The following is a 57671-nucleotide window of genomic DNA, read 5'->3' on the forward strand; positions in this document are numbered from 1 at the left end:
TAAACACTTCATTCGACAAGAAAAAACTGGCTGAAATTGCTAAAAAAATCAGTACTCTTCCAAAAGATAAAAAATTCATCAGCAAAATTGTACGTCTGTTTGAAGACAGAATTAAAATGGTTGATGAAACCAATCAATTGGATTGGGCAATGGGAGAGCTTTTAGCCTATTCTTCATTGTTAGAAGAAGGTCACATGGTTCGTTTATCAGGACAAGATGTTGAGCGTGGAACGTTCTCGCACCGACATGCTGTGGTTAAAGTAGAAGATTCTGAAGAGGAATATATCCCACTTAATAACATTTCAAAAACACAACAAAAATTTCATGTTTACAATTCGTTGTTATCGGAATACGGTGTTTTAGGTTTTGAATATGGATATGCGATGGCAACTCCACATGGTTTAACCATTTGGGAAGCTCAGTTTGGTGATTTTAATAATGGTGCTCAAATTATTATTGACCAATTGTTGAGTGCTGCTGAAGAAAAATGGAAAACACAAAACGGTTTGGTAATGTTATTACCTCATGGTTATGAAGGGCAAGGTGCAGAACATTCGAGCGGAAGAATGGAACGCTTTTTACAATTGTGCGCAGAAGACAACATGATAGTAGCTGATTGTAGTACTCCAGCTAACTATTTCCACCTATTACGTCGTCAGCTAAAATTCAATTTCAGAAAGCCTTTAGTAGTGTTTACTCCAAAAAGTTTATTACGTCACCCTAAATGCGTTTCAAGCATTGAAGAAATGGCAAATGGAGCTTTCCAAGAAATAATTGACGACTCAAAAGCAAATGCTAAAAATGTTGATACAGTGGTTTTCTGTACAGGTAAATTCTATTACGATTTATTAGCTAAACAAGAAGAAATTGGCGGGGCAGATAACATGGCAATAGTTCGAGTTGAACAATTGTATCCTTTACCTCAAAAACAATTGGACAACATTGTTGCAAAATACGGTAAAGCAAAAAAATACATTTGGGCACAAGAAGAACCTGAAAATATGGGTGCATGGTGTCACATGTTAAGACATTACACTTCTGTTAAATTAGACGTGATTTCTTTACAAGAAAGTGGTGCTCCTGCAACAGGGTCATCAAAGGTTCATGCTCGAAGACATAATGCAATCATTAACAAAGTATTTGAAAATTCATTGGTTAGCTAAAGCCCTCCCCGACCCTCCCGAAGGGAGGGAGATGGACAGCTTATTTATTTGATAGATAATAGAAATTAAAAAATTATAAATAATAACATTAATCCATAAACCTCATTCCCCCTTCGGGGGTTAGGGGGCTAAATTTTAAACATTATGGCTTTAGAAATGAAAGTTCCCTCTCCGGGAGAATCAATTACAGAAGTAGAAATTGCAACTTGGTTAGTTGAAGATGGCGATTATGTTGAAAAAGACCAAGCTATTGCAGAAGTAGATTCTGATAAAGCAACATTAGAATTGCCTGCCGAAGAATCAGGCATTATCACTTTAAAGGCAGCAGAAGGCGATTTAGTAAAAGTTGGTTCGGTAGTTTGTTTAATCGACACCAAAGCTAAACGCCCAGCAGGTTCCGAGAAAAAAGAAGTTGCTCCTGTTAAAGAAGTGGTAGCTGAAAAAAAGGCAGAAGTAGTTCCTAACCCAATGCCAGCTTCAAAAACTGATGTAAAAGCTACTCCTGTTGCTAAAGAAATGATTGCAAAAAATAATGTAAATGCAGTTAAAGTAAGTGGTTCGGGTTCAAATGGTAAAATTACCAAAGCCGATATTGAAGCGTATTTAACAAGCGGATTAACGCCAAATTCAATTGTTGGATGGGGTGGTACTAGAGACCAAAGCACCGAAAAAATGAGCATGCTTCGAAGAAAAATTGCTTCGAGATTGGTTTCAGTTAAAAACGAAACAGCTATGTTAACCACCTTTAATGAAGTTGACATGAAACCTTTAATGGATTTACGTGCTAAATACAAAGAATCATTTAAAGAAAAGCATGGTGTAGGTCTTGGTTTTATGTCGTTTTTTACAAAAGCAGTAACTGAAGCTTTACGTCAATATCCTACCGTAAATTCGATGATTGATGGTGACCAAATGGTTAGCTTTAATTATGCAGATATTGGTATTGCTGTAAGTTCTCCAAAAGGCTTAATGGTTCCTGTGGTTAGAAACGCTGAACAAATGAGCTTAGCTGAAATAGAATCAGAAATTAAGCGTTTAGCTGTAAAAGCTCGTGATGGTAAAATTGATATTACCGATATGGAAGGTGGAACATTTACCATTACCAATGGTGGTGTTTTTGGTTCTATGTTGAGTACTCCAATTATCAACCCTCCTCAAAGTGCCATTTTAGGCATGCACAACATCGTTGACCGACCAGTTGCCATTGACGGAAAAGTAGAAATTAGACCAATTATGTTTGTAGCATTAAGCTACGACCACCGTATAATTGACGGTAAAGAATCGGTAGGATTCTTGAAAACGGTTAAAGAAATGCTTGAAAACCCAACCAAAATAATTTTTGGAGGTAAAAATCCTGAAGAAGTTTTATTAAATCTTTAAATTAAAACCCTGCCAACGGCGGGGTTTATAATTAATAACAAATTAAAAATGATATAATAATGACCATTAAAATTATCATTTTCTTATTCATCAATTTTGCCGCATTAGGTTTAGGTGGTTTGTTTACAAGTGGTGCAGTAAGTGGAGATTGGTATCAAAATCTAAACAAAGCACCTTGGACTCCTCCAGGATGGGTCTTCGGTACAGCATGGACATCAATAATGATTTGTTTTGCCATTTACATGGCTTATGCTTGGCAAAACATTCACAACAAAAATACCTTAATGCTTTTATTTGCTTTACAATGGATATTAAATGTTAGCTGGAATCCCTTGTTTTTTAAATATCATCAAGTTGTTATTGGGTTATTAGTCATTGTTTCACTTACCTTGTTGGTTGGATATTTGTTTTTCGCTTATTTTCATCAACTTAAAATCAAATCTTTATTATTACTCCCCTATGTGGTTTGGATGTTGATTGCTACTTCGTTAAATACATATATTTTCTTTAAAAATTAAAGGAATGAAACACCCTTCAAATATGAAATTTGGCACTAAAGTAATTCATGCTGGACAAGAACCAGACCCAACTACTGGTGCTATAATGACTCCCATTTACCAAACCTCAACTTTTTGGCAAGAAAGTCCAGGCTACCACAAAGGATATGCTTATGCAAGGGGTAAAAACCCAACACGTTCAGCTTTAGAAAAATGTTTAGCCGAATTAGAAGGGGCAAAACATGCCTTATGTTTTAGTAGCGGAATGGGGGCTATTGATGCCGTAATAAAATTGTTACGCCCTGGTGATGAAGTTATTACAGGAAATGATTTGTATGGTGGTAGTTATCGAATGTTTACCCAAGTGTTTGCACCAATGGGTATCAAATTTCACTTCATTGATATAAAAGATGAAAATGCCATTAAAAATACCATTAACAAAAACACCAAGCTGATTTGGCTGGAAACACCAACCAATCCCACTATGCAAATTATCGATATTGCTGTTTGCACAAAAATTGCAAAAGACAACAACTTAATTTGTGCTGTTGACAACACTTTTGCTTCGCCATACTTGCAAAACCCACTAGCATTAGGTGCTGATATCGTTATGCATTCTGCAACAAAGTATTTAGGCGGTCATAGCGACGTAATAATGGGTGCTTTATGCCTGAGTAACGATGATTTATATACTCAGCTAGCATTTATTCAAAACAGCTGTGGAGCTACGCCTGGTCCGATGGATAGTTTTTTAGTGCTTCGAGGCATTAAAACCTTACACATTCGTATGGAAAGACATTGTTTTAATGGACGAAAAGTTGCTGAATTTTTAAAAAATCATCCTAAAATAGATAAGATTTACTGGCCTGGTTTTACCGATCATCCAAACCATGAAATTGCTAAAAAGCAAATGCGTGATTTTGGTGGTATGATTTCGTTCTCCTTAAAAGGAAACAAACAAGCAGATGCTTTTAAAATTGCATCGAGCATGAAAATATTTTCTTTGGCTGAGTCGTTAGGTGGAGTTGAGTCGTTGGTTAACCATCCTGCAACCATGACTCATGCTTCTATTCCAAAAGAAGAACGAGATAAAGCTGGTGTGGTAGAATCTTTACTTCGTTTAAGTGTGGGAATTGAGGATATTGACGATTTAATTGCTGATTTAACACAAGCTTTAAACTAAATTATAGATTTTATGAATTACTTTTTTGTAACAGGTTCTAGCAAGGGTTTAGGTAAAGCCATTGCTGACCAACTTTTACAAAACCCCATTAATTTTGTATTCGGATATGCCAGAAGCAATACCATTAATCATGAACAATACTACCACAAACTGATTGATTTTTCAAATTTAGAAGTCGTTCAAAAACTTCGCTTTCCTGAATTGAAAGATGCCAATAGATTAGTTTTGATAAACAATGCTGGAAGCGTTGGTGAAATCAAACACGTAGGTCATTTATCACCTCAAAAAATAATTGAATGTTACAACATTAACCTAGTTGTGCCTACCATTATTACTAACGAGTTTTTAAAAACCTATCAAAAAAACAATATAGAAATTTTGATTGTTAACATCAGTTCTGGTGCAGGGCAATCAGCAATAGATGGTTGGAGCGTGTATTGTGCCACCAAAGCAGGAGTTGATATGTTTAGCAGAGTAACACAGGAAGAAGCTACCATTAACAAAACAAAAGTAAAGGTGTTGAGCATTGCTCCGGGAATTATCGATACCGATATGCAAAAAGATATTCGTAATGCTGATGAAGGAAATTTTTCTAATGTTGCACGCTTTGTTGAATATAAAAAGAATGGTGATTTATCTACAGCCGAAGCAGCAGCAGGAAAAATACTTCAATTCATCAACAACCCCAATTTATCACAACAAGTGGTTTGTTCTGTTAGAGATTTAACAAACTAGTTCCATTTAAAACCACTCAGCACAAAAAAATTACCGTTAGTCAAATGGCGTGGTTTTTTACCTTTTTTTTAATTATATTTGAACAAGTTGATAGTTAACTCTATATCAACATCTTAAACTAACTAAACTAAACACGATGAAAAAAACATTACTTTCTTTTTTTGTTCTTTCTTTAATTGCCTCTACTACCACACTAAAATCGCAAAGCAAATCAGCGAATTGGTGTAGAACTGATGAGCAAACACAATTGCTTGAACAAATGAACCCTGCAATTATTCAACAACGTCAGGAAGCAGAAGATTTTATTAGCAATTTTAAAAGCACTTATGACCCAACTGCAAAAAAAGCTACCATTATAATTCCTATTGTATTTCACGTTATAACATACAATGGTAATGGTAATGCCACTAAAGCAGACATTCAGCAAGTAGTTAATGTTTTAAATCAAGATTTTAAACGCTTAAACCCTGATGCTGGAAGTACACGTGCTATTTTTCAGCCTTACGCTGCCTCTTTAGATATTGAATTTAGATTAGCTACAAAAGATCCAAACGGAAATTGTACCGAAGGTATTGTTAGAGTTGAAAATGCTCAAACCATGAATGCTTCGGATGCCATTAAATCGGTAAGTTATTGGGATAGCAAAAAGTATTTTAATGTTTGGGTGGTTGATTTAATCAATGGTTCTAATCCTCCAAGTTATGTAGCTGGTTATGCTCAATTTCCATCAAGTGGAATTAACAGTACTTATGGTGTGGTAATTGACAATTCTTTTCTAGTTGGAAGAACTCTAACCCACGAAATTGGTCACTGTTTTAACCTGTTTCACACTTTTCAAAGTGGTTGCGGTTTTAGTTGTGGTTCTTCTGGCGATATGTGTTGCGATACTCCTCCTGTTTCAACCTCTAGTGGAACTTGTGATTATACCGAAAACACTTGTTCTAATGACAATACCGGAGGTTCTCCATATGGAGGAAATGTATTAGATCAAATAGAAAACTACATGAGCTACAATGCTTGCCAAAACATGTTTAGTTTAGATCAAAAAACAAGAATGATGGCAACATTAAACTCTACAAATACCACTACTGGTTTAGCTCAATTGTGGACTCCATCTAACTTAACATTTACAGGTACTGCCGACCCTTATAATCCAAACCCAATATGTATTCCTTGGGGGGCTGACTTTACATACAACAAACAATATTTGTGCGAAGGTGATGCTGTTACATTTTCTGATTTAAATACTTACAACGCTACTCCTACTTTATGGGACTGGACTTTTACAGGTGGAACGCCAAACGTATCGAACGTAGCATCTCCAGTAATTACCTACAACACGGCTGGTAGTTATGGTGCAACTTATTCGCCAGGTACATCTGCTGGATATTACACTCCAGCGGTTTCTAAAAGCAACATTATTACGGTAAGCACAATTGCTGCTCAGTTTACCCTACCGTTTGTTGAAGGTATGGAAAATACCACTTCGTTTAACAACGATTGGACCATAAATACTCAAAGTGGTAATGCTTGGCAAAATTCAACCATAGCTGCTTATTCCGGAAGCAGATCGTTAAGAGTTAACAATTTGAGCAATGTTGCTAACGATGTTACTGAAGCCATTTCTCCATCGTTTAACTTGGCATCGGTACAAAATCCAACACTTGATTTTAAAGCTGCTTATGCTAAAAAAGCTACTGGTAGTAGTAACGACCAATTGATTATTTATTCTTCTATTGATTGTGGTGCTTCGTGGCAAATTGTAACCATTAAAACAGCTTCTACGTTGTCGAGTGCTCCTGCAACAAACAGTGCGTTTACCCCTTCAGGACAATCGCAATGGAAAACACATACAGCAACAATAAATGCTACATTGGCTAGTAAATCTAATGTTCGATTTAAATTTTACTTTAAAAGCAATGGCGGTAACAACATTTACATTGATGATATTAATCTTGATGGTACTGTTGGTATTGAAGAAACCAAATTGGTAAACAACTTAACCGTTTACCCTAACCCAACAACAGAAAGTGCTTTTGTAAGCTTTAACTTAATTGGTAACGTTAAAAACTTAAACATTACCTTAAGAGATGTATTGGGTAAAGAAGTAACCAAAATAATTAACGGACAAGCTTTTGCTGCTGGTAAATATACCTTAAGTATTGACCAACAAAAGAAATTACAATCGGGGCTTTATTTTATTGAGTTTAATGCCGATAATAAAGTAACCGTAGAAAAATTAGTGGTTAAATAAGTCTTTAGTTTTTTAATTTTAATTTGATAAAAAAGTCCGGTAGAATTCTGCCGGACTTTTTTTGTTTTATATTTTAATTACTTTTGAAAAAGATTGATATAATATTTAATAGATATATTATTTAATAGACTAATTATCTCTAAAACTAACGACAATGGCAAAATCAATTCTAAAAATCACATTACTATTAGGGCTAACAGTGGTACTTTTATCTTTTGCTACACCTATTGGTTGGTTTAGTGCTGGAAGTAAGCCGAAAAGCTATGAAATGGGAATTGACAAAGGTTCTGGACAAGATGGTAAAAATGCCGCAACTATTAAATCAATTGACAAAAAAATTGATGGTTTCGGGACACTAATGCAACAAAGTAAACCTGGCAAATTTCTTGGTAAACGAGTTAGAATGACCGGTTTTGTAAAATCTGAAAACGTTTTAAATTGGGCTGGAATTTGGTTACGTGTTGACGAAACTGGCTCAAAACAACCGCTTTCATTTGACAATATGAGTGACAGACCCATTAAAAGTACTACAGACTGGACAAAATATGAAATTGTTCTTGATGTTCCAAGTAATGCATCACTTATCGCATATGGGGCATTACTAGGTGGAACAGGTCAAATTTGGTTTGATAATATATCATTTGAAGTAGTAGGTGATGATATTCCAACAACAGGCTCTGTAAAAGGGAAAAAATCTGCTACACAAGATGAGCCTATAAATCTTGACTTTGAAAAATAATATCTTTATGTATAAACATTTGTGCTGAAAAGTCGTCTCATGGGAAATGGGTAAACCGTTAAAATAATTAACAAAAAAAGCCCCCAAAGCAATACTTTGGGGCTTTTTTTATTTTTCATCTACTCTTAATTAAGAATCAATTTTTGCATACTTCGCGTTAGCTTCAATAAACTCTCTACGTGGTGGAACTTCATCGCCCATTAACATAGAAAAAGTATGGTCGGCTGCAGCAGCATTTTCAATGGTAATTTGTCGTAAGGTTCTAAATTCAGGGTTCATGGTGGTAGACCACAGTTGTTCTGCGTTCATCTCTCCCAAACCTTTGTATCGTTGTATGCCCACACTTCCTTCTTTACCTGCGCCTTTCATGTCTTGTATGGCTGCGTCTCTTTCTTTTTCGTTCCAGCAATAACGTTGCTCTTTCCCTTTTTTAACCAAATAAAGTGGTGGTGTAGCAATGTAAATGCGTCCGTCTTCAATCAATTCTTTCATGTAACGGAAAAAGAACGTTAAAATCAAGGTTTCGATGTGAGAACCATCCACGTCGGCATCACACATGATAATTACCTTGTGGTAACGCAATTTTTCGGTGTTTAATGCTCTTGCATCATCTTCGGTACCTACTCTTACTCCAAGTGCTGTATAAATGTTTTTAATCTCCTCGTTTTCAAAAATTTTGTGCTGCATGGCTTTCTCCACATTCAAAATTTTACCACGCAATGGCATAATGGCTTGAAAATGTCTGTCTCTACCTTGTTTTGCAGTTCCACCAGCCGAGTCTCCCTCTACCAAGTATATCTCGCATTCTGCTGGGTCTTTAGAAGCACAATCGGCTAATTTACCGGGTAAACCGCTACCTGTAAGTACATTTTTACGTTGTACCATTTCACGAGCTTTACGAGCTGCATGACGAGCAGTTGCTGCTAAAATAACTTTTTGTACAATTAATCGAGCATCGTTTGGATGTTCTTCCAAATAATTTTCCAACATTTCGCTTACTGCTTGGCTAACCGCTGCAGTAACTTCTCTGTTTCCTAATTTTGTTTTAGTTTGTCCTTCAAATTGTGGTTCTTGTACTTTAACCGAAACAATTGCCGTTAAACCTTCTCTAAAGTCATCACCAGAAATCTCAAATTTTAACTTATCCAACATCCCCGAAGCATCGGCATATTTTTTAAGGGTATTGGTTAACCCTCTTCTAAACCCAGAAAGGTGAGTACCACCCTCATGAGTATTGATGTTATTTACATACGAGTGAATGTTTTCTGAATAAGAACTGTTGTAAATCATGGCAACCTCAACTGGTATACCTTGTTTTTCACCTTCCATGCTAATTACTTCAGCAATTAAAGGCTCCCTTGTTTCTTCGATGTATCGTACAAACTCTATTAATCCATCTTCCGAATGGAAAACTTGTCCTTTAAACGAACCATCTTCTTTGGTTTCTCTTTTATCCTGAAATGTAATGGTGATTCCTTTGTTCAAGAACGATAACTCTCGCAATCTAGTCGCAAGTGTTTCGTACATGTAAATGGTTGAGTCAAAAATGGTTTTATCAGGAGTAAAGGTAACTTGTGTTCCACGTTCTGTTGTTGTACCAATTTCTTTAACAGGATAAAGTGCTTTACCTTTCGAGTATTCTTGTTCGTAAATGGTTCCGTTTAAATAAACGGTTGCTCTTAAATGTTCTGATAATGCATTAACACAACTTACCCCAACACCATGCAAACCACCAGAAACTTTGTACGAATCCTTATCAAACTTACCCCCTGCACCAATTTTGGTCATTACTACTTCAAGTGCAGAAACACCTTCTTTTTTGTGCATGTCAACTGGTATCCCTCTACCGTTATCTCTAACTGTAATAGACTCATCCTCATTGATAGAAACATAAATGGTATCGCAGTGCCCAGCTAATGCCTCATCAATAGAGTTATCAACTACCTCATAAACCAAGTGGTGCAACCCTCTTAATCCAACATCACCAATATACATGGACGGACGCATTCTAACATGCTCCATTCCTTCTAACGCCTGAATACTATCGGCCGAATAACCTTTGTTTTGTTCGCTCATAATTTATATAAATTTTCACTTTTTTTGAAGAGTAACAAATATAACCATTACAAGGCATTTATTGAGAATAAATACCAATTAGATGCAGGTATTTATTAACACAAAAATTAACAGTTTTTAATGGGATTTTTTATAAGAAAACCGAGTCTATTTATTGGCAGAAAGTTCCGCAATCAAATCGGCAATTAACTGATTATAACAGGGTGTTAGCGAACTTGCTTTTAAACATTTTTCTTCAACCATAGTTGCCGAAGGAAAATCGCCACAATAAAGTTTAACATTCCCTTTACCAATTATCTTTTCTTTTTTGGAGTTATACACATCAAAATCGAGTTTATGTAAAGAAAAAGGGTTTCGTTTATTGTTATCGCCAGTATAAGTGGTGTGAACATTTTTTTGAATGGCGTACCAATTTACAAACATGATAAACTGAGCATTGTTTTGAGCAAGAATTTCGGTTAATTTTTCTTTTTCAAGTATCGATAAGTTAGATGAATTGTATTTGCGTCCGTTAAATTTTTCAATGTCGTATTTCACCTGTTTTTTTATGGTTAAATAATCCAACTCACTAATCATTTCGAACTCAAACTGCTCACTTTTATAGTTAGTTAATGCTGTCTTTAAGCCAATGGTGTATTCGGTATAAACTTCTTGCGAACTAACATTGTTTACCGAAGCTAACTCGGCAAGTTGGTACTCCGAAACAAACTGAAAACGGGTATAAGGCACCACCAAAATTTTTTGTTTTTGAGCAACAGAAGCTAACGAAGAACTAATGCTCAACAACAATAGTATAATTCGTACTGATTTTAAAAATAACATCAATTGGCTTTAATTAAATAGTAGTTCTTCTTCCCTTTTTGTATCAAAATGTATTTGCCTTGAATTAAATCTTCTGGAGTCAGTACTTTATCTTCACTCACTTTCATTTTGTTTACACTAATAGCATTTTCTTTTAACGCTCTTCTAGCCTCTCCATTCGACGCTAAAAAGTTGGTTTTTCCAGCCAATGCATCAATAATACTTAAGCCTACTTTTATCTCATTTGTAGCCACTTCTGCTTGAGGAACGCCATCAAAAACATCATTAAACACCTCTTCAGATAGTGCTTTTAGTGCTATCAATGCTTCTTCGTCTTTTTTAAACAGGATTTCTGATGCATTTACAGCAGCAAGGTAATCTTCCTCAGAGTGAACTCTCGTGGTAATATCTTTTGCCAATTCTTTTTGTAACAAACGTAAATGCGGAGCTTCGGCGTGTTCTTTTTCTAAATTTTCTATTTCTTGTTTAGTTTTCAAGGTAAAAATTCGAATGTATTTTGAAGCATCTTCATCTGTAGCATTAATCCAATATTGGTAAAATTTATATGGCGATGTTTTGGTTTTATCCAACCAAACATTTCCGCCTTCACTTTTACCAAACTTGGTGCCGTCTGCTTTTTTTATCAAAGGTGTGGTAACCGCAAAAGCTTCTCCTCCATCTTTTCTTCTAATCAATTCTGTTCCAGTTACAATGTTTCCCCATTGGTCGGAACCACCTAATTGAACGGTACAGTTTTTGTTTTTCCACAACCAGTAAAAATCATATCCCTGAATTAACTGGTAACTAAATTCGGTAAACGACATACCAGTTTCCATTCTGCTTTTTACAGAATCCTTAGCCATCATATAGTTGACTGTAATGTGCTTTCCCGCATCACGAATAAACTCCAAAAAACTCATGTTCTTAAACCAATCGTAATTGTTAACTACCTCTGCCGAATTGGCTCCACAATTAAAATCTAAAAACTGTTCTAATTGTTTTTGAACTCCTTTTATATTGTGTTGAAGCGTATCATCATCTAATAAATTACGTTCTGCTGATTTTCCAGAAGGGTCTCCAACCATACCAGTTGCTCCACCAACCAACGCATAAGGTTTGTGTCCTGCTCGTTGTAAATGAACCAAAATCATGATTTGAACCAAGCTGCCAATGTGCAACGAGTCGGCAGTTGGGTCAAACCCTATATATGCCGAAGTAATTCCTTTTGCAAATTGTTCTTCTGTTCCTGGCATAATATCTTGTATCATGCCTCTCCATTTCAGTTCTTCAATAAAATTCATGCTGATTCTCGTTTATTTTGATTGGCAAAAATAAGGATTTACCTTAAACTTGTTACATTATCCTGACGGGATATTAATTGAGCTGATTCATTTTAAATGTTAGTTCGTAACCAAAACCCAAAGTAATGTGAACCACATAGAAACATAGTTAACTTAACCGTCGATTTAACAAAAAATCTTTAAGAAAACAGTAGGTTTCTCCCGATAAATCGGGAGAGCTATGCGTGGCTATTTGTTTCTTAATAAACATAAAAAGCTATGTATCTATGTGGTTTTATGTTTATGAACCTCTACTACTTTAACTTTTCGTTATTGTGATGTCTTTCGCCATCTCTTTTAGTCTTTTTTTCGAGGTTTTGTTCCAATGCTTTAGTTAAGTCTACGCCTGTTTGGTTGGCTAAACAAATCAATACAAACAACACATCTGCCATTTCTTCGCCCAAATCTTTGTTTTTATCACTCTCTTTTTCAGATTGTTCACCATATCGTCGAGCTATGATACGAGCTACTTCACCAACTTCTTCGGTTAGCATCGCCATATTGGTTAGCTCATTAAAATAACGAACACCATGTTGTTTTATCCAATTATCAACGAGTTGTTGTGCTTGTTCTATAGTCATATAAATAATTTATGTCAGTTCGAGTTTTTCTGAAAGAAAAGTATAGAGAACAGTTTTTCTAATTCTCGATACAAATTTCACTCATTTCAATCGTAAAATTCACTCGAATTGACAAATTTTAAATTTTTGCACTAAAACTTTAACAAATGTGCTTTCGATTGATTTCTCCATCCAGCCTGACTTTCATAATCTACAAAGAAAATTTTTAGGTCGGCTTGACTCTCGTAATCAACAAAAAATACTTTTTTATCCGCTTGCGATTCGTAATCAACCGAATACCACAAACCATCTTTATTGGCTTGATTTTCGTACTTAACCATAAAAACCTTTAAATCGCATTGCGATTCATATTTTACGATGTACACTTTTAAGTCAGCTTGACTTTCGTATTTTACTTTGAATATTTTTTGTGCTGAAACACTTGTGTTGGCAACAAGTAAAAACAAGATTATAGGAATAATGTATTTCATTTGGATTGATTTTTCAATCAAATATACCCAATTATTTACAAAAAATATTAATTCAAAATTGCCGCAATTCCTGGCAATTCTTTTCCCTCTAAATACTCTAACATGGCTCCACCACCAGTACTTACATGACTAACTTGGTCGGCTAAATTAAATTTGTTAACTGCAGCAACTGAATCACCTCCACCTACTAGAGTAAAAGCTCCTTTTTTAGTTGCTTCTGCAATAGCTAACGCAATTTCTTTTGTCCCTTTTTGGAATTGTTCCATTTCAAAAACACCCATTGGTCCGTTCCATAAAATGGTTTTTGATTCCAACAAACACTTTTTATATGAAGCTATTGCTTTATCGCTAATGTCTAACCCCATCCATCCTTCAGGAATATTATTGGTATCACAAACTTGAGTGTTTGCATCATTACCAAATTTGTCGGCGGCCAAGGTATCTTCAGGCAAATAAATGGTCACCTTTTTTTGTTTTGCTTTTTTGATAATTTCCAAAGCTGTTTCTAAAAAATCATCTTCAATAAGCGAACTACCCACATTTCCTCCTAAGGCTTTAGCAAAGGTATATGCCATTCCTCCTCCAATAATGATATTATCCACACTGTCCAGCAATTTTTCCATGATAATAATTTTGCTCGAAACCTTTGCGCCACCAACAACTGCTGTAATTGGAAATTCTCCATTATTCATTACTTTCGAAACACTTTCAATTTCTTTAGCAATTAAATAGCCAAACATTTTATCGTTTGGAAAAAACTGAGCAATAATGGTTGTTGAAGCATGTGCACGATGAGCAGTACCAAACGCATCGTTGATGTAAACATCGCCTAGTTTGGCTAATTTTTCAGTAAACTCTAAATCTCCTTTCGTTTCAGAAACATAAAATCTCAAGTTCTCTAACAACAAAATTTCACCTGCTTTTAACTCAGTAGCTAATTCTTCTGCCTCTTTTCCAATACAATCGGGTGCAAATTTTACTGGAGTGCCAGCCAATTTTTCAACCTCAACTAAAATATGTTTTAAGGAAAATTTTTCTTCGTAACCACTTTTTGGTCTACCCAAGTGCGACATTAAAATTACCGCACCACCACCTTTTAATACTTTTTTTATGGTAGGAATTGATGCTGAAATTCGAGTATTATCCGTTACTTCAAATTGCTCGTTAAGTGGCACGTTAAAATCAACACGAATTAATACTTTTTTTCCTGAAAAATCATAATTATCAATATTTTGCATGGTATTTTATTTTGTTATTTCTTTTTTTAACCACATAGCTACATAGTTTTAAATCTTAGGCAATTGACTAAAATATTCATTGACATAGGTTTTTTGCCCCTCTTTGAATATGTTGTTGCAATTAAAATTAACCAAGATGCCTTTTGGAGCTTTTAAAAGTTTCATATAGTTTAGAAGCTGCGCTTCAAAATTACTGCTTATATCGTTAACCGACTTTAATTCTAACACTAAACAATTTTCGATAAACATATCACACCTAAATCCAATTGATAATGTTGTTCCTTTATAAATTACGGGAATTTGAAACTCTGATAAAAAATTTATTTTTCTATGTAACAACTCTTGCTTTAAGCATTCTTGATAAACGCTTTCAAGCAAACCTCTACCCATCAGCTTATGAACTTCTATAATCGAACCAATCACTTCATAAGTTAAATCATCTAAATATTTTTGAGTCAAATTCAACAACTATGTTTCTATGTGGTTAATCCTTTTGTGATATTGTACAAAAGTAAAATTTCCATTTTAATATGAAACAATACCGATAATAATTACTTTTGAAGAGTATGCAATTTAGCCATGTTATAGGACAGTCTGACTTGAAAAAGAGATTGATAGCCTCGGTAAAAGAAGGAAGAATTAGTCATGCCCAATTGTTTTTAGGTGAAGAGGGAACTGGAAACTTACCTTTGGCTTTGGCTTATGCTCACTACATTATGTGTGAGGATAAAAAAGACGAAGACTCTTGTGGCGTTTGCAGTGCTTGTATTAAAAACCAAAAACTGGTTCATCCCGATTTACATTTTGTTTTTCCTACCGCCAACACCGATAAAGTAAAAGGCAAGCCCGTTAGTGATGTTTTTATTGATGATTGGAGAGAAATTGTTCTTGACAACAATGGGTATTTCTCTATAAATCAGTGGCAAGAAAAAATTGAAACAGAAAATAAAACCTTACTTATTCCTTCGGAAGAAAGTCAAGAGATTTTAAAAAAATTAAGCCTAAAGACTTACGAATCGGAATACAAAGTGATGATTATTTGGTATCCCGAAAAATTCAACAATTCTTCTGCCAACAAGTTGTTAAAAATATTAGAAGAGCCTGAACCAAAAACCTTATTTATTTTGGTTGCACACGAATCGGAGCAATTAATTCCAACCATTTTATCACGAACTCAAACCTTTAAAGTAAGCAAAATAAAACCAGTAGATTTAGCTGAAAATGTAGTGAAGGAGTTTCAAGTTTCCGCTGAACAAGCAACAACCATTAGTTTACTTGCCGATGGCAATTATTTAGAGGCAAAAAAATTAATTCAATCGTCGGATGCTGAAGAGCTTTTTTATACCCTCTTTACCAACTGGATGCGTGCAGCTTTTAAAGCTGATGTGCTTTCGTTAATCTCATTTTCTGACGACATTCAAAAAATTGGTAGAGAAAAACAAAAACAGTTTACTCAATATTGTTTGCACATTTTTAGAGAAAGTTTAATCAACAATTTTGGCTCGTCAGCGCTGAATAAAAGAACCTCAAACGAATCTCAATTTCTTCTAAAATTTGCTCCGTTTATTCATGGAGCAAACTGCATCGAAATCATTGAATTGTTTAATGATGCGCATTATCACATCGAACGAAATGCCAATCCTAAAATTTTGTTTTTAGATGTTTCGTTAAAACTTACCAAGTTACTTCGGGTAAAAGCCCCTGTTTTCGAGCAATAAAAAAATTTCTCAATCTTAATTTCTCGCTAAAAAATCTGATTAAGAATAGTATATTTGTTGATTAGGAAAATTACGTTTAACAAGCTCGGTTTAATACCGATTTAAGATATAGAAAAAATTATGGGATGTAGTAGTTGTGGTTCTGAAGGGGGTTGTGGTTCTGGTGGCTGCGGCTCTTCAAGCGGAGGTGGTTGTAGTAAAAGTGGTTCATGCAGCAGTTACAAATTAAATGTTTTTGATTGGTTACTTGATATTGAATTACCTCACGGACAAGAAATTTTTGATTGCGTAGAAGTTCGTTTTAAAAATAGCCGAAAAGAATTTTTTAGAAATGTAGATAAATTATCGCTAAATGCTGGCGATGTTGTAGCTGTTGAATCTACTTCTGGACACGATATTGGTACCATTTCATTAACTGGTGAATTGGTAAAAAAACAGATGAGAAAACACAAAGTACCGTTCGATTCTCCTGAAGTAAAAAAAATATACCGATTAGCTAAAAAGACTGATATTGACAAGTGGATTGAAGCCCAAAAAATGGAAGTGGATACCATGTACAAAGCTCGTACTATTGCCATTGAACTTGGCTTAGACATGAAAATTAGCGACGTAGAATATCAAGGCGATAAATCAAAAGCTATTTTCTATTATACTGCCGAAGCTCGTGTCGATTTTCGTGAATTAATTAAGCGTTTGGCTGATGAGTTTAAAGTGCGTATTGAAATGAAACAAATTGGTGTTCGTCAAGAAGCTAGTCGATTAGGTGGAATTGGTTCGTGTGGAAGAGAATTGTGTTGCTCTACTTGGTTAACCGATTTTCGTTCGGTTTCTACCTCTGCTGCTCGTTATCAACAACTTTCGTTAAACCCACAAAAGCTTGCTGGGCAATGTGGAAAGTTAAAATGTTGTTTAAATTACGAGTTAGATGCATATACTGATGCGTTGAAAATCTTTCCGGATACCAACATTAACTTGGAAACCGAAAAAGGTGTGGCATTTTACCGAAAAATGGACATTTTCAAAAACTTGATGTGGTATTCTTACAAACACGAAGCCATTCAGTTTGTTGAAATAAAAGTGGAGCGTGTAAACGAAATTATAGCACTTAATAAAAAGGGTCAAAAACCTCACGATTTAGTTGCTTTTGTTGAGCCAGTTAAAAAAGAATTTGTTGAGCCTGATTATGCAAATGTTGTTGGTCAAGATAGTTTAACTCGTTTCGACAACACTCATAAAAAGAAGAAAAACAACAATAACAGAAATAGAAACAAGAAAAAGTTTTTCAAAAAGAATGATAACAACAAAAAATAGTGTTGGAAGGCGGAAGACGGAAGTTGGAAGTTGGAAGCAAAGCGTTTTCGGTATTCCTACTTTGATTTTTCTACTCGCTTTGCTCCTGTTTTCTTGTGATTCTAATAAAGTTTTTGACCAATATATTGAAGTAGAAAATGGCGATTGGAAACGTGAAAATGTTGCAAAGTTTACGGTCAATATTTCTGACACAACGAGTGCGCATAACCTTTATATCAATGTACGAAACAAAGGAAATTATCCGTTTAGTAACTTGTATATGTTTGTTAAAATTGAAGGTCCTGATGGTAATTTTTCTATCGATACTGTAAATTGTACCTTAGCAGATAAAAGTGGCAAATGGCTTGGCAAAGGCATTGGCGATTTGTGGGATGTAAAAGTGCCTTATATTGGCGGGTTTAAGTTTGCTCACTCAGGCGAATATCAATTTTCGTTTGAACAAGCCATGAGGGTTGAAAATGGTTTACAAGGAATTTCTGATATCGGATTAAGAATAGAACGTAAAGACGATTAATACACTGCATTAAAAAATGGCTAAAAATTCAAATACTCCACTTACTCCTAAAAAAATCATCTTGTATTTTTGGGGCCTGTTTGTTGTGCTACCAATGCTGTTGTTTTTCATTACCATGTGGTGTGCAAAAACGGGATCAATGGGATTCGACCCACTTCCTTCGTTACAAGAATTAGAAAACCCTAAAAGCAACTTAGCTTCAGAAATTATTACTACCGATGGAAAACTATTGGGCAAGTATTTTAAAGAAAACCGAACCAATGTAAAGTTTGAGGATTTATCTCCTCATTTGGTTTCTGCTTTAATAGCTACAGAAGATGAACGTTTTTTAAGTCATTCGGGAATTGATTTTAGAGGTTTAATGCGAGCAGTTATTAACCTAGGACGAGCTGGTGGAGCGAGTACCATTACTCAGCAACTGGCTAAAATGATGTTTCACGACAGAAAAGGTGGTATTTTCAATAAAATAAAACAAAAATTACAAGAACAAATTATTGCTGTTGAACTAGAGAAAAGATACACCAAGCAAGAAATTATTACCATGTATTTGAATAAGTTCGATTTTATCAATAATGCGGTAGGTATCAAATCGGCAAGTAACGTTTATTTTAATAAAGAACCCATAGAATTAGACCTACAAGAAGCTGCCATGTTGGTTGGTATGGCTAAAAACCCAGCGCTTTATAACCCACTTCGAAGAGCAGAAATGACTCAAACCAGAAGAGAAGTAGTTTTAAAACAAATGTTGAAAAACGACTTTATCACCGATTTTCAGTACGATTCGTTAAGGGTTTTACCGCTTGGTTTAGATTACAAAATTGTTGACCACAAAGAAGGTTTAGCTCCTTATTATCGCGAGATTTTGAGAGGAGAATTACAGAAAATGTTTGACCAAAAGAATGAAGATGGAACGTATGTTTATGCTAAAAAAGATGGCTCTCCATACAACATTTACATGGATGGGTTGAAAATTTATACCACCATCGATTCTAGAATGCAAACTTATGCAGAGTGGGCCGTTCAAGAGTACATCGGTAAAACTTTACAACGTCAGTTTTTTACACATTTGGTAAAATACCGAAAAAACAAGTACCCTTTTGATAACAGAATTTCTGACGATCAATACGAACAGATTATGCAAACGGCACGTTTACGAACGGCACGTTATCAAATTTTAACTGGTCAAGAATGTGAAAACTGTGGAAGAAGAGGAAAGTTTGTAGAAAAAAGTGGTCATTATTTTCAATGTACGGCAGAAGATTGCAACTTTAAACGTTGGGCTCCAGCAAAAGATTCGATTAAAATTATTTTCAACCAACCTACTCCTATGACGGTTTTTACTTATCAAGGAGACAAAGACACCATTCTTTCGCCAAACGATTCAATCCGTTACTACAAAAGCTTTTTACAAGCTGGGTTAATGGCAATGGACCCTCATACTGGCTATATTAAAGCTTGGGTGGGCGGAACCAATTTTACTCATTTCTCTTTCGACCACGTAAAATCTTCTCGTCGTCAGGTGGGCTCTACATTTAAACCCTTTGTTTATGCTACAGCTATTCAAAATGGTTATTCTCCTTGTTATGAGGTAACCAATACTCGTTATACCTTTAGAAAAGGAGAATTTGGTATTTTGCAAGATTGGACTCCAAAAAATTCTGACGGACTTTATGGTTGTAATGTGTCGTTAAAATATGCATTAGCAAACTCTATGAACACCATTACAGCTTGGATTATGAAGCAATTTGGTCCTCAAGCCGTTGTTAAGCAGGCAAAAGCTATGGGCATAACTAGTCCATTAGAGGCGGTTCCGTCGCTTTGTTTAGGTGTAGCCGATTTAAGTGTTTACGAAATGGTTGGAGCCAACTCAACCATGGCAAATAAAGGTGTGTGGATTGAACCCACCATGTACACTCGTATTGAGGATAAACATGGAAACGTAATTATCGACTTTAAACCCAAAACCAACGAAGCCATGAGCGAAGAAACAGCTTATGTAATGTTGGATTTAATGAAAGGTGTGGTTGATGGCGAGCGTAACAACTGTGTAGGCAGTTTAATGAAAAACCCAAGAAATGTAAGTGGTACAGGAATGAGATTACGAGGTTCAATTACTGAATCTAGACCTTACACAGGACACCGTTATCCTATTGCTGGTAAAACAGGTACTACTCAAAACAACTCCGATGGATGGTTTATGGGTTTAACCCCTGATTTAGTTACAGGCGTTTGGGTAGGTGCAGAAGAACGTAGTATTCGTTTTGCGACAACCGATATGGGGCAAGGTGCAAATACTGCATTGCCAATTTGGGGTTATTTTATGCAGAAAGTTCATGCCGACCCAACACTAAAAATTTCTTCGGGCGATTTTGAAAAACCTGAAAAACCTCTAACCATTGAATTAGATTGCGTAAAATATAATTTAGGGAAAAATTTGAATACGGATTACAACGATAGTCCTCAATATTAAAACAAAATAACTATGGCTATTAATAAAGTTGTTGCCAATGTTGAAGATGCAACAAAAGGAATTAAAGACGATATGACCTTAATGTTAGGTGGTTTCGGCTTGTGTGGAATACCTGAAAACTGTATCGCTCAGTTGGTAAAAATGAATGTAAAAGGGTTAACTTGTATCTCTAACAATGCTGGTGTAGACGATTTTGGGTTGGGTTTACTCTTACAAAACAAACAAATTAAAAAAATGATTTCCTCATACGTTGGCGAAAACGACGAGTTTGAACGACAAATGTTGAGTGGAGAATTGGAAGTTGACTTAATTCCTCAAGGTTCATTAGCAGAACGTTGTAGAGCTGGTGGAGCAGGAATACCCGCATTTTTTACCCCCGCAGGATACGGTACCGAAGTTGCCGAAGGCAAAGAAGTTCGAATATTTGATGGTAAACCTCACATTTTAGAAGCAGCTTTAACTGCCAATTTTGCCATAGTAAAAGCTTGGAAAGGCGATACTGCAGGTAATTTAATTTATAAAGCTACTGCCCGAAATTTTAATCCTATGATGGCTATGGCAGGTAAAATTACTATTGCCGAAGTAGAACATTTAGTCCCTGAAGGCGAATTAGACCCCAATTTTATTCATACTCCTGGCATTTTTGTACAACGCATTTTTCAAGGAGCAAATTACGAGAAGAGAATTGAACAGAGAACCGTTAGGAGTAAATAATTTGAAAATGCCTTGATTTGAGAATTTGAACATGAGAAACGATAAAGAAAATCTAATTGTAAATTTAACCTTTGCTTTTGCGATAAAAATTATCGATTTTTCTGAAGAAATTAGATCTAAAAATCGTTTTGAGATGGCTTCTCAAATTTTTAGAAGTGGAACATCAATAGGTGCAAACATTAGAGAAGCTCAAAATGCGGAAAGTAAAGCTGACTTTATTCATAAATTTAAAATAGCCGCTAAAGAAACAGACGAGTTGATTTATTGGCTTCAACTATGTAAAGAATCAACACATTATCCAAGTCCTAATGAGGAGTTAATAAAAGAACTAAACACAATACATTTGATTATATCAAAAATTATTTCATCAAGTAAAAAGAAATAATTTTTCAAATTTTCAAATTTTCAAATTGATTAATTATGTTAGACAAGATTGGAATAGCAAAAAGAATTGCACAAGAATTAAAAGATGGTTGGTATGTTAACTTAGGAATAGGTATTCCTACCTTGGTTGCTAACTTTGTAAACAAAGACATTACGGTTGAGTTTCAATCGGAAAATGGAATTTTGGGCATGGGCCCTTTTCCATTTGATGGAGAAGAAGATGCCGATTTAATTAATGCAGGTAAACAAACCGTAACCTTACAACCTGGCGCTTCTATTTTTGACTCTGCAACAAGCTTTGCCATGATTAGAGGACAACATGTTCAGCTAACGGTATTGGGTGCTATGGAAGTTTCTCAGAACGGCGATATTGCCAACTGGAAAATACCAGGTAAAATGGTAAAAGGTATGGGTGGTGCTATGGATTTAGTAGCTTCTGCAAAAAATATTATTGTTGCCATGATGCACACCAACAAAGCTGGCGAAAGTAAATTATTACCAGCATGTTCATTGCCATTAACTGGTGTTGGATGTGTTACCAAAGTGGTTACCGAATTAGCGGTAATGGAAATTAAAAACGGTGCATTTTATTTGCTTGAACGTGCTCCAGGTGTTACGGTAGAACAAATTAAAACCGCTACCGCAGGTAAATTAGTTATTGAAGGAGAAATACCTGAAATGCAATTAGATTAAAATTATTTACGATGTCTCAACATTCCATTAAAACAAAAGGGAACCACCAAGAATTCATAAAAAAAGTATGTGAAACTGGTGTTGTTTGGTGCCTTAAAAACAGTGAGGGATTAGCTACGTCTAATTCAACCATTTATGAAGGTAGAAAAGGTGAGCCAATTGGTTTGTTTTGTTTTTGGTCGGACAAAAAATTAGCACAAGATTGTGTGTTGGATAACTGGGACGATTATACCCCAAACCAAATAACCTTGAGTGAGTTTATTGAAGATTGGTGTTTAGGAATCTCTAACGATGGTTATATGGTGGGCTCAAATTTTGACCAAAACATGATTGGAAGCGAAGTTGACGCATTAGACTTAATTATTGCTTTTAGCAAAGAACTCAAAACTCAAAAAAAAGAAATCAAGTTGAAAAAATTTGACCACATCAATACATTGGTTGATGAGATAGAGAAGTTGGGTTAAAACAAATATTGATATTTCTTTTATGCTCGAAATATTTTCTGAAACTATCACATTTAACATTCTAAAATCTCCATCACTATTTGAGAGAATTATTGTTGTCCTGCTTTTTGTACTTCTATTTTTTGGGTTCATTTATATAGGTCCTCTTGTTTTTTTATGGTTAGGTATACCTTATGATAAATTAACAGCAAAAATGATGATGATTATCTTACTGCCTCTTTTATATTTTTTAGAAAGACGCTACGATAAAAAAGTCAGAGGAAGAATAATTGGTGATATTTCATTGGATAAAAAAGGACTAATAATAAATCAAAAAAATTGTTCAACAATTGAATTTAAAAATATTAAAATGTTATGGATAAATTTTGGAATGAATACTGTAACAGAAAAAAGAACAGAATATAAATTCTCTGATTTCGAAACAATTAAAATAAAAATTATTGACTTAAATGACGAATCAATATTTTTTCATGTTAATAATCATGCTAACAATAATAAAACCTTGGTATCTGATTATTTAGACTATTTAAAGAAACACCATCATTTTTTCAAAATACATTTCCACGATCAAAAGAGATTTTCTAAAAAAGAATATTTTAAAACATTGAGAAGATATTCTGTTATGCAGTCAAGCCTTATTAAGCGAAATGGAAGACCACCTCGTTAGATAAAAAAGAGCCAATTCAAATGAATTGGCTCTTTTTTATCTAAGTGTTTTTACTTCTTAATTTTCGCTTGGTAAAAACGAGTAAGTTTTAGCATACTCTAACATTTGTTCAGTAAAATCTGTTGGGTATTCTACTTTAATGTCGGTAATTTCGCCTTTAGCATCCAATACTGGAACTAATTTAGGGTTAATAAAGCCGTTGTAAGGAGCAATTTTTAATTTCTCTACTCTCGCCAATACTTCTTTGTGTAAAGCTTGGTCAACTTGTACTCCATAGTTTTCTACCAAGGCAGCACCGGCTTTGTAATCGCCTTCCGATTTAATTTTTTGAATAATCATTAACAACTCTCCAAAAAGGCTTCTCAATTTATCGTAATCGTTTACCACAAAATACGTTTTACCGTCTTTTACAATTTTTTCAATTACTTTGTCTTTGGTACCTTTTTCAAAAGCCCAAGAAGCCACCAATTGTCTGTTTCTCATGTGGGCCTCTTCAATTACAGCTCCTGGCTCTAATCTCATCAATTGAGTCATCATACCATTTCTGATGTAATCATCATAAGCAGCTTTACCAACTTCTAACGATGACATTAATCCCATCTCAACCAATTTGTTGTCCATTAAATAATACAAACCAACCAAGTCAGCTCTAGCCTCTTCTAAAGTAGATGCGTAGCTTTTTAATGTCTCGTTTGGCGTACCAACGCCTTTGTTTAATTTACCCGAAGCATGTCCAATAACCTCATGCAAAGCCGTGTGCATTTTATCACCTACATCGCCATGAGCAATTTGCATTTCCATTTCTTTATCGGTATAGCAAAACTCTTTTAACAAATCGCTGCCACCAGCTTTTCCGTAAGCGTGAATAATACTTCCCAAACTCACCGATTTAGAACCGTGTGCAGCTCTAATCCAATCAGCATTTGGTAAGTTCACTCCAATTGGTGTTGATGGAGAAGCATCGCCAGATTCTCCAGCAACTTCTACCACTTTATAAGAAACACCCACTACTTTTTCTTTTTTGTGTTCTGGTAAAATGGTAGAATTATCTTCAAACCATTGAGCGTTGTTAGCTACAATAGCCATTCTTTCTGATGCTTCAAAATCTTTCATTTGAACGATGGTTTCAAACGAACCTCTGTAACCCAATGGGTCGTTATACACTTCAATAAATGAATTGATGTAATCGATGTCGCCTTCAGTAGCTTCAGTCCAAGCAATGTTGTACGCATCCCAAGTTTTTAAATCGCCTGTTTTATAATAATCGATTAACAATTTTAACGCATTGCCTTGTTTTTCGTTTTCAGCAACACCAACAGCTAAATCCAACCATTTAATTACTTCATCAATAGCTGCACCATACATCCCTCCCGATTTCCAAACCTTTTCTTCTAAACCGCTTGCTCCTCTTACCAATTTCGAATTTAAACCGAAAGAAACTGGTTTTAAATCGTTTTTGTCAACTTTAGCAGCATAAAATGCTTGAGCTTCCTTCTCAGTAATATCAGCATCGTAAAAATTGGTAGCAGAAGCCAACAATAAATCTTTGCTTGCATCTAAACTCACTTTTTTAGCATCAATTTCGGGATTAAAAATCACCTCAACCACTTCAGGAGCCAATTCGGTTTTTGTTGCTGTCATTAACGAAGTAAAATATTCTTTCGAAAAATCAGGTTTAAACTTATCGTTTGAATAATGATGGTGAATACCATTGGCAAACCACACTCGTTTGGTATAAATCATAAAATTTTTCCAATCAGCAGCTTCTTTATCACCCGCATAGTTTTGTACAATGTTTTCTAAAGCACGTCTAATTTTTAAGTTGTGACGGTAATTTTGATCCCAAATAATATCTCTACCAGCATAACCAGCTTGAGTTAAATAATAAACCAACTTTTTTTGTTGTAAGCTTAACTTGTTCCAACCGTTTATTCTGTAACGTAATACATTGATGTCGGCAAATTGATCAGCTTTCCAAACAAAATTTGAATCGTTTTCTTCAACAACTTCTGTTGTTTCGGTTTTCACTTCTTTATCGCCACAAGAAACCATTAAAATGGTTGCCAGCAATAATAACATAAAATAGTTGATGTGTTTCATTCTTTTCCTTTTTTAAATTTAAAGAGGCACAAAGAAAATTATTTTAAGTGGCTTATCCAATTTTTTAGGAAACAATACGACATACGTTGTTATTATATTGATGAACAAGTATTTATAACCTACAACAACACTATAAATAAAGAAAAATAATATAAGAGTATTCAAGAAGCTTAAAGCTTAATGTTCCATTTAATTTCGTTGTCCCAATTTTCTCTAATCGTAATGTTATCTTGATAAAAGATTACTCGTTCGGGTTGTAAGTTTTGCTCATAATTACCAGCATCCCATTTTTTGTTGTTGTTGGTATCAATAATTAGTTTTATTTGGTATTCACCAGGAGTTAAATAAGGAATTAAATTATGTACATGAATTTGAGGGTTATAAGAATCAAAGATTTCTTTTACTATTTCGTTTTTATGCAGAATTTGTAAAATATAATTTTCAGTGAAATTTGTAACTATAGACAGATTAAGAGTCCCATAATTTTCTTCCTTTTTAGTTTTAAATACATTAATTAAAGTATCGTTTTTTAATCCATAAACCGAATTAAGAGCCTCTGGTTCTATGACTAACTTATAGTTGGTATTTTCTTTTAATGTAATGATTTCTATAAATACTTTTAAATCAGAATTTTTATCTTTTTCTAGTATAAAGGGTACACTTATACTATCTTCAAACAACTTTATTTTTTCTTTTTCAAACACAGCTAAAGGTTGGTGAGTAGTTATTTCAAGTGTTTTATTTAAATCGAACAAGGCAGTAGCATTGCTAGAAATACTCAACAAAGTATCTTTAAAATCTTGCTTAATTATCATTTCAACATTAGCAGTATCAATGGTTTTGCCTTTGTCTTTTATGATAAATGTTTGTTGGTCAGTAGATACCTCATTTTGTAGCCAAAAGGTGTGTTGAAGTTGATTTTTACTAGTCTCTTTTGCAGAACAAACAATTGGCTTATCATCTTCATTAAAAACCTCAACATGAGTGGATGGATTGTTTAATTCAACAGTAAGTTTTCCGTATTGCTTGTTTTCTATTTTCTTTACAAATTGAATTTCACTTTCTTTAGCAAACAAATACAATGCTGCATCGCTGGTGTTAGAATCTAGTTGAATAGCTTCATTTAAAAATGCCACTTGCTCATTGGGTAAATCGTACAAATAATTACCGTTTATATCGTCTAAAGCAAATACTTTGTATGTGCCAGCGGCAATGTTTGTAATGCTAAAAAGTCCATCGGCATTAGTTTTTGCCAAGTAATTTGGTTTTTGTTTTAAAGGAACTGAATCTTCTAATTGGTTATAAAGCATAACAAAAACAGCCGCTTTTGGGGTTAAATCTTCGGCATTCAACACTTTTCCCGAATAACTCAACGAATCAATATAATCGCCTGTAGAAAACACGTATTTGTAATTGGGATAAGGATTGTTTTCGGTAATATCAATAATGGCATCACCAAAATTTAAACTGTAGGTGGTGTTGGGCTCCAAGCCATCAGGTAATTTTACCACCATCTTTTTACCTTTAATCATCACCTCTGGCGTTTCTTTCATTAATGGCGAAACGATGAGTTGATTTTGTAAATTGCTTAAGCGAACAAATTCATTGAATTCTACTACAATTTCTTTTGAGGTAAAATTTAACGTTTGGTTTTCTGGTAAAGTAGCTTCTATTTCTGGAGGCAACACATCTTTTTCTCCACCAGTTAGTGCAGCACGTTGGGCACACGACCATAACGCACCAAGTAACATAAATGCAGTAAGGTTTTTAGCGGTATTATGTTTTAGATTTAAAATCAAGAAAACGTGCTGATTAGTTGAGTAAGTTGTAACAAGTATTTTTCATCAATAATATCAAAAGTATTTAATTCTTCACTATCAATGTCTAGAACCATAATAACCTCATTTTTATTGTTAAATATGGGCAATACAATTTCCGATTTTGAAGCTGAACTGCAAGCAATATGTCCTGGAAATTCATCAACATTAGGAACAATAATAGTTTCGGCATTTTGCCAAGAAGTACCACAAACGCCTTTGCCTTTTCTAATTCTTGTACAAGCAATGGGTCCTTGAAATGGTCCTAAAACCAATTCATCATTCTTTACCATATAAAACCCCACCCACAAAAAATGAAACGTGCTTTTAAGTGCAGCACTGATGTTAGCTAAATTAGCAACAACATCAGTTTCACCTGTTACCAACGCGTTTATTTGTGGTAACAAAGCCTTATATTTTTCTTCTTTCGAAAGACTTGAACTTATTAATAATTCTTCTGCCATAATGCAAATATACGTTGAGCTAAATGTGTTTACAAATGTAAAGTTTTGAGGGCTGAACTATTTATTTTCACAAAAAATAAAAAGCAATGTTATTTTGATATAATTTTGACGTATGAAAGGTTTAATGAGGGTTATTGCAATAGTTGTTTTAGCGCTGGTTTACTGCTTAGAAATAGGTAGTGTTTACAACCATTCTAACAAACAATACAGCAATGTTAGTAATAACGAAAATGTTGTTTATGCAACTTCTGTAAACTTATTGGGAAGTTCATCCAACGCTGAAAATCTAGTTGTTTCATTCAACAATACTTGTTCAATAGCTGTTAAAGACCTTTTTAAAAGCTACATCACAACAGTTAAAATAACTCAACAGATTTTTGATAAAGAGTATACTCAATACACCTTTACATCAACAAATTTTCAAATCCTTTTTCGGAAAACCGACCTGATTTTCCCCTTTAATTATTTCTGGTAAGCGATTTCTTGGATGCAATTTCTTGCATCAATTTATTCTTGAGGGTTTAAAAATCCTCTATCATGCTTATTTACTTAATTAAAATTTTTAAACAATGGATTTACAATCAATTATTATAGGCGTAATTACTATCGCACTATGTTTTTTACCTTACGTGTATTTCACTAAAAAAAATAAAAAAAGGGATCAACAATTTTTTCAATTGCTTTTAGATAAAGCAAATCAATTGAATTGCAATTTAACTACTCATGAGGTTACAGGCAACATTATTATTGGATTAGATGATGAGAAAAAAGAACTTTTTTTCTTAAAAAGAACTCGAAATTATGAACGTTTACAACACTTGAATTTAAATGAAATGAAAAGTGTTAAACTAAATAATGTAAGTAGAATGGTTGGACCAAAAGAGAGCAAACAAAAAGTGATTGATAAACTTCAATTGATTTTTACACCGATAGACACAACAAAACGTGACATCATTTTTGAATTTTATAACTCTGATGAAACGTTGGTGATGAACGGGGAATTGCAACTGATAGAAAAATGGTCAAAAATATTGACCGATAAAATTACGCCTCAACCCATAAAACCTTTCACTAAAAAAGCAGCATAACATGGAAACAATTATTATTTCAATTTTTGCATTAGGCTATCTAGGTATAGCTTTCGAGCATCCGTTAAAAATAAATAAAGCACCAATGGCATTACTAACCGGTATTTTGTGCTGGGTAGTGTTGTTTTTATATGGAGGCCAGCCTGCCGAAGAAACCACAGAATTATCTCATCATTTTGCAAAAATTGCAGAGATTTTGTTCTTCTTACTTGGTGCAATGACCATTGTAGAATTGGTTGATTCTCATCAAGGGTTTAAAGTTATTACCAACAGAATTACTACCAAAGACACCCGTAAATTGCTTTGGATTATTTCATTAGTAACTTTTTTCTTATCGGCTGTATTAGATAATTTAACCACATCTATTGTAATGATTTCGTTATTACGACGGTTAATACACGACGATACACAACGTAAGTTTTTTGCAGGGATGGTTATTATTGCTGCCAATGCTGGTGGTGCTTGGTCGCCAATTGGTGATGTAACCACTACCATGCTTTGGATTGGTGGACAAGTTACAGCAGTTAATATTGTAAAAGAACTTTTTATACCAAGTTTAGTTTGTTTGGTTGTTCCTTTACTTTATCTTTCGTTTAAACTAAAAGGTCAAATTCAACAAAATGCATACAACCGCGATGCTGCATTTGTAGAAGAAGATGTAAAAGGAAGTAAACTCATGTTTTTTGTTGGTGTAGGAGCTTTATTGTTTGTGCCAATTTTTAAAACCATTACTCACATGCCTCCTTACATGGGTATGTTGTTAGGCTTGGGTGTGCTTTGGATAATTTCAGAATTTATTCATGCTGATAAAGATGAAGAAGCTAAAAAACCTTACACAGCAATTCACGCTTTGTCAAAAATCGACACTTCAAGTATTTTGTTTTTTATGGGGATTTTAGTAGCTATTTCTGCCATGGAAACTTCTGGCATTTTAACAAATTTTGCCACATCCATGAACAATTGGATAGGTAACCAAGATATTATTGTTACTGCAATAGGACTTATTTCTGCAGTAATAGATAACGTACCGTTAGTTGCAGCTTCAATGGGAATGTACGATTTAGCCACCTATTTGCCAGATGCTAAAATTTGGGAAATGATGGCTTACTGCGCAGGAACAGGAGGCTCTGTTTTAATTATTGGTTCTGCTGCTGGCGTTGCCGTTATGGGTATGGAAAAAATAGATTTTATCTGGTACTTAAAAAAGTTTAGTTTATTAGCCATGTTGGGTTACTTTTCTGGGCTTGCAGCTTATTTGGTAATATTTCATTTTATTTAACGATTAGTTTTTGATTAGTTTAGATGGTGATGCTAAGTCGAGTGGTTTAAAAAAACTGTTCGACTTAGTTTTCATTTTGTGGCATTTTCGTTTAGAATGATAAATTAGCTACCTTTACTTTTGAAAAATAAAAAATTCAATTGAAAATTTTAGGCATCATACCCGCTCGTTTCGGTTCTACTCGTTTCCCAGGCAAACCCTTGATAGATATTAATGGTAAAACCATGATACAACGCGTTTATGAACAAGCCAAACAAACTACACTTTTATCGGATGTAGTGGTTGCAACCGACGACGATCGAATTTTTAATGAAGTTAATCGGTTTGGAGGCAAGGCAGTAATGACCTCTCCAAATCACCAAAGTGGTACCGACCGTTGTGCTGAAGTAGTCAATAAACTTACTGAACAATACGATGTTGTCATCAACATTCAAGGAGACGAACCATTTATTAACCCAAAACAAATAACTCAATTGTGTAATTGCTTTTTAGATGAAAAAACACAAATAGCTACCTTAATAAAAAAGATTACCGACCAACACGATTTGTTTAACGAAAACAAGGTAAAAGTTACTTTTTCCTCTAGCCAATTTGCTATCTATTTTAGCAGAAATGCAATTCCATTTTTTAGAGGTGAAGCACCTGAAAATTGGTTAAAAAAACACGCTTATTTCAAGCACATTGGTATTTATGGCTACAAAACCGAAGTGCTTAAAAAAGTAACTGTTTTAGCCCCATCAACACTTGAAATAGCTGAAGGATTAGAACAGTTAAGATGGTTAGAAAATGGCTACAACATAAAAGTTGCTGAAACAGATCTAGAAGCCATTGCTATTGATACTCCTGATGATTTGAAGAAAATCTAAATCAAATTCAATTAAACACCTCTTGTTTAAAACATTAACTTCGAGTTAAGCCTACCCCTATTTTTATTGGTAACTTTAAGAAATTATTATTTACTAGATGTCAAAACATAAAAAAAACTCGAATTCTGGAGGTTTCAAAGCCAATTTAATTCAACAAATTATCAGCATTTTTGATAAAAACCCTACCCAAACTTTTAACTACAAACAATTAAGCCAAGCTTTTGGTTTTAAAGATGTTGCTAACAAAAAATTAGTGAACATTATTTTAGAAGAACTCACTCATCAGGGAAAATTGAGAGAACTAAAAAGAGGTTCTTTCAAATTAAACTCCTCAAAATCATTACTAGAAGGTACGCTTGATATGACAAGTAGAGGTGCAGCATATTTAATTGTGCCCGATACTGAAGTAGATGTTTACATTGCTCCAAAAAACACTGGAAATGCCTTACATGGAGACAAAGTTAAAGTAAACGTATTTTACAGTAAAGCCAATAAAAAACCAGAGGGAGAAGTAATTGAAGTAGTTGAACGAGCCAAAACCGAGTTTGTTGGTATTGTAGAAAAATCGAAAAATTTTGCCTTTGTGGTAACTAGCGACCAACGCATGCCTGTTGATATTTTTATTGCCAACGATAAATTAAAAGGAGCCAAAAATGGCGAAAAAGTGGTGGCAAAAATTACCGAATGGCCAGCCGACAAAAAAAATCCGTTTGGTATAGTTACTCAAGTATTGGGTATGCCCGGCGAACACGATACGGAGATGCACGCCATTTTAGCCGAATATGGTTTGCCATACGAGTTTCCAGAAAAAGTGGAGCACGACGCAGCTAAATTGAACATTGAAATAGATGTTAAAGAAATAAAAAAACGTAGAGATTTTAGAGCAATTACAACCTTTACCATCGATCCCGCTGACGCTAAAGATTTTGACGATGCATTATCCATAAAAAAATTAGAAAACGGCAACTGGGAAATTGGCGTTCACATTGCCGATGTTTCTCATTATGTTCGACCTGGAACATTATTGGATGATGAAGCATTGAAAAGAGCAACATCGGTTTATTTGGTAGATAGGGTTGTACCCATGTTGCCAGAAGTACTATCGAACAATGCTTGTTCGTTACGGCCACAAGAAACCAAGTTGTGTTTTTCGGCAGTGTTTGAGTTGACCGAAAATGCAGAATTAAAAAACGAGTGGTTTGGTCGAACCGTGATTTTTTCTGACCGAAGATTTAGTTACGAAGAAGCCCAAGAACGAATTGAAACCAAAGAAGGCGATTTTGCAGAAGAAATTTTGCAAATGGATAAGTTGGCTAAAATATTACGAAAAGAACGCTTTAAAAAAGGAGCCATCGCTTTTGATAGAATTGAGGTAAAATTCAATTTAGATGAGCACGGAAACCCTGTTGGGATATTTTTTAAAGAAAGCAAAGACTCCAACAAACTGATTGAAGAGTTTATGTTGCTTGCCAACAAAAGAGTGGCAGAATTTATTGGTAAACCAACTGGTAAAAAAGAGTCAAAAACCTTTGTTTACCGTATTCACGACGAGCCTAACCAAGAGAAATTACTCACCTTATCTAATTTTGTAAAAACCTTTGGGTATAAATTAGACATTAACCAAGCTGATGTTACCAAATCGCTTAACAGTTTATTGGCTGATGTACACGGAAAAGCAGAAGAAAACTTAATTGAACAATTGGCTATTCGTACCATGGCAAAAGCTACGTACTCTACCAATAATATTGGACATTATGGTTTATCGTTTCCATATTACTCACATTTTACATCGCCTATTCGTCGTTACCCCGATGTTATTGCTCACCGTTTGTTACAACACTATTTAGATGGTGGTGCTTCGGTTAACCAAGAAGAAGTAGAAGAGCAATGTAAGCACTCATCGAAAATGGAAATTTTAGCTTCTGAAGCTGAAAGGGCATCTATCAAATACAAACAAGTAGAATACTTGCAAGATAAAATTGGAGAAGAATACGACGGATTTATTTCGGGTGTTAGCGAGTGGGGTATTTATGTAGAAATAATGAGTGGGATGTGCGAGGGCATGGTAAAACTTCGCGACATGGACGACGATTATTACAGTTTCGACCCAGAAAATTACTGCGCAGTAGGACGCAAAAAAGGTAAGACTTACCGTATGGGCGACGAAGTTCGTATTATGGTAAAACGTGCCGATTTAGTGCGTAAACAACTCGATTTTGTATTGGTTGATGTAGAAAGTTTTTGGGGTGGGATAAACAAATAACTTAGACATGAATAAGGTTTATATTTTCATTATCATTTTTGTATTGGTACTTACTGGAATCTTCACCAACGATAGATTAACATGGAGTTTGGAAATATTTCCTATTGTAATTGGAGGAGTAATACTAGTATCAACATACAAGAAATTTCAACTGACCCAGTTAGCATATACCTTAATTTTCATTCACTGTTTAATTCTTATATATGGTGGTATGTATACTTACGCTAATACTCCTCTAGGTAATTTTGTTAGAGATGTCTTAAGCTTAGATAGAAATCCATATGACAGACTCGGTCATTTTGCTCAAGGCTTTGTTCCTGCAATATTAATTAGAGAGTTATTTCTTAGAATTGGTAAATTTAACGTTGGAAAGTTATTTAATACTGCAATAATTTTATCATGTATGGGAATAAGTGCTGCATACGAACTTATTGAGTGGTTTGCTGCATTAATTTTAAACGAAGGTGCTGAAGAATTTTTAGGAATGCAGGGTGACCAATGGGACACACAATGGGATATGTTTGTAGCTACAGTTGGAGCAGTTGTTTCAATAACATTACTTTCAAAATATCACAACAGACAACTATTGTCTTATCAAACCCAATAAGGTTGGGTAAAAATCTTGATTGGTTGCTTTTGATTTTATCCAAGCATAAAAAGCCATTGCCTGAATATTTTCGTGTTCATACGAAACAAACGTTAATTGGTTGGAAATTTCATTTTCTAAAACATTGTTATTTCTTCCTTTAAGCACATACAGTTTAATTAATGCTAAATAGTTGAAAGCATTTTTATACACAGGGTTTTGTTTGAGAACTTCAAAATTTCGTTCAATAGATTTAATTCTTGCTTCAACTAAATCATCAAACTCTAGCTCAACAAATAAAATCAATTCCATTAAATTCTTTTTCAACACCCACTCTATACCCATCGTTTTTTTATACCAATTATCACTATGAGATAATTCGTTTAACATTTTCAGCGAAATTTTATATTCCTTATTTAAAAACCTGTAAATACCGATGTTTACTGTAGTATTAAGCTGTTCTTGTATAGTTAATTTTTGCTTGGTTTTACTTAATTCAGTTAACTTCTCAAGGGCATTATCAAGCTGATTTAAAAAAATAAAATTTGCTGCAGTTAAATGCACTGTTTTTCCATAAAATTGCTGCTGAAAAGAGCTTGAACATCTCTCTAAAGTAATGGATAACTGATTTAAGTAATTCAACGATTGTTCAAACTTCTTGTTTCTGTAACTTGTATGAGCAATCATATACAAAAACTCAGCTTTTATCAAGTTGTTCTCATTTAGCTCTTTGGTTGAGAATACCCTATTGTAATTTTCAATTAAGTAAGGTTCAAAATCAAAAAAATCTTGTTTTGCAATAATACCTGCCCTAATTATTTTTAATAAGTTTAACACTACTCTTGGGCTTTTCAATACTGATTTATCAATACTTAACGAGTTTAAAGTGTTGTCGATTATCTGCTGAAAATTAATTTTTAACCCTTCTTTTTTTAACGTATTTAAGTCATTTCTTACAAAACTATTTGCAATTTGTAATTGTTCATCTTGTCTTAAAACTACTTGATTTTTTTGATATTTCAGCACAACATCGTTTAATGATACGTTAATATTTAAATGGGATTTTTCAATTTGTAAAAGATAAATCGAATTCAGTAAATCCGAATAATTATATTGACTAGCAAGTGTCTCAGCTATTAATAAATACTTCCAAGCTTGATTATTTAAACCCCTATCAAATAAATAATTTACCACCCCCAACATTCCATTTATATACGACGAAGGATTTGCTTCTGAGCTAGTAGATTTTAATATAAAAAAATCTGCTAGGTGGTTAAATAACCTTTTTCGAATGGTATGATACGAATTCAAATTATTGGTTTGTAAAAGTTTAACCAATTCTCTTGGTTTTCTTTCCTTTTCTTCTTTAAGTATTGAAAACAACAACAAATCCTTACGCCCCTTTCTGTACTTATTTCTTTGAATGAAATAAACAAACTCTTTTTGTTGATTTTGATCCATTGATAATATTACTTCTTGAATAGAGTCCATTTTTATAAATACGTTTTTATATATTATATATACTATAAATAAAGATAATTATTATACTAATATACATTTTTAAAAGTACGTATTTTAATTATTAAAGATTTGATGTTTTTAAGTGTGCTTATAAATTTGACCAAAAAATTATACGCCATGAAAAAACTATTTAACAACATCAAAAAATTTAAAGGAGTAACTTCTTCAATAATTGGATTAGGAGGTTTTTGGTTAATTACTTCACTAATTTCAATAAACGTATTGGTACACACACAAGAAACACTTCATCTATCAATTAATGCAACAGTATTGATTGCCGAATTATTATTTGTCGGTATCCTTTTGGGTAGTTGGTGTTCTAAATTAATTACAAAGAAAAGGTTGGAGATGGGTATTGTTAATTTTGCTGGAATTGGTTTAACCATTACGACCTTTTTATTAGGCTGTACTGACTTAACTACAATTGAGTTTGTATTAATAGCATTGTTTACAGCTTTTCTGGGTGGTTTTTTTAGGTCGCCGTTAAGTGGATGGATAAAACAACGAACAACTATTAGTTACTTAAGAGAAACTTTGGGCTATACAAAAATTACTGCAATTGTTTTTATGCTGTGTGGAACAGTGTGTTTTTATTTTCTTCAAACCACTCACAATTCGTACTTTATTTTTAGAACCGCATCATTGTTATTTGGAATAGCAACCCTTATTTCAATTATTAAAATGCCTATTGGTTGTCTTCGTTTTATACTTTGGGCATTGTCAAAAATAATTTATAGAACACGAATAACTGGAATAAAAAATATCCCATTAAAATCTGGTGCAATTATCGTTTCAAACCACGTTTCGATACTAGATGTTTTGTTATTAACTGCTGCTGCTCCAAGAAATTTAAGGTTTGTTATGCACGACAAAGTATTTAATGCTCCAGTAATTGGTTGGGTATTTAAAAAATTGAATATGATTCCTATTAGTGGTGATTCTTCAAAAAAAGGGTTGTTAGATTTTAACGAGCGTTGTAAAAAAGAAGTTGAAAGTGGACACATTGTTTGTATTTTTCCTGAAGGTGAACTGAGTAGGAATGGACAACTCGCTGGATTTAAGAAAGGAATTGAACATTTAGCAAAAACAATAAATGCTCCAATAATACCAATGCACATGCACAATTTAATTGGTACCCCACTAACCATTAAAACAGGAACAAATAAGAAATATGGATTTAACTTTAAAACATTACAAAAAAAGGTTTACATAACAATAGGAGACCCTTTAAACAAGATTGAAAGTGCCTTTAAACTACGACAACTAATAAAAGAATTAGAGCTTATAAATGTGTCAAAAAGCATTGCTGAAAAAAGCTTAGCAGATGCCATTTTTGAAATTAAAAAACCATTATTTAAAAACTGTAGCGAAATTGTAAAAAGCAACGATTTAACACTCAAAAACTTAATAATAAATACACCTAATTATGAAGTGCGAGATTTAGTAGGAAATATAATTAAACTTACTGGTAGCAAAGCTAATAGTATTGGAAAACCCATTCCTGGTGTTATTATAAAAGCAGTAGACGAATTTGGAAAAGAATTAGATTGTTATGAGTCTGGAACACTATTTATTAAACACTGTTTTACCAATTTTAACAACTGGTATAAACTCAATTTAAAGGGTTATGTTGATGAATCCGGTTTTATTACTCTTACTCCATAAACAATATCAGTTTAAGAAAGCTTCCCCGACAAAATTTTCATTTCCATCATTGGCGAAATTTTCTCGTACAAAATGTGGTAAACCGCATCAACTATAGGCATGTTTACTTTGTATTTTTTGTTTATTTCGTAAATTCCTTTAGCTGCGTAATATCCTTCTGCAACCATGTTCATTTCTATTTGAGCCGATTTAACCGTGTAACCTCTACCTACCATGCTTCCAAAGTTTCTGTTTCTCGAAAACTGCGAGTAAGCTGTTACCAGTAAATCGCCTAAATAAGCCGAAGTTTTTACATCGCGGTGTATTTCGTGTATAGCGCTTATAAAACGCTCTGTTTCACGAATAGAACTAGCAATTAATACGGCTTGAAAATTATCGCCATAACCTAAACCATTACAAATACCACTTGCTACCGAGTAAATATTTTTTAAAATTGCCGAAAGTTCTGTTCCAAATAAATCATCAGAAGTTGACGTGTTGATATACCTGCACGACATGGCATCAGCAACAAATTGTGCAATGTTTTGATCCTGACAAGCAATGGTTAAGTAAGATAAACGTTCCATAGCAACCTCTTCGGCATGACAAGGACCAGCAATCATCCCTATTTTTTTGTAAGGAACATTAAATTTTAAATGGAAATATTCGGCAGGTATTTGATTGTATTCAGGAACCACACCTTTTACAGCCGAAATAATTATTTTGTTTTCTATACCTTGAATATTTGCATCATCAAAAGCTTTTGCCAAAAATGCCGAAGGAACAGCCACAATAATAACATCAGAATCGTCAATGGTTTTTTGTAAGTTCGAACTCAAGTTCAACTTATCTATATTAAACTCAATTGATTGTATATAATTTGGGTTGTGATGGTATTTTTTAATGTGGGCAATACAATCCTCATCTCTCATCCACCAATTAACCACATCAACGGTTTCGGTAAGTATTTTAACAATAGCTGTTGCCCAACTTCCTCCACCTAAAACGGCTATTTTTTTATTTTCCATAACACAAATATAAGTATTGTATCAAATTTATTTAAAACCTATCAGGGTTATCTTAAAATCGTCAATTAAACATTCTTGTTTTTTTGGATTCCAAACATAAACCTTTAACAAGGAATTTGGTTTTATCTCTGCCTTTTTAATCGAATACTCAATTGCCGTTTTTTTCCAATTTTCATCACTTGAAATAAAATTATTTAAGCCACCGCTGTTCCAAAAATAGGCATTACCATCAGTTTCTATCGAAACTACTAGTTGAGCCTCGGTAGAATCTTTAAACAAGTGATATGTTTCCGCTTTAATAATAAGACTTGAAGAATTATTAATTACAGTACCCACAACCAACTGAAAAGTAGCCGAATATTCATCAACTGCTTGAGCATTTTTATCGCCACGAGAGGCTGTGTTAACAATCTGTTCTTTTGGGTATGACCAATTTGGTATTTCCTCTTCAAAATGATTCGTTGTTTCTACAAGTACTTTGGCTACTTTTTTTAACTCAACAATTGAAATGTTTGGTTTTTCGTTGTGGTAAATCACAGTATTGTTTTCTTCATCTAAATACGCTGCAAACAAAGGTAAATCATTAGTTGTCTTATTCGATAAATAAAGGGTATAAGGGTTTAAAACCAATATCTTTTTTACTGATGAACTCATGATGTCTTCAGTAACCTCATCATAAGTAAAAAACTGAATATTTTTAGTGTTTTTAAATCCGCTATAATATTTGTTCTCTCTAGTTTGTACATCATTACTGATTACAATACAATTACTTTCTTTGTTTATGATATTTTCAATAATCGCATTTCGTTGAACTTCATATCCCGTTTGATGATACGCAATAACATTTTGAAGTGGATAAATACCTAAAGAAATAAAGAACAGTATAGCAAAAATAATTTTCAGTTTTTTACTTTGGAAAGACATAAAACCAGCAACAATAAACAGCAAACACAACGGGAAGTAATGGAACCAAAATAACTGCTCAAAAAAGATGAGTGACACTATTCCAGTTACCCCTAGCAAGATAATAACTAGACGAATGTTAATGGTTTTGTTGATGTAATGGTCAATTACAAAAGCTGCCGCAATACTCGTAATTGGATAAATAAACAAATAATGTCGAGGGTCGATACACATGGGAATGTATTCGGAGTAAGAAATACTCATAAAATTTGACGACAACACCAATAAAAATCCCACTACAGAAAAGAAATAAACTTCGTGGGTCAACATCCATACATCTTTCTGGTTTTTAGTAAACAAAACGGGTAAAATCAATACTATAGAAATAAACATTCCTGAATTAAGACACATTTCGTAAAACTCGTAGGCTATTCGTTTAATTACATAAATAGCTGGCAATTCGTGATAACTGCATTCACTAAAATATCGGTTGTCAAGAATGGATTTAAAGCGAATAAATGCATCGCCAGTTAAAGCAAAAAGTAATAGGAAATAAAGCACAAACAAACCAATGGTAAAACCTATTGCATACAACCAAAAGGTTCGTTTTTTGGCAATAAAAAAATCAACTACAAACAAGTAGGCTAAAACGGGTAAAATCAACACAATGGTTTCTTTAGCCAAAAAGCCAATCAGTAAGCTTAGCGCCAATAAAAAAGCATATTTTTTTGGTTGAGTTTCTTTTGCAACAAACTTGAAATAATAAAGTGTTGCAACTACACTTAGAACAAAAAATGCCACAAAAATATCAGGCATTAACTTATCGGTGTAAAACAAAAACCAATTGCTTAGGGCAATTAAACTTAACCCCACAAACAAAATAAAATTTGAGTAACGTTTTAGTATTAAAAATACAATAAACAATATTCCAACGCCAATCCCCATTGCTGGTAATGCCGAAGCAAAATCATTTATCCCAAAAACTTTATACGAAAGAGCGGTTAAAAAAACGGTTGGCCAACGGTAAAAAAAATGGTCGTTGTATTGTATAGTTCCTTGCAACACATCATGAGCCATTTCGGCGTAATGCATATCGTCCCAACCATAATGCCCCAAATAGCCAAAAACATGATTGACAATTATGACCAACACAAATAAAGAAAGCATTACATACTGGTATAAACTTTCTTTTTTCATGTTTTTGATTTATTTCAGCACACACATTTTTGTGTCGCCGTTTACCTCAACTTTAACCATACCGTGTTTACTTAAGCCTTTCATGCCCGCGTCCCATTGTTTTCCGCTTAATCCAACAATGTTTTTCAACGCATTTAACTCCATACTGTTGTTGGCTTTCAAAACTTCTAAAATGGTTTTTTCTGAATCAGTCAATTCTACGGCTTTTTTCTCCAATTTCATCTGAGGAAAAAACAACACTTCTTGTATTGAACTTTGGTTGGTCATTAACATCACCAAACGGTCAATTCCAATTCCCATACCAGATGTTGGCGGCATACCATATTCCAAGGCTCTTAAAAAGTCTTGGTCAATAAACATTGCCTCGTCATCACCTTTTTCCGATAATTTTAATTGTTCCTCAAAACGTTCGCGTTGGTCAATTGGGTCGTTTAATTCCGAATACGCATTGGCAATTTCTTTACCATTAACCATTAACTCAAATCGTTCAGTTAATTCTGGATTAGTACGGTGTTCTTTACACAAAGGCGACATTTCTTTAGGATAATCTGTAATAAATGTTGGTTGAATGTATTTCTTCTCACATTTTTCACCAAAAATTTCATCAATCAATTTTCCTTTTCCCATCGATTCGTCAGCATCAATACCATTTGCTCTACACCAATCAAACAATTCTTTTTCAGTTTTACCAGAAATATCAAATCCAGTATGCTCTTTTATAGCATCAGTCATCGAAATACGTTTAAACGGACGAGCAAAACTGATGGTGTTTTCACCTACTTTACACTCCGCTTTTCGATGAACTGCTATCGCCACTTTTTCAATCATTTCTTCCGTAAAATCCATCATCCAGTTGTAATCTTTGTACGAAACATAGATTTCCATTACCGTAAATTCTGGATTGTGCGTTCTGTCCATTCCTTCATTTCTAAAGTCTTTAGCAAACTCGTACACCCCATCAAAACCACCAACAATTAATCGTTTTAAATACAATTCGTTGGCAATACGCAAATACAAAGGCATGTCCAATGCATTGTGATGAGTGATAAATGGACGAGCTGAAGCACCCCCTGGAATTGGTTGTAATATTGGTGTTTCTACCTCTAAATATCCTTTTGAGTTAAAAAAATCACGCATGGTACTCATGACTTTAGAACGAGTAACAAACACGTCTTTTACGTGGTCGTTAACCACTAAATCAACATAACGCTGACGGTATCTTAATTCTGGGTCGGTAAAGGCATCGTGTACTTTACCATCTTCATCCGTTTTTACAATGGGTAATGGTCGTAACGATTTACTCAACACCGTTAATTCTTTAACTTTTAATGATTTTTCACCTACTTGAGTAGTAAATAAAGTTCCTTTTACCCCAATAAAATCACCAATATCTAACAGTTTTTTAAACACTTCGTTGTAAAGGGTTTTATCTTCACCAGGACAAAGTTCATCGCGGTTAATATATACCTGTAAACGACCAGAAGAATCCTTCAACTCAGCAAAAGAAGCTTTTCCCATAATTCGTTGGCTCATCATTCTTCCCGCTAAAATCACTTCTTTCCCTTCAACAAAATGTTCTTTAACCTCTTTGGTAAGTGCATTTACTGGAAATAAATCGGCTGGATAAGGATTAATTCCTAATTCTCTCAATTTTGTTAGCGACTCTCTCCTAACAACTTCTTGTTCTGATAATTGAATACTCATTAATGTAAATTATTTTTGGTGGGCAAAGTTAATAAAATAGACAACGGAAAATAACGGTCTTATTTTAAAGATGAAATATTACTTTTCGTTTAACAGTTGTTGAACAAAAATGTGTGTTTCATCCGTATAGCGCTTGTAGTAATTTCCAGTGCCAGGTCCGTAAAAACCAGTTCTAATTTTTCTAACCTTCCCTGTTCTGTCAATAAAAACAGATGTAGGATAAGACATGATTTGATTTAACATGGGCAAAACTTTAGCCGCTTCAATTTTACTTGCTTTTCCAGCAATCAAGAAATCGTAATCGGCTTTAAAGTGACTTTGAAGTTTCAAAATGTTGTTTTTTGATGCTTCAAAATCATCTGTTTTGTCAAACGACAATGCAATAATTTCTAGTCCTTGAGTATTGTACTTTGAATACAACTCGGTTAAAAAAGCTGTTTCGTCTTTACAATTGGGACACCAAGGACCCATAATATTAACAATTACAACCTTGTTTTTGTATTTTTCATCGGTTAACGAAACAACCTGTCCTTCAGTATTTGGAAGTTTAAAGTTAATGGTCTCAAATCCTTCTTTTAAAAAAGTTAATGAATCGGGATTGTTTAATTCAAAATTATCATTTTTAATGGCTACAAAAGGCTCTTCCCAATGCGTTCCCGACCAAAAATTACCTTCTAAAACTCCATTAATTAGTGATGCTTTAAACAAAAAGGCATGAGCACCATCAAAACAAGATAAATACAAGTTGTTGTTGTACATATTTCCTTCCAAAAATCGGTAATCCCCTGTTTCGGTAATAAAAGTACCAGTGACATAATTATCTACTTGCTGAAACAACCCAATGGCTTTATAATGTTCATCAGTACCTTTACTAAAATCAACCTCATACTTTCCAGAAATATTTGGCTGGTGCTTACTCAGGTTTTCAGGTGCTGAAAATCTTTCTTGAATTGATTGTGTTGCTTCAAATGGAATTTTATAGGAATCGTTTTCTTTATACCAAAACCCTTTTATTTTATTAGGGTTAACTATTTCTCCTTCAAACCAAGAATTAAAAACATCATCTTTAATAACAATTTTATTTCCTTCTATGTTGATGTTCGATGTTTTTATTTTTTCCTCTGCGTTTGAAAACTCAATTTCATAAGTGCTATCTTTTTTATTAAGAATAAACTCAACTGGAAGTTTATTAGTTGTAGACAACATAAAATCTAAATGCCAGGTCCCCTCAACCAAAAGCTCACTATTTTTGCCCATATCCTGATTATTGTTGTTAGAACAAGCTGTTAAAAAGCCAACACTTGTTACTAAAATGTATTTCAAAAATTTCATAACAACGAAAATAGTAAAAAGGGATGTATCATTTACATATATTTTTTTATTGTTATTAAAAATCTGACGTGGAACAAAGTCCAGTTAAAAATAAGTAGATTTGTTGTCCTTTCATTAGAAATGTAACATGAAAAAGACCTTTTTTATACTTTTTACATTTGTAAGTGTTTTTGTTTTCGGACAAATACCTGCTTATTACAACAATGTAAATTTAACATTAACTGGACAAGCCCTAAAAAATGAATTGGCGAACAAAATTACAGTTACTCATACCAATTGGATAACTTATTCTGATGTTTGGACAGCACTTGAACAGACTGATTTAGACCCAACAAATACTAACAATGTTTTGCTTTTATATGGTTACAATGATGGTGATGGAAATCCGATAACTGACCGAACAAGAGACAAAACGAATCAAGGAGGAAATAACGGACAATGGAATAGGGAGCATACTTATGCTCAATCGTTAGCAAATCCTAGTATGTCTACTTCAACTCCAGGACCTGGAACTGATGCTCACCATATCCGCTCGTCTGATGTGCAAATGAATGGAAATAGAGGGAATAGGTTGTTTGCAGCTGGTTCTGGAAATGCAGGAAACGCTGGTGCAAATTGGTATCCTGGTGATGAATGGAAAGGCGATGTTGCTCGTATGATGATGTACATGTATTTACGTTATGGTTCTCAATGTTTACCCACTGGTGTTGGAGTCGGAACAACTGTACCTACCGATGCAAACATGATTAGTTTGTTTTTACAATGGAATGCCGAAGATACGGTTTCGCAGTACGAAAAAAATAGAAACAACCTATTACAAGGAATTCAAGGCAATCGAAATCCTTTTATCGACAACCCATACTTAGCTACCATAATATGGAATGGAACGCCAGCTCAAGATAATTGGAACATGACAACAAGCATAACAGAAAATGATTTTTCGAACTTTTTTGATGTGTACCCTAACCCAACAACTGAAAAAGTTTTTGTAAAATTTGGCGAAGAGGTATCAAGAGAACCAAAAAATCAACTTGAAGTGTATACTATATCAGGAAAATTAGTGAGTCAATATTTTAATAACGATATCAAAAACAACACGCTAGAAATTTCTTTGCCCAAAGGATTTTATGTGTTAAAATTTGAAACCACAAACACGTTAATTACAAAAAAAGTGGTGGTTAGATAAATCATTATCTTCTTATTTCTATATTTTTATCTAAACAAAATTTGTTTTTGTAGAATTATTACATGGTTTTATCTAAAAAAATAGCTAAGCTATCTCTTGTAATAGTAATACTATTATATTTGTACAGTTATTAAAACATAAAATAAATGAATAGAATTAATAAGTTATCACCAATAAAACGATTTTTTAATCTATTAAATGTTGATAAACAAGACATTATTAGTATTTATGTTTATGCTATTTTTAGTGGTTTAATAAGTCTATCTATTCCCCTTGGAATACAAGCCATAATAAATATTTTAACCGTAGGACAGGTTTCAACAACGTGGATGGTGTTGGTTTTTTTTGTGATACTTGGAATTGCTTTCACTGGGGTGATGCAAATCATTCAATTAAGTATAACCGAAAATATACAACAAAAAATATTTACTCGTTCAGCTTTTGAATTTGCGTATAGAATTTCTAGGATGAATCAAGAAAAAGTAGATAAAAAACATTCGCCAGAATTGGTAAACAGATTTTTTGATACAGTTACAATTCAAAAAGGAATTTCAAAAATTATAATTGATTTTTCAACTTCTTCATTGCAGATTATTTTTGGGCTAATACTATTATCACTTTACCATCCCTTTTTTATTATTTTCAGTGTAATATTAATACTAATTGTTTATTTAATATTTAAACTAACAGTTCCTAAAGGATTAAAAACGAGTATAAACGAGTCGAATTATAAATACGAAATGGCTCATTGGCTAGAAGAAATTGCAAGGTCATCAAATACTTTTAAATTAGCGGGTAACTCGACTCTTCCTTTATCTCGTACTGATGAAAATGTAACAGGATACCTTACTCAAAGAAAGGCACATTTTAAAACGTTAATGATACAGTATGTTAATTTGGTTGGTTTTAAAATTATAATAGCAGCTGGTTTATTAATAATAGGGGGGATACTAGTAATAAATCAAAAAATGAATATTGGTCAGTTTGTAGCTGCCGAAATCATCATTATTTTAATTTTAGCCTCTGTAGAAAAACTTATATTAAGCATAGAAACCATATACGATGTATTAACTGCAATTGAAAAAGTAGGGGGTGTAACCGATTTAGATTTAGAACAAGAAAACCTCACGAAATTAAATTTAACTGAAGATGATTCCATGTCTTTAAAAGTTACTGATTTAACTTACAAGTTTAGAGACGAAAAAAAGAATATTCTGAGTAACATTAATTTTGAATTATTAGGAGGAAATTCACTTTGTGTCTCGGGACATAATGGTTCTGGAAAATCTTTTTTATTACAAACCTTATCAGGTCTTTTTGACTCCTATAAAGGAACCATTACAATAAACAAACAATCATTGACAAGTTTAAACAAAGATGAGCTAAGAACATACATAGGAGATTGTTTAGGTTCGGCATCTTTGTTTAAAGGAACAATACTTGAAAACATTACTTTACAAAGACCAAACCTTACTTTTTTGCAAGTTCAACAGGTAATCGATGCGCTAGGATTAAATGAGTTTATTGAAACATTACCAAAAGGTATTAACTCTGTTATTTTACCCGAAGGAAAAAATTTACCCAAAAGTATTCGAATTAAAATAATACTAGCGAGAGGAATTGTTGGCTCACCAAAACTGTTATTGATTGATGATGACTTTAATCAACTAAACATAGAAGATAAAAATAAGTTTTTGAATTATTTATTCGAAAAGGATAAAAAATGGTCAATCATTTTAGTTTCAAATGATTTAAATATAATGGAGAGGTTTAATAGTACTATGGTGTTGGTTGATGGTAAATTGATTGCTATTGACTCTTTAAATAATTTAAAAAAAGAAACCTGGTTTAATAACTTCTTTCAAACAAATTAATCATGTTAAATATAAGTCAAAATAGAATTGATAAAAAAGTTGATCAAACTGCATATAAATCATTTTCGATGGTTAAAAATTTTAGATTCGAAAAAGTGTTTCTGCGTTTGGTGAAGGTTTTTTTTAGTGTTGTTTTTTTATTAATGTTTCTTCCTTGGACACAAAACATTAAATCAAAGGGTTATGTTACTACATTAAAACCAGATCAACGACCACAAACCATTAACTCGGTAATTGCAGGTAAAATAGAAAAATGGTTTGTTAAGGAAGGTGATTTTGTAAATAAAGGCGATACTATTTTATTTATTTCCGAAATCAAAGACGAATATTTTGACCCCAACTTATTATCAAATACAGAGCAACAGATTCAATCGAAAGAATTGACTGTGAAATCATACATGGAAAAAGTAAACTCGTTAGACAATCAGATAGATGCTTTAATACAAACTAAGCTATTAAAAATAGAACAAGCCAAAAACTATATAAAACAAGCCGAATTAAAAATCTTGTCAGATAGTGTTGATTTAATTGCAGCTAAAACCAATTATGATGTTGCAATTAAACAATTTGAACGAATTGAAAAACTTTATAAGGATGGATTAAAATCGTTAACTGAAGTTGAAACTAGAAAATTAAAACTACAAGAAACAGAATCAAAACTAATTAGTTTAGAAAACAAACTATTAAGCAGTAGAAATGAGCTTATCAATGCAAAAGTAGAACTAACCTCTATAAACAATCAATATATTGATAAGCTCTCAAAAGCAGAATCAGAAAAGTATGCTTCTTTGTCGAGCATGTATGATGCTGAAGCTATCGTTACCAAAATGCAAAACCAATTTATGAATTATTCAGTAAGGTCTGGATTATATTATATCACTGCTAATCAAGATGGAATTATCACAAAAGCAATTAGAACTGGTTTAGGAGAAACAATAAAAGAAGGTGAAGAAATCGTTAGTATTATGCCTTCATTATATGATATAGCAGTTGAAATGTATGTAATGCCAATGGATTTACCATTAATTAAGAAAAACCAACCCGTAAGGTTTATGTTTGATGGATGGCCGACAATTGTATTTTCAGGATGGCCAAATGCCTCTTTTGGTACTTTTGGTGGAAAAGTAGTAGCAATTGATAACTTTATAAGTCCGAATGGAAAATATAGAATATTAGTAGCGCCAGATAAAAATGATGTAAAATGGCCAGAAGGCTTGAGGGTGGGTTCTGGAGCTAATGGAATTGCACTTTTAAAAGATGTACCAATATGGTACGAATTATGGCGAAATTTAAACGGTTTCCCCCCCGATTATTACACAGAAAAAAAAGAACTTAATAACTCTGAAAATAAAATTAAATGACCCTGAAAATACGACTAGCTAGTTTATTTTTAATTTTTCATATCGTAATCTCTGCTCAAGATTCAATAAAAATATTCAGCATTGATCAATATTTGTGGTTTGTTTCTAACTATCACCCTATTGTTAAACAAGGGCAACTACTAATAAAACAAGGAGAAAGTACTGTTTTACAATCTAGAGGCGCTTTCGACCCTTATTTATATGGAGGAGTAGATCAAAAGCAATTTAACGACAAAGATTATTACAGTATAATTGGAGGGGGGTTAAAAGTTCCTACTTGGTATGGTGTTGAACTAAAAACAAGTATTAATCAAAACAGAGGAATATTTTTAAATCCCGAAAACAATACCCCTCCGAGTGGATTATTAAATGCGGGAATATCTATTCCATTAGGACAAGGTTTGTTTATTGATAAAAGAAGGGCCACGCTAAAACAAGCTCAAATTTTCAATTCTTCATCAAAATATGAGCAACAACTAATCATCAATGATTTATATTATGAAGCTATTTCTCAATATTGGAATTGGGTAGAATCTTGGAACAATTACCAATTACTAGAAGAATCAATTAAGCTTGCAGAAGAGAGGTTTGAAGCTGTAAAAAGTAGTTTTATTATGGGTGATAAACCAGCAATTGATACTGTTGAGGCATTTCTGATTTTACAAAATCGTATGCTCGACAGAAATCAATATGGCTTAGTGTTTAACAATAATACGCTTGAATTATCAAATTACCTTTGGTATGAAAACAATATTCCATTAGTAATTACTGATAGTTTAAGACCTCCTATTTACTCTCAATCTGAAACTTTTTCAATAATAACTGCCGATTCTGTTCAAAACATTTTAAACAGTTTAAATGAATTACACCCTGAATTACTTTTGTATAATAACAAATTATCATCTTTAAATATTGATAAACGACTTAAACAAGAAGGGCTTAAACCTAAAATCAATGTAAATTATAACTTTCTTAATTCAAATTTTGGCGACAATATTTTTAATACTTTTTCTAGCCAAAACTATAAATGGGGCGTTGAGGTTAGTTTTCCTATTTTCATTCGACAACAACGAGGAGATTTACAGCTTGCTAAAATAAAAATTCAGGATGTTGATTTTTCGATGCAACAAAAAACACTTGAAATTCAGAACAATGTGAAACAACAATTTAATGAACAACTCACTTTGAACGAGCAGGTTAAGCTTTCTAATAGTATGGTTGAAAACTACACAAAATTATTACTTGGCGAAAAACAAAATTTTTTTGAGGGGGAAAGCTCTTTATTTTTAGTTAATTCGCGAGAACAAAAATTAATCGAATCGCAACTTAAACTAATTGAATTAAAAACCAAACTTTATAACTCTAGTAATAAATTTTATTGGTCAGCTGGTTTGTTACCTAATATTTACTAAGATATTGCTTGTTTAATTAGATCTCTTTTAACTTTAGTTTTAACTATCTTAAAATCAAACCACTCTGATAAGTTAACATCAAAACCAACCCCATTTAAGTAGTTGTTCAGTGCCAAATTCAATCCTCTTCCGTAAAGCTCGTGTTTTGCCCCAGTTGGGTCTTTATGATACAAGTCATTTTCGGCAAAACCTTTAAAAATTGGTCCTACTATTTTTATTCCAAAAGCATCAGGATTTTTACCAATTGGACTATGTGCTGTAGTTGTAAATTGGTGCCAAAAAGCCGATTGTATACAATTGTTTTCGAAGAGTTGACGAACAACTTCTAACGAATCAATGGTTTCTTGCTCTGTTTCTGTTGGAAATCCATACATTAAATAGGCATGAACCATAATGTTATTATCAGAAAAAGCTTTGGTAACTTTTGCCACTTGTCCTATATCAACACCTTTATTCATTTTTTCGAGTAATCTGTCAGAAGCTACTTCTAACCCTCCTGTAACAGCAATACAGCCCGATTTTGCTAAAAGCGAACAAAGTTCTTGGTTAAATGTTTTTTCAAATCGAATATTCGTCCACCAAATAATGTAAATTTTTCGTTTTAGTAGTTCTTCGGCCAATGCTTTTAACATTTTAGGAGGTGCAGCTTCATCAACAAAATGAAAGCCTGTTAACCCAGTTTCTTCAACTAATTTTTCAATCTTATCCACCAATTTTTCGGCGGTTGTATTCTGATAATTTCCTATGTAATCTAAATTTACATCGCAAAAGCTACATTGTTTCCAATAGCAACCATGCGAAACGGTTAATTTATTCCATCTTCCATCGCTCCACAAACGGTGCATGGGGTTCATCACATCTAAAAACGACAAATAGTTGTTTTGTAATAATCCAACATAAGTTGGCGCAGGCATATCGTTATGATGAAAAATGGTGTTGGGGATATTATTTTGGTAGAAAACTTTGCCCTCTTTCAATAAAAATGTTCGCTCTAAATCGTTTTGCTCAATTTGCTTACCAAGGAATTGGATGAGTTTTAAAACTGGTCCTTCACCGTCATCGAGTGTAATATAATCAATGTATTTAAAAATTCGAACATCGGTAAGTGAACGAAGTTCGGTGTTGCAATATCCACCACCAAAAGCTATTTTAATCCGTCGGTTGACGGATTGCTTTTTTATAAACTTAGCACAACGCAATGCAGAAAATAAATTTCCTGGAAAAGGAATGGTGAAACAAATTAAATCAGGTTGTTCCTCATCAATTTTTGCCATTAATATCAACAGCATTTTATCTTCAATAATAGTGGTGCTGTATCCTAAATACTCATCAATTTCATCAAAACTACTTGCTGCAGTTGCTATCGTTTCGGCATACCGAGTAAAAGAGAAAAACTCATCTACATTGGCTTTGATAAAATCTCCCAATTCTTCAATAAAAATGGTAGCCAAATGTTTAGCTTTATCGAGTATTCCTAAATTTCCGAAAGCATAATCAAAACTTTCTAAATCAATATTAGAACGGTGGGCTTTTGGTAAAAACTCTTCGTGGTTAATCTGATATGCAGCAGTAACTTCGTGATGTTGCAGGTATTTTATTACAAAATCTACCTTGTTAATGTATTCGTTTCGTTGTTCCCAAACCAACTGAAATTCAATACTTTCGTTTGAAGCTGCCTCGTTAAATACCGATTGGATAAAATCTTTAGTAAACACCTTGTTGAACAATTCAATACTTAAATCGCACTGTGCAACAGCCAATCCTTGCTCGTCTAAAAACCCTTTTAAATATGCTGTTGCCGGATACGGAGTATTGAGCTGGGTAAAAGGCGGAGTTATTAATAAGGTTTTAACTGGCATGGTTCAAAGATACAATTATCCCCTTATCAAATTAATTTTAGAGTACATTTGCAACATGTCGCAGACTATAAAAACACAGGAACATATTCTTAAAAAATTAAACATTGAAAAGCTAAACCCAATGCAAGAGGAGGCTTTATCAATTATACCTTCGGCTACCGATGTGGTGGTATTATCGCCAACAGGTTCAGGTAAAACCTTGGCTTTTTTACTTCCTATCATTAACGATTTAGATACCAATTGTACCGAAATTCAAGTATTAATATTGGTTCCAACCCGAGAACTTGCCATGCAAATTGAACAAGTAGTTCGAGAAATGGGAACAGGATTTAAAGTAAATGCCGTTTATGGTGGAAGAGCTGGTTCAAAAGATAAAATAGATTTAAAACATCGCCCTGCTATATTAATTGGTACGCCAGGTAGAGTTGCCGACCGTATTTATAGGGATAGTTTTTCTACCGAACACATTAAAACCATTGTGTTAGATGAGTTTGATAAATCGCTTGAAATAGGTTTTGAAAAAGAAATGCAAGAAATTTTGTTGGGGTTACCCAATGTAAAAAATAGAATTTTAACCTCTGCAACTCAAAAGGCGTCTATTCCTATTTTTGTCGGACTTCGAAATCCTGTTTACATCAATTACTTGCAAGAGGGAACCACCTTATTAAAACAAAAAGTGGTTGTTTCTCCTTCCAAAGATAAATTAGGCACGCTTTTAGATACCCTTTGTCACATTGGAAATGAGCCAGGAATTATTTTCTGTAACTTTAAAGATACCATTCAAGTCGTGAGTGATTTTTTAACAGCAAACAACATCAGTTTTGGTGTTTTTTATGGCGGTATGGAACAAATAGACAGAGAACGAGCATTAATGAAGTTTAGAAACGGAACACATCAATTGCTAATTGCAACCGATTTGGCAGCGCGAGGATTAGATATTCCAGAACTAAAATTTATTCTTCACTTTGAATTACCACATAGAAAAGAAGAGTTTGTTCATAGAAACGGTCGTACAGCACGAATGAATAGTGATGGGGTTGCTTATATTTTGAAATGGAAAAACGAACTGTTGCCCGACTTCATTTCAGATGCTGAGGTTGAAGAAATAAACCCAACCAAAAAACCTACGCCTTCAAAATGGATAACGATTTTTATATCGGGAGGAAGAAAAGATAAAATTTCGAAAGGAGATATTGCTGGGCTTTGTTTTAAACAAGGACAATTGAGTAAAGATGATGTTGGAATTATAGAAATTAAACAAGATTGCGCTTTTGTAGCCATCAATAAAAATAAAGTAAATCAATTGGTACAATTGATTGATAACACCAAATTAAAAACAAAAAAAGTACGAGTAAGTATCATTTAAAAACAAGTTGTCATGAAAAAACACATCACTTTAGCCGTATTGGCTTTTTCAATGCTATCAATTACTTCAAACGCCCAAATTTGGGATAAGGTTAAAAAAAATGCGCCAAAAAGTTTAACACCAAAATCTAATGCCTTGTCGCAAGAAGAAATTGGTAAAGGACTAAAAGAAGCTTTAAATAAAGGCGTAGAAAAAGGGGTAAACCAATTATCAAAACCCGATGGCTATTTTAAAGATGCCGAAATTAAAATTCCTATGCCCGAACAAGCTCAAAATGTAGAAGACAAATTGAGAAAAATGGGTCAAGGAGAAAAAGTGGATGAAGCCATTTTGTCGATGAACCGAGCAGCTGAAGATGCAGCCATTTTAGCTAAAAAATTATTTGTTGAAGCCATTAAAAACATGACCATTACTGATGCCATGGCCATATTAAAAGGTGAAAAAAATGCCGCAACCGAGTATTTAAAAAAATCAACCAGCTCAGCTTTAACAGAAAAATTTCAACCAATAATAAAAGTTTCGTTAGATAAGGTTGGAGCTACTAAACATTGGGAAACTGTTTTTAATACTTACAATAAAATTCCTTTTGTAGATAAAGTAAATCCCGATTTGGAAGCATATGTAACTGAAAAAGCAATAAACGGTTTATTTATTCAAGTAGCTAAAGAAGAACTTCAAATTCGCGACAATCCTTCTGCTCGTGTAACAGATTTACTAAAGAAAGTATTTGGTAATTAACAAAAAAGCCTCCTAAAACTAGGAGGCTTTTTGTTGTCCGACTAGGGCTCGAACCTAGACTCTTCTGGACCAAAACCAGACGTGTTGCCAGTTACACCATCGGACAATTGGAGGGCAAAAGTAATAAAATATTTTTTCTGCACAACAATTTTATAAAATTTTAAGTCCGAAGTCAGATGTCCGAAGTCAGAAGTAATTTCAGACCTCAAAATCTAGTCTTTTAATTAAACCTCAAGAGAGAAAGTCCGCCCAACTTTCCATTATCGGTTTTCGCTCTTATAAAAAGCCCCTCCTTCGGAGGGGTTGGGGAGGCTCCCTTCCTACATTTTTTAACATAGATTAACATCCGTTAACAATTTATCGTTCAGAATTTCATAAATTCGCTACCTATAAAATCAACATTATGATGGATTATAAAAAATGGAATAATATTTTAGGATGGCTGGTATGGGCTATCGCCTCTGTGGTGTATTTATCAACCATGGAATCGACAACCAGTTTTTGGGATTGTGGTGAGTTTATTGCAACCGCATATAGATTAGAAGTTGGTCACCCACCTGGGGCACCATTATTTATGTTAATTGGTCGTTTTTTTGCAATGTTCACCTCTGCAGAAAATGCTGCCTTGGCAATCAACAGTCTGTCGGCATTAAGTAGTTCGTTTACCATTTTGTTTTTGTTTTGGACCATTACCGCAATTGTTAAAAAATTGGCATTAAAATCAGGAGAATTAACACAAGGTAAAACGATGGCTATTTTAGGATCTGCGTTAGTTGGTTCTTTAGCTTATACTTTTTCCGATTCATTTTGGTTCTCGGCTGTTGAAGGTGAAGTTTATGCCATGTCTTCATTGTTCACTGCGGTGGTATTTTGGGCTATTCTAAAATGGGATGCTGTTTCTGGCGAAAGCCACAGTACTCGTTGGATGGTGCTTATTGCCTATTTAATGGGATTATCTATTGGGGTCCATCTTTTAAATTTATTGGCAATACCTGCAATGGTGTTTTTGTTTTATTTCAAAAACAAAGAGCTTTCAATCAAAAGCTTTTTTATTGCAATGGGTTATTCTGTATTAATTTTAGGAGTTGTTCAATTTGGAATTATACCTGGAACTTATAAAATTGGTTCCATGTTCGAAATTCTATTTGTTAACTCTTTTGGACTTCCATTTCACTCTGGTTTAATCTTCTATTTTGTTCTTTTAACTGCGGTAGTGAGTTATGCACTATACATTACTCAAAAGAAAGGCAAAGTTGTTTGGAATACCATTATTCTTTGTTTTACTGTAATTCTTATCGGATATTCAACTTACGCAGTAATCATGCTGCGTTCAGCTGCAAATCCACCTATGGATGAGAACAATCCTGAAAACGCATTTAGTTTAATGTCGTATTTAGCTCGTGAGCAATATGGTTCAGCTCCATTTTTATCAGGTCAGTTTTTTAATACCCCTTTAGATGCTCGTGAGCCTTATAAAGCTGGAAAACCTGTATATTATCAAAATAAAGAAACGCACAAATACGAAATCACCAATAAAGGTGAAAAAAATGAACCAAATTATGACAGTAACACTTCTGGTTTTATGCCTCGTATGTGGAGTTCTCAAGGACACCATGTAGAAGCGTACAAAACTTGGAGTAATTATAAGGGTAAAAGAGTTAAAGCTGGTAATGGGGAAACCATTCAAGTACCAACTTTTGGCGAAAACTTGGCATTCTTATTCAACTACCAATGGGGTCACCTGTATTGGCGATATTTCATGTGGAACTTTGTTGGTCGTCAAAACGATATTCAAAGTCAAGGCGAGTTTATTAATGGAAGTTGGTTAAGTGGTATCGATTTTATTGATTCAGCTCGTTTAGGAGACCAAAGTAAAATACCAACATCAGCAAAAAACAATCCTGGTAGAAATGTATATTTCTTCTTACCACTTATTTTAGGCGTTATAGGCTTGGTTTACCAATTTATGAAAGATCCTAAAGATTGGCTAGTGCTTGGTTTATTGTTTTTCTTTACTGGTATGGCAATTAACTTTTATACCAACCCTCCTCCATTACAACCTCGTGAAAGAGATTACGCGTACGTAGGTTCATTCTATGTGTTTGCCATTTGGATAGCTGTTGGAGTATATGCCATTTATGAAATGTTGAGTAAAAAAATGCCTCAAGTAATGAGTGCTGCAGTAGTTACAATGGCTTCTTTACTGGCTGCACCAGTATTAATGGGTTCACAAAATTGGGACGATCACAATCGTCATGGAAGATATACTGCAAGAGATTTTGCAAAAAACTACTTAAACTCGTGTGCACCAAATGCAATTTTATTTACCAATGGCGATAACGATACCTTCCCTCTTTGGTATGTTCAAGAAGTTGAGGGTTATAGAACCGATGTGAGAGTTGTTAATTTAAGTTTGCTAAATACCGATTGGTACATCGAGCAAATGAGAAGAAAAGCTTGGGATGCTGATGGTATTCCGCAAAAACTACCTGACTATAAAATCCGTCAAGGGACTAACGATTATTTACCGATTTATGATAGAGGAATTGAAGGTTTTATTGATGTAGATGAGGCTATTGATTTTGTGCTAGATGATAGTCCAAAATCGAAAGTAACAGTTGGCTCAGGAAAACAAGTGGATTATTTCCCAACCAAAAATTTTAGCTTAAAAGTTGATAAAGCTACCGTAATGGCAAACGGAACTGTGTCTGCCGATAGAGCTGATAGAGTTTTAGATAAGTTGGATTGGACTATCGAGAAAAATTACATCATGAAAAATGATTTAATTATCTTAGATATTCTTGCTGCCAACGACTGGAAAAGACCTGTATATTTTGCCATCACAACAGGTAACGAAGCATACATTGGTTTAACCCCATATTTCCAATTAGAAGGATTGGCTTACCGTTTAGTTCCTTTCAAAGCACAAAGTTTTGATGGACAAACTGGCGAAGTGAATACCGATGTGATGTATGAAAATTTAATGAACAAGTTTGTTTGGGGAGGAATGGAAGACAAAAACATTTACATGGATGAAAACAACCGTAGAATGTGTATGAATTTCCGAAACAACTTCTCAAGATTGGCTGAAGAATTTATTCGTGTAGGTAAAAACGATAAAGCTAAGGAAGTGTTGGATAGATGTGTTGAAGTAATGCCAAAAGAAAGTATTGAATACAACTATTTTATGATGGCTATTGCTGAATCGTATTACAAACTAAAAGAGTACGAAAAGGGTAATGATATTGTTCGTGTTTTAGTTAACAATTATGATGAAGAATTACGTTTTTATACAACCATAAAAGGCGAAAAAAGAAAGTCGTTACAATCAGAAATTGACCGTGACAAATACATTTTACAACAGTTAATTTTAATGACTAACGAGCGTTACAAAGAATCTGGTTTGGCAAAAGAAATGGAGGCACGTTTTATTGAAATTAACAGTTTAATTCTAACTTCAGGAATATAATGAGAAAACTTCTAAGGTCAATAATACGAGGGTTAGGTTTATATTCTTTTTCCATTAAGTTAGAAAACAAAATTGTTACAGCGTTACAAAAACCAAAGCAGAAAAAACTTTACGAACAGTTTATAAAAAAAGATAGTTTAGTTTTTGATGTGGGAGCAAACGTTGGAAATAGAACAGCATTGTTTTTAGAGCTTGGTGCAAAAGTAGTGATGGTTGAACCTCAAAAGGATTGTTACCAAGCTTTAGAAAAACGTTTTCCAAATTTACCATTGATTAAAAAAGGACTAGGCGAAAAAGAAAGCACCGAAAAATTGTATGTTTCTGATGTTTCATTAATCTCGTCGTTTTCAAAAAATCATGTCGACATGATGCAGGAAGACCGTTTTAAAGGTGCTAATTGGGATAAAACCATTGACATTGAAATGACAACATTAGACAAGTTAATTGCAGAATATGGTTTGCCTGAATTTTGTAAAATTGATGTAGAAGGCTATGAATACGATGTGTTAAAGGGACTTTCTCAAAAAGTAGGCTCTATGTCGTTAGAATACATAGTTCCAGAAAACAAAGAGGTGGTATTAAAATGCATTCAACACTTAAATAAATTGGGTGAAATAGAATGCAATTTATCACATGGCGAAACCATGGAATTTCATTTGCCAACTTGGAAAAACGGTGAAGAAATGGAACAATATGTTCAATCACAAGACTTTATCGACACATCTTACGGTGATATTTACGTTAGATTTGTGTAGAAGTTGGATGTCGGATGACCGAAGTTGGAAGCTGTAATATTGAGACAACTAAGTTATGAATGGATTAATCGAGCGATACAAAAAAATCAGAAAAAAAGGAATGCTGGAGAAGAAATTCAAAGGCAGATATGCTTTTGTTGGTATTGGTAACCATTCGCTAAACAATCTCTATCCAGTTTTAAACTACCTAAAAGTTGACTTAAAATATATTGTTGCTAAAAGTGACGATACACTTGAGCTAATTAAAAACAATTTTGAGCATGTAGTTGCAACCAAAAACCTTAATGATGTGTTAAATGACCCTGAAATTAAAGGTGTTTTTGTTTCTGCAAACCCTTCTGCACATTTTGATTTAGCCAAGAAAATTTTAGCCGCTAACAAAAACTTGTTTATAGAAAAACCTCCTTGCAAATCATCAAACGAGCTAAGTGAGCTTATTTCAATAGAAAAAAAATCATCAGCGTTTG

48 protein-coding genes and 1 tRNA gene (1 of these 49 running past the window's edge) are annotated in these 57671 nt (G+C 33.7%); 32 read left to right on the forward strand and 17 right to left on the reverse strand.

From position 1 onward, the window contains the following. From H6589_11145 to H6589_11175, 7 genes are all read left to right on the forward strand, one after another. The coding region (locus H6589_11145; GenBank protein MCB9175153.1) for a 2-oxoglutarate dehydrogenase E1 component at window positions 1–1163 on the forward strand (1163 nt) is incomplete at its 5' end. Window positions 1164–1307: 144 nt separating this feature from the next. Beyond that, window positions 1308–2543 carry a 2-oxoglutarate dehydrogenase complex dihydrolipoyllysine-residue succinyltransferase gene (gene odhB, locus H6589_11150; GenBank protein ID MCB9175154.1) on the forward strand — a complete coding sequence of 412 codons (1236 nt, stop codon included), beginning with the start codon at window positions 1308–1310 and terminating at the stop codon, window positions 2541–2543. Window positions 2544–2602: 59 nt separating this feature from the next. Then, on the forward strand, window positions 2603–3061 hold the full coding sequence (locus H6589_11155; GenBank protein ID MCB9175155.1) for a tryptophan-rich sensory protein: 459 nt from the start codon (window positions 2603–2605) through the stop codon (window positions 3059–3061). 4 nt (window positions 3062–3065) lie between these two features. Further along, entirely contained in the window at window positions 3066–4223 is a 1158-nt protein-coding gene (locus H6589_11160; GenBank protein ID MCB9175156.1) for a cystathionine gamma-synthase, read from the forward strand. A gap of 12 nt (window positions 4224–4235) precedes the next feature. Continuing rightward, window positions 4236–4958: an SDR family NAD(P)-dependent oxidoreductase gene (locus H6589_11165; protein ID MCB9175157.1), complete on the forward strand. Its 723-nt coding sequence runs from the start codon at window positions 4236–4238 to the stop codon at window positions 4956–4958. A gap of 136 nt (window positions 4959–5094) precedes the next feature. Then, entirely contained in the window at window positions 5095–7212 is a 2118-nt protein-coding gene (locus tag H6589_11170; GenBank protein MCB9175158.1) for a T9SS type A sorting domain-containing protein, read from the forward strand. Between the two features lie 154 nt (window positions 7213–7366). After that, window positions 7367–7951 (forward strand): hypothetical protein, encoded by a 585-nt coding sequence (locus tag H6589_11175; GenBank protein ID MCB9175159.1) that lies wholly within the window; start codon window positions 7367–7369, stop codon window positions 7949–7951. 129 nt (window positions 7952–8080) lie between these two features. Here the strand turns inward: H6589_11175 and gyrB are convergent, their stop codons facing one another. The 7 genes from gyrB to H6589_11210 all read right to left on the reverse strand — a co-directional run bounded on the left by gyrB (window position 8081) and on the right by H6589_11210 (window position 14922). Then, on the reverse strand, window positions 8081–10027 hold the full coding sequence (gyrB, locus tag H6589_11180) for a DNA topoisomerase (ATP-hydrolyzing) subunit B (protein ID MCB9175160.1): 1947 nt from the start codon (window positions 10025–10027) through the stop codon (window positions 8081–8083). Between the two features lie 147 nt (window positions 10028–10174). Beyond that, window positions 10175–10849 carry a hypothetical protein gene (locus tag H6589_11185; GenBank protein ID MCB9175161.1) on the reverse strand — a complete coding sequence of 225 codons (675 nt, stop codon included), beginning with the start codon at window positions 10847–10849 and terminating at the stop codon, window positions 10175–10177. Continuing rightward, a complete protein-coding gene (locus H6589_11190) occupies window positions 10849–12129 on the reverse strand; it encodes a tyrosine--tRNA ligase (protein MCB9175162.1) in 1281 nt (426 codons plus the stop codon). Before H6589_11190 ends, H6589_11185 begins: the two co-directional genes overlap by 1 nt. Window positions 12130–12422: 293 nt before the next feature. Continuing rightward, on the reverse strand, window positions 12423–12749 hold the full coding sequence (locus H6589_11195; protein MCB9175163.1) for a nucleotide pyrophosphohydrolase: 327 nt from the start codon (window positions 12747–12749) through the stop codon (window positions 12423–12425). Between the two features lie 131 nt (window positions 12750–12880). After that, window positions 12881–13219, reverse strand: a complete 339-nt coding sequence (locus H6589_11200; GenBank protein MCB9175164.1) for a hypothetical protein — start codon at window positions 13217–13219, stop codon at window positions 12881–12883. A 47-nt stretch (window positions 13220–13266) separates the two neighbouring features. Then, window positions 13267–14457, reverse strand: a complete 1191-nt coding sequence (locus H6589_11205) for a phosphoglycerate kinase (protein MCB9175165.1) — start codon at window positions 14455–14457, stop codon at window positions 13267–13269. Between the two features lie 48 nt (window positions 14458–14505). Next, a complete protein-coding gene (locus H6589_11210) occupies window positions 14506–14922 on the reverse strand; it encodes a GxxExxY protein (GenBank protein MCB9175166.1) in 417 nt (138 codons plus the stop codon). A 101-nt stretch (window positions 14923–15023) separates the two neighbouring features. Here H6589_11210 and H6589_11215 point away from each other — a divergent pair, with 101 nt between their 5' ends. From H6589_11215 to H6589_11255, 9 genes are all read left to right on the forward strand, one after another. Continuing rightward, window positions 15024–16175, forward strand: a complete 1152-nt coding sequence (locus H6589_11215; protein ID MCB9175167.1) for a DNA polymerase III subunit delta — start codon at window positions 15024–15026, stop codon at window positions 16173–16175. Window positions 16176–16295: 120 nt separating this feature from the next. Then, window positions 16296–17486, forward strand: coding sequence for a hypothetical protein (locus H6589_11220; protein MCB9175168.1), 1191 nt, complete (start codon window positions 16296–16298; stop codon window positions 17484–17486). Beyond that, a complete protein-coding gene (locus H6589_11225; GenBank protein ID MCB9175169.1) occupies window positions 17467–18000 on the forward strand; it encodes a gliding motility lipoprotein GldH in 534 nt (177 codons plus the stop codon). The genes H6589_11220 and H6589_11225 overlap by 20 nt, the downstream gene beginning before the upstream one ends. Window positions 18001–18016: 16 nt before the next feature. After that, window positions 18017–20470, forward strand: a complete 2454-nt coding sequence (locus tag H6589_11230) for a transglycosylase domain-containing protein (GenBank protein ID MCB9175170.1) — start codon at window positions 18017–18019, stop codon at window positions 20468–20470. Window positions 20471–20482: 12 nt separating this feature from the next. Beyond that, window positions 20483–21184 carry a CoA transferase subunit A gene (locus H6589_11235; GenBank protein ID MCB9175171.1) on the forward strand — a complete coding sequence of 234 codons (702 nt, stop codon included), beginning with the start codon at window positions 20483–20485 and terminating at the stop codon, window positions 21182–21184. 31 nt (window positions 21185–21215) lie between these two features. Next, complete coding sequence (locus tag H6589_11240; GenBank protein MCB9175172.1) at window positions 21216–21569, forward strand: four helix bundle protein; 354 nt, start codon at window positions 21216–21218, stop codon at window positions 21567–21569. Between the two features lie 35 nt (window positions 21570–21604). Next, window positions 21605–22261 carry a CoA transferase subunit B gene (locus H6589_11245; GenBank protein MCB9175173.1) on the forward strand — a complete coding sequence of 219 codons (657 nt, stop codon included), beginning with the start codon at window positions 21605–21607 and terminating at the stop codon, window positions 22259–22261. Window positions 22262–22272: 11 nt separating this feature from the next. Further along, complete coding sequence (locus H6589_11250) at window positions 22273–22725, forward strand: DUF2750 domain-containing protein (protein ID MCB9175174.1); 453 nt, start codon at window positions 22273–22275, stop codon at window positions 22723–22725. 22 nt (window positions 22726–22747) lie between these two features. Next, on the forward strand, window positions 22748–23392 hold the full coding sequence (locus tag H6589_11255; GenBank protein ID MCB9175175.1) for a hypothetical protein: 645 nt from the start codon (window positions 22748–22750) through the stop codon (window positions 23390–23392). Between the two features lie 57 nt (window positions 23393–23449). On the opposite strand, the gene H6589_11260 is transcribed toward H6589_11255, so the two are convergent. The 3 genes from H6589_11260 to H6589_11270 form a co-directional block, all read right to left on the reverse strand. Further along, window positions 23450–25492 (reverse strand): dihydrofolate reductase, encoded by a 2043-nt coding sequence (locus tag H6589_11260; GenBank protein MCB9175176.1) that lies wholly within the window; start codon window positions 25490–25492, stop codon window positions 23450–23452. A gap of 170 nt (window positions 25493–25662) precedes the next feature. Then, a complete protein-coding gene (locus H6589_11265; protein MCB9175177.1) occupies window positions 25663–27291 on the reverse strand; it encodes an Ig-like domain-containing protein in 1629 nt (542 codons plus the stop codon). Next, window positions 27288–27773 carry a GAF domain-containing protein gene (locus H6589_11270; GenBank protein MCB9175178.1) on the reverse strand — a complete coding sequence of 162 codons (486 nt, stop codon included), beginning with the start codon at window positions 27771–27773 and terminating at the stop codon, window positions 27288–27290. The genes H6589_11265 and H6589_11270 overlap by 4 nt, the downstream gene beginning before the upstream one ends. A gap of 112 nt (window positions 27774–27885) precedes the next feature. On the opposite strand from H6589_11270, the gene H6589_11275 reads away from it, so the two are divergent. From H6589_11275 to H6589_11300, 6 genes are all read left to right on the forward strand, one after another. Then, the gene (locus tag H6589_11275; GenBank protein ID MCB9175179.1) at window positions 27886–28248 is read left to right on the forward strand and encodes a hypothetical protein; all 363 of its coding nucleotides are present in this window, start codon (window positions 27886–27888) and stop codon (window positions 28246–28248) included. Window positions 28249–28342: 94 nt separating this feature from the next. Next, window positions 28343–28861, forward strand: a complete 519-nt coding sequence (locus H6589_11280) for a hypothetical protein (protein MCB9175180.1) — start codon at window positions 28343–28345, stop codon at window positions 28859–28861. Between the two features lies 1 nt (window position 28862). Beyond that, window positions 28863–30140, forward strand: coding sequence for a sodium:proton antiporter NhaD (gene nhaD / locus H6589_11285; GenBank protein MCB9175181.1), 1278 nt, complete (start codon window positions 28863–28865; stop codon window positions 30138–30140). 140 nt (window positions 30141–30280) lie between these two features. Then, a complete protein-coding gene (kdsB, locus tag H6589_11290) occupies window positions 30281–31006 on the forward strand; it encodes a 3-deoxy-manno-octulosonate cytidylyltransferase (protein ID MCB9175182.1) in 726 nt (241 codons plus the stop codon). A 97-nt stretch (window positions 31007–31103) separates the two neighbouring features. Further along, entirely contained in the window at window positions 31104–33269 is a 2166-nt protein-coding gene (rnr, locus tag H6589_11295) for a ribonuclease R (protein MCB9175183.1), read from the forward strand. A 7-nt stretch (window positions 33270–33276) separates the two neighbouring features. Further along, the gene (locus H6589_11300; protein ID MCB9175184.1) at window positions 33277–33876 is read left to right on the forward strand and encodes a DUF2238 domain-containing protein; all 600 of its coding nucleotides are present in this window, start codon (window positions 33277–33279) and stop codon (window positions 33874–33876) included. Here H6589_11300 and H6589_11305 read toward each other — a convergent pair. After that, window positions 33853–35346 carry a hypothetical protein gene (locus H6589_11305; GenBank protein MCB9175185.1) on the reverse strand — a complete coding sequence of 498 codons (1494 nt, stop codon included), beginning with the start codon at window positions 35344–35346 and terminating at the stop codon, window positions 33853–33855. The two genes, H6589_11300 and H6589_11305, sit on opposite strands and share 24 nt — an antisense overlap. 147 nt (window positions 35347–35493) lie before the next feature. On the opposite strand from H6589_11305, the gene H6589_11310 reads away from it, so the two are divergent. Further along, window positions 35494–37041 (forward strand): 1-acyl-sn-glycerol-3-phosphate acyltransferase, encoded by a 1548-nt coding sequence (locus H6589_11310; protein MCB9175186.1) that lies wholly within the window; start codon window positions 35494–35496, stop codon window positions 37039–37041. An 11-nt stretch (window positions 37042–37052) separates the two neighbouring features. On the opposite strand, the gene H6589_11315 is transcribed toward H6589_11310, so the two are convergent. From H6589_11315 to H6589_11330, 4 genes are all read right to left on the reverse strand, one after another. Further along, window positions 37053–38048, reverse strand: coding sequence for an NAD(P)H-dependent glycerol-3-phosphate dehydrogenase (locus H6589_11315; protein ID MCB9175187.1), 996 nt, complete (start codon window positions 38046–38048; stop codon window positions 37053–37055). Between the two features lie 27 nt (window positions 38049–38075). Beyond that, window positions 38076–40148, reverse strand: a complete 2073-nt coding sequence (locus H6589_11320) for a glycosyltransferase family 39 protein (protein MCB9175188.1) — start codon at window positions 40146–40148, stop codon at window positions 38076–38078. A 9-nt stretch (window positions 40149–40157) separates the two neighbouring features. After that, on the reverse strand, window positions 40158–41846 hold the full coding sequence (gene lysS, locus H6589_11325; protein ID MCB9175189.1) for a lysine--tRNA ligase: 1689 nt from the start codon (window positions 41844–41846) through the stop codon (window positions 40158–40160). Between the two features lie 84 nt (window positions 41847–41930). After that, window positions 41931–43184, reverse strand: coding sequence for a TlpA family protein disulfide reductase (locus H6589_11330; protein MCB9175190.1), 1254 nt, complete (start codon window positions 43182–43184; stop codon window positions 41931–41933). A gap of 127 nt (window positions 43185–43311) precedes the next feature. Between H6589_11330 and H6589_11335 the strand changes: the two genes are divergently transcribed. From H6589_11335 to H6589_11350, 4 genes are all read left to right on the forward strand, one after another. Next, complete coding sequence (locus H6589_11335) at window positions 43312–44370, forward strand: endonuclease (protein MCB9175191.1); 1059 nt, start codon at window positions 43312–43314, stop codon at window positions 44368–44370. A 146-nt stretch (window positions 44371–44516) separates the two neighbouring features. Then, window positions 44517–46244, forward strand: coding sequence for an ATP-binding cassette domain-containing protein (locus H6589_11340; protein MCB9175192.1), 1728 nt, complete (start codon window positions 44517–44519; stop codon window positions 46242–46244). A gap of 2 nt (window positions 46245–46246) precedes the next feature. Then, window positions 46247–47605 (forward strand): HlyD family efflux transporter periplasmic adaptor subunit, encoded by a 1359-nt coding sequence (locus H6589_11345; protein ID MCB9175193.1) that lies wholly within the window; start codon window positions 46247–46249, stop codon window positions 47603–47605. Further along, the gene (locus tag H6589_11350) at window positions 47602–49017 is read left to right on the forward strand and encodes a TolC family protein (GenBank protein MCB9175194.1); all 1416 of its coding nucleotides are present in this window, start codon (window positions 47602–47604) and stop codon (window positions 49015–49017) included. Before H6589_11345 ends, H6589_11350 begins: the two co-directional genes overlap by 4 nt. Here H6589_11350 and H6589_11355 read toward each other — a convergent pair. After that, window positions 49014–50876: a radical SAM protein gene (locus tag H6589_11355; GenBank protein MCB9175195.1), complete on the reverse strand. Its 1863-nt coding sequence runs from the start codon at window positions 50874–50876 to the stop codon at window positions 49014–49016. The genes H6589_11350 and H6589_11355 overlap by 4 nt on opposite strands. Window positions 50877–50931: 55 nt before the next feature. Here H6589_11355 and H6589_11360 point away from each other — a divergent pair, with 55 nt between their 5' ends. Beyond that, window positions 50932–52242: a DEAD/DEAH box helicase gene (locus H6589_11360; GenBank protein ID MCB9175196.1), complete on the forward strand. Its 1311-nt coding sequence runs from the start codon at window positions 50932–50934 to the stop codon at window positions 52240–52242. A gap of 12 nt (window positions 52243–52254) precedes the next feature. After that, window positions 52255–52980 carry a DUF4197 domain-containing protein gene (locus H6589_11365; GenBank protein ID MCB9175197.1) on the forward strand — a complete coding sequence of 242 codons (726 nt, stop codon included), beginning with the start codon at window positions 52255–52257 and terminating at the stop codon, window positions 52978–52980. Between the two features lie 33 nt (window positions 52981–53013). Here H6589_11365 and H6589_11370 read toward each other — a convergent pair. Further along, window positions 53014–53086 (reverse strand) — tRNA-Gln (locus H6589_11370). Between the two features lie 297 nt (window positions 53087–53383). Here H6589_11370 and H6589_11375 point away from each other — a divergent pair. The 3 genes in view from H6589_11375 to H6589_11385 are tightly spaced (at most 55 nt apart) and all read left to right on the forward strand, a layout consistent with a single transcriptional unit that may run on beyond the window. Next, a complete protein-coding gene (locus H6589_11375; GenBank protein MCB9175198.1) occupies window positions 53384–56449 on the forward strand; it encodes a DUF2723 domain-containing protein in 3066 nt (1021 codons plus the stop codon). Continuing rightward, on the forward strand, window positions 56449–57204 hold the full coding sequence (locus H6589_11380; protein MCB9175199.1) for an FkbM family methyltransferase: 756 nt from the start codon (window positions 56449–56451) through the stop codon (window positions 57202–57204). Before H6589_11375 ends, H6589_11380 begins: the two co-directional genes overlap by 1 nt. Window positions 57205–57259: 55 nt before the next feature. After that, window positions 57260–57671 carry the start of a Gfo/Idh/MocA family oxidoreductase gene (locus H6589_11385; protein MCB9175200.1) on the forward strand. The gene runs 626 nt beyond the window's last position, so 412 of the gene's 1038 nt are visible here — the first part of the coding sequence; it begins with the start codon at window positions 57260–57262; the stop codon falls past the right edge of the window.

Source organism: Flavobacteriales bacterium, assembly GCA_020635795.1.
Classification (GTDB): Bacteria; Bacteroidota; Bacteroidia; order Flavobacteriales_E; family Vicingaceae; genus Vicingus.

Bases quoted from the DNA above. Each gene is read 5' to 3' on its own strand.
- odhB (MCB9175154.1), top strand. From the start codon at position 1,308: ATGGCTTTAGAAATGAAAGTTCCCTCTCCGGGAGAATCAATTACAGAA.
- H6589_11155 (MCB9175155.1), top strand. From the start codon at position 2,603: ATGACCATTAAAATTATCATTTTCTTATTCATCAATTTTGCCGCATTA.
- H6589_11160 (MCB9175156.1), top strand. From the start codon at position 3,066: ATGAAACACCCTTCAAATATGAAATTTGGCACTAAAGTAATTCATGCT.
- H6589_11165 (MCB9175157.1), top strand. From the start codon at position 4,236: ATGAATTACTTTTTTGTAACAGGTTCTAGCAAGGGTTTAGGTAAAGCC.
- H6589_11170 (MCB9175158.1), top strand. From the start codon at position 5,095: ATGAAAAAAACATTACTTTCTTTTTTTGTTCTTTCTTTAATTGCCTCT.
- H6589_11175 (MCB9175159.1), top strand. From the start codon at position 7,367: ATGGCAAAATCAATTCTAAAAATCACATTACTATTAGGGCTAACAGTG.
- gyrB (MCB9175160.1), bottom strand. From the start codon at position 10,027: ATGAGCGAACAAAACAAAGGTTATTCGGCCGATAGTATTCAGGCGTTA.
- H6589_11185 (MCB9175161.1), bottom strand. From the start codon at position 10,849: ATGTTATTTTTAAAATCAGTACGAATTATACTATTGTTGTTGAGCATT.
- H6589_11190 (MCB9175162.1), bottom strand. From the start codon at position 12,129: ATGAATTTTATTGAAGAACTGAAATGGAGAGGCATGATACAAGATATT.
- H6589_11195 (MCB9175163.1), bottom strand. From the start codon at position 12,749: ATGACTATAGAACAAGCACAACAACTCGTTGATAATTGGATAAAACAA.
- H6589_11200 (MCB9175164.1), bottom strand. From the start codon at position 13,219: ATGAAATACATTATTCCTATAATCTTGTTTTTACTTGTTGCCAACACA.
- H6589_11205 (MCB9175165.1), bottom strand. From the start codon at position 14,457: ATGCAAAATATTGATAATTATGATTTTTCAGGAAAAAAAGTATTAATT.
- H6589_11215 (MCB9175167.1), top strand. From the start codon at position 15,024: ATGCAATTTAGCCATGTTATAGGACAGTCTGACTTGAAAAAGAGATTG.
- H6589_11220 (MCB9175168.1), top strand. From the start codon at position 16,296: ATGGGATGTAGTAGTTGTGGTTCTGAAGGGGGTTGTGGTTCTGGTGGC.
- H6589_11225 (MCB9175169.1), top strand. From the start codon at position 17,467: ATGATAACAACAAAAAATAGTGTTGGAAGGCGGAAGACGGAAGTTGGA.
- H6589_11230 (MCB9175170.1), top strand. From the start codon at position 18,017: ATGGCTAAAAATTCAAATACTCCACTTACTCCTAAAAAAATCATCTTG.
- H6589_11235 (MCB9175171.1), top strand. From the start codon at position 20,483: ATGGCTATTAATAAAGTTGTTGCCAATGTTGAAGATGCAACAAAAGGA.
- H6589_11240 (MCB9175172.1), top strand. From the start codon at position 21,216: ATGAGAAACGATAAAGAAAATCTAATTGTAAATTTAACCTTTGCTTTT.
- H6589_11245 (MCB9175173.1), top strand. From the start codon at position 21,605: ATGTTAGACAAGATTGGAATAGCAAAAAGAATTGCACAAGAATTAAAA.
- H6589_11250 (MCB9175174.1), top strand. From the start codon at position 22,273: ATGTCTCAACATTCCATTAAAACAAAAGGGAACCACCAAGAATTCATA.
- H6589_11255 (MCB9175175.1), top strand. From the start codon at position 22,748: ATGCTCGAAATATTTTCTGAAACTATCACATTTAACATTCTAAAATCT.
- H6589_11260 (MCB9175176.1), bottom strand. From the start codon at position 25,492: ATGAAACACATCAACTATTTTATGTTATTATTGCTGGCAACCATTTTA.
- H6589_11270 (MCB9175178.1), bottom strand. From the start codon at position 27,773: ATGGCAGAAGAATTATTAATAAGTTCAAGTCTTTCGAAAGAAGAAAAA.
- H6589_11275 (MCB9175179.1), top strand. From the start codon at position 27,886: ATGAAAGGTTTAATGAGGGTTATTGCAATAGTTGTTTTAGCGCTGGTT.
- H6589_11280 (MCB9175180.1), top strand. From the start codon at position 28,343: ATGGATTTACAATCAATTATTATAGGCGTAATTACTATCGCACTATGT.
- nhaD (MCB9175181.1), top strand. From the start codon at position 28,863: ATGGAAACAATTATTATTTCAATTTTTGCATTAGGCTATCTAGGTATA.
- rnr (MCB9175183.1), top strand. From the start codon at position 31,104: ATGTCAAAACATAAAAAAAACTCGAATTCTGGAGGTTTCAAAGCCAAT.
- H6589_11300 (MCB9175184.1), top strand. From the start codon at position 33,277: ATGAATAAGGTTTATATTTTCATTATCATTTTTGTATTGGTACTTACT.
- H6589_11305 (MCB9175185.1), bottom strand. From the start codon at position 35,346: ATGGACTCTATTCAAGAAGTAATATTATCAATGGATCAAAATCAACAA.
- H6589_11310 (MCB9175186.1), top strand. From the start codon at position 35,494: ATGAAAAAACTATTTAACAACATCAAAAAATTTAAAGGAGTAACTTCT.
- H6589_11315 (MCB9175187.1), bottom strand. From the start codon at position 38,048: ATGGAAAATAAAAAAATAGCCGTTTTAGGTGGAGGAAGTTGGGCAACA.
- H6589_11320 (MCB9175188.1), bottom strand. From the start codon at position 40,148: ATGAAAAAAGAAAGTTTATACCAGTATGTAATGCTTTCTTTATTTGTG.
- H6589_11330 (MCB9175190.1), bottom strand. From the start codon at position 43,184: ATGAAATTTTTGAAATACATTTTAGTAACAAGTGTTGGCTTTTTAACA.
- H6589_11335 (MCB9175191.1), top strand. From the start codon at position 43,312: ATGAAAAAGACCTTTTTTATACTTTTTACATTTGTAAGTGTTTTTGTT.
- H6589_11340 (MCB9175192.1), top strand. From the start codon at position 44,517: ATGAATAGAATTAATAAGTTATCACCAATAAAACGATTTTTTAATCTA.
- H6589_11345 (MCB9175193.1), top strand. From the start codon at position 46,247: ATGTTAAATATAAGTCAAAATAGAATTGATAAAAAAGTTGATCAAACT.
- H6589_11350 (MCB9175194.1), top strand. From the start codon at position 47,602: ATGACCCTGAAAATACGACTAGCTAGTTTATTTTTAATTTTTCATATC.
- H6589_11355 (MCB9175195.1), bottom strand. From the start codon at position 50,876: ATGCCAGTTAAAACCTTATTAATAACTCCGCCTTTTACCCAGCTCAAT.
- H6589_11360 (MCB9175196.1), top strand. From the start codon at position 50,932: ATGTCGCAGACTATAAAAACACAGGAACATATTCTTAAAAAATTAAAC.
- H6589_11365 (MCB9175197.1), top strand. From the start codon at position 52,255: ATGAAAAAACACATCACTTTAGCCGTATTGGCTTTTTCAATGCTATCA.
- H6589_11375 (MCB9175198.1), top strand. From the start codon at position 53,384: ATGATGGATTATAAAAAATGGAATAATATTTTAGGATGGCTGGTATGG.
- H6589_11380 (MCB9175199.1), top strand. From the start codon at position 56,449: ATGAGAAAACTTCTAAGGTCAATAATACGAGGGTTAGGTTTATATTCT.